At 37.6% G+C, this 56,923-nt stretch carries 60 protein-coding genes; 14 read left to right on the forward strand and 46 right to left on the reverse strand.

All coding sequences use genetic code 11. The features are described from left to right. Nucleotides 1-419: 419 nt before the first annotated feature. Complete coding sequence (locus QNJ52_RS10595; protein WP_086039104.1) at nt 420-824, forward strand: YgzB family protein; 405 nt, start codon at nt 420-422, stop codon at nt 822-824. Nucleotides 825-830: 6 nt separating this feature from the next. Here the strand turns inward: QNJ52_RS10595 and perR are convergent, their stop codons facing one another. The 3 genes from perR to QNJ52_RS10610 all read right to left on the reverse strand — a co-directional run bounded on the left by perR (nt 831) and on the right by QNJ52_RS10610 (nt 2,764). Next, entirely contained in the window at nt 831-1,280 is a 450-nt protein-coding gene (perR, locus tag QNJ52_RS10600; RefSeq protein ID WP_219492958.1) for a Fur family transcriptional regulator, read from the reverse strand. Nucleotides 1,281-1,351: 71 nt separating this feature from the next. Beyond that, nucleotides 1,352-2,299 (reverse strand): phosphoglycerate dehydrogenase, encoded by a 948-nt coding sequence (locus tag QNJ52_RS10605; RefSeq protein ID WP_283722572.1) that lies wholly within the window; start codon nt 2,297-2,299, stop codon nt 1,352-1,354. Then, complete coding sequence (locus QNJ52_RS10610; RefSeq protein ID WP_283722573.1) at nt 2,300-2,764, reverse strand: peroxiredoxin; 465 nt, start codon at nt 2,762-2,764, stop codon at nt 2,300-2,302. A gap of 81 nt (nt 2,765-2,845) precedes the next feature. On the opposite strand from QNJ52_RS10610, the gene QNJ52_RS10615 reads away from it, so the two are divergent. Further along, a complete protein-coding gene (locus QNJ52_RS10615) occupies nt 2,846-4,132 on the forward strand; it encodes a glutamate-1-semialdehyde 2,1-aminomutase (RefSeq protein ID WP_283722574.1) in 1,287 nt (428 codons plus the stop codon). A 62-nt stretch (nt 4,133-4,194) separates the two neighbouring features. Continuing rightward, nucleotides 4,195-5,277, forward strand: coding sequence for an FUSC family protein (locus QNJ52_RS10620; protein WP_219492965.1), 1,083 nt, complete (start codon nt 4,195-4,197; stop codon nt 5,275-5,277). Nucleotides 5,278-5,320: 43 nt separating this feature from the next. On the opposite strand, the gene QNJ52_RS10625 is transcribed toward QNJ52_RS10620, so the two are convergent. The 4 genes from QNJ52_RS10625 to mutY form a co-directional block, all read right to left on the reverse strand. Beyond that, nucleotides 5,321-5,923 (reverse strand): DNA-3-methyladenine glycosylase, encoded by a 603-nt coding sequence (locus tag QNJ52_RS10625; protein ID WP_283722575.1) that lies wholly within the window; start codon nt 5,921-5,923, stop codon nt 5,321-5,323. 141 nt (nt 5,924-6,064) lie between these two features. Continuing rightward, entirely contained in the window at nt 6,065-7,813 is a 1,749-nt protein-coding gene (locus QNJ52_RS10630) for an ABC transporter ATP-binding protein (protein ID WP_283722576.1), read from the reverse strand. A 122-nt stretch (nt 7,814-7,935) separates the two neighbouring features. Next, complete coding sequence (gene ntdP, locus QNJ52_RS10635) at nt 7,936-8,487, reverse strand: nucleoside tri-diphosphate phosphatase (RefSeq protein ID WP_041636159.1); 552 nt, start codon at nt 8,485-8,487, stop codon at nt 7,936-7,938. A gap of 65 nt (nt 8,488-8,552) precedes the next feature. Beyond that, complete coding sequence (gene mutY / locus QNJ52_RS10640) at nt 8,553-9,587, reverse strand: A/G-specific adenine glycosylase (RefSeq protein ID WP_219492971.1); 1,035 nt, start codon at nt 9,585-9,587, stop codon at nt 8,553-8,555. Nucleotides 9,588-9,683: 96 nt separating this feature from the next. Between mutY and QNJ52_RS10645 the strand changes: the two genes are divergently transcribed. Continuing rightward, nucleotides 9,684-10,664, forward strand: a complete 981-nt coding sequence (locus QNJ52_RS10645; RefSeq protein ID WP_283722577.1) for a metal-dependent hydrolase — start codon at nt 9,684-9,686, stop codon at nt 10,662-10,664. Nucleotides 10,665-10,711: 47 nt separating this feature from the next. On the opposite strand, the gene QNJ52_RS10650 is transcribed toward QNJ52_RS10645, so the two are convergent. From QNJ52_RS10650 to QNJ52_RS10685, 8 genes are all read right to left on the reverse strand, one after another. Further along, nucleotides 10,712-11,506: a hypothetical protein gene (locus QNJ52_RS10650; RefSeq protein ID WP_219492973.1), complete on the reverse strand. Its 795-nt coding sequence runs from the start codon at nt 11,504-11,506 to the stop codon at nt 10,712-10,714. Nucleotides 11,507-11,514: 8 nt separating this feature from the next. Continuing rightward, nucleotides 11,515-13,044, reverse strand: a complete 1,530-nt coding sequence (locus tag QNJ52_RS10655) for an ABC transporter ATP-binding protein (protein WP_219492974.1) — start codon at nt 13,042-13,044, stop codon at nt 11,515-11,517. A gap of 12 nt (nt 13,045-13,056) precedes the next feature. Continuing rightward, nucleotides 13,057-13,371, reverse strand: a complete 315-nt coding sequence (locus QNJ52_RS10660) for a YfhH family protein (RefSeq protein WP_283722579.1) — start codon at nt 13,369-13,371, stop codon at nt 13,057-13,059. Beyond that, nucleotides 13,349-14,161 carry a recombination regulator RecX gene (gene recX, locus QNJ52_RS10665; protein WP_219492976.1) on the reverse strand — a complete coding sequence of 271 codons (813 nt, stop codon included), beginning with the start codon at nt 14,159-14,161 and terminating at the stop codon, nt 13,349-13,351. The genes QNJ52_RS10660 and recX overlap by 23 nt, the downstream gene beginning before the upstream one ends. A 66-nt stretch (nt 14,162-14,227) precedes the next feature. Beyond that, nucleotides 14,228-14,935, reverse strand: coding sequence for a glycosyltransferase (locus QNJ52_RS10670; RefSeq protein ID WP_219492977.1), 708 nt, complete (start codon nt 14,933-14,935; stop codon nt 14,228-14,230). A gap of 196 nt (nt 14,936-15,131) precedes the next feature. Further along, nucleotides 15,132-15,647 carry a type 1 glutamine amidotransferase domain-containing protein gene (locus tag QNJ52_RS10675; RefSeq protein WP_283722580.1) on the reverse strand — a complete coding sequence of 172 codons (516 nt, stop codon included), beginning with the start codon at nt 15,645-15,647 and terminating at the stop codon, nt 15,132-15,134. Between the two features lie 90 nt (nt 15,648-15,737). Beyond that, nucleotides 15,738-17,117, reverse strand: coding sequence for a 23S rRNA (uracil(1939)-C(5))-methyltransferase RlmD (rlmD, locus tag QNJ52_RS10680; RefSeq protein WP_219492979.1), 1,380 nt, complete (start codon nt 17,115-17,117; stop codon nt 15,738-15,740). A gap of 11 nt (nt 17,118-17,128) precedes the next feature. Next, nucleotides 17,129-17,287 carry an SE1561 family protein gene (locus QNJ52_RS10685; RefSeq protein WP_157819712.1) on the reverse strand — a complete coding sequence of 53 codons (159 nt, stop codon included), beginning with the start codon at nt 17,285-17,287 and terminating at the stop codon, nt 17,129-17,131. Between the two features lie 131 nt (nt 17,288-17,418). Here QNJ52_RS10685 and yfkAB point away from each other — a divergent pair, with 131 nt between their 5' ends. Next, a complete protein-coding gene (gene yfkAB, locus QNJ52_RS10690) occupies nt 17,419-18,546 on the forward strand; it encodes a radical SAM/CxCxxxxC motif protein YfkAB (RefSeq protein ID WP_283722581.1) in 1,128 nt (375 codons plus the stop codon). Between the two features lie 256 nt (nt 18,547-18,802). On the opposite strand, the gene QNJ52_RS10695 is transcribed toward yfkAB, so the two are convergent. The 4 genes from QNJ52_RS10695 to QNJ52_RS10710 form a co-directional block, all read right to left on the reverse strand. Next, nucleotides 18,803-19,321, reverse strand: a complete 519-nt coding sequence (locus tag QNJ52_RS10695; protein WP_211321858.1) for an acyl-CoA thioesterase — start codon at nt 19,319-19,321, stop codon at nt 18,803-18,805. Nucleotides 19,322-19,411: 90 nt separating this feature from the next. Beyond that, entirely contained in the window at nt 19,412-19,585 is a 174-nt protein-coding gene (locus tag QNJ52_RS10700) for a hypothetical protein (RefSeq protein ID WP_170134823.1), read from the reverse strand. A 55-nt stretch (nt 19,586-19,640) separates the two neighbouring features. Next, complete coding sequence (locus QNJ52_RS10705; protein WP_283722586.1) at nt 19,641-20,870, reverse strand: aminopeptidase; 1,230 nt, start codon at nt 20,868-20,870, stop codon at nt 19,641-19,643. Nucleotides 20,871-20,881: 11 nt separating this feature from the next. After that, entirely contained in the window at nt 20,882-21,079 is a 198-nt protein-coding gene (locus QNJ52_RS10710; protein ID WP_283722587.1) for a DUF1128 family protein, read from the reverse strand. Nucleotides 21,080-21,253: 174 nt separating this feature from the next. Between QNJ52_RS10710 and QNJ52_RS10715 the strand changes: the two genes are divergently transcribed. Genes QNJ52_RS10715 through QNJ52_RS10725 form a run of 3 tightly spaced genes read left to right on the forward strand, consistent with a single transcriptional unit; the run spans nt 21,254 to nt 23,201 of the window. Further along, nucleotides 21,254-21,559, forward strand: coding sequence for a YtxH domain-containing protein (locus QNJ52_RS10715; RefSeq protein ID WP_219492982.1), 306 nt, complete (start codon nt 21,254-21,256; stop codon nt 21,557-21,559). Nucleotides 21,560-21,583: 24 nt separating this feature from the next. Next, nucleotides 21,584-22,612 (forward strand): YihY/virulence factor BrkB family protein, encoded by a 1,029-nt coding sequence (locus QNJ52_RS10720; protein ID WP_219492984.1) that lies wholly within the window; start codon nt 21,584-21,586, stop codon nt 22,610-22,612. Nucleotides 22,613-22,631: 19 nt separating this feature from the next. Then, nucleotides 22,632-23,201, forward strand: coding sequence for a beta-class carbonic anhydrase (locus QNJ52_RS10725; protein WP_219492985.1), 570 nt, complete (start codon nt 22,632-22,634; stop codon nt 23,199-23,201). Between the two features lie 37 nt (nt 23,202-23,238). Here QNJ52_RS10725 and QNJ52_RS10730 read toward each other — a convergent pair whose 3' ends face one another. From QNJ52_RS10730 to map, 5 genes are all read right to left on the reverse strand, one after another. Further along, the gene (locus QNJ52_RS10730; protein ID WP_283722588.1) at nt 23,239-23,862 is read right to left on the reverse strand and encodes a response regulator transcription factor; all 624 of its coding nucleotides are present in this window, start codon (nt 23,860-23,862) and stop codon (nt 23,239-23,241) included. Between the two features lies 1 nt (nt 23,863). Then, complete coding sequence (locus QNJ52_RS10735) at nt 23,864-24,883, reverse strand: sensor histidine kinase (protein ID WP_219492987.1); 1,020 nt, start codon at nt 24,881-24,883, stop codon at nt 23,864-23,866. Then, complete coding sequence (gene liaF, locus QNJ52_RS10740; protein ID WP_219492988.1) at nt 24,880-25,575, reverse strand: cell wall-active antibiotics response protein LiaF; 696 nt, start codon at nt 25,573-25,575, stop codon at nt 24,880-24,882. The genes QNJ52_RS10735 and liaF overlap by 4 nt, the downstream gene beginning before the upstream one ends. A gap of 12 nt (nt 25,576-25,587) precedes the next feature. After that, nucleotides 25,588-25,941, reverse strand: coding sequence for a hypothetical protein (locus tag QNJ52_RS10745; protein WP_219492989.1), 354 nt, complete (start codon nt 25,939-25,941; stop codon nt 25,588-25,590). A gap of 93 nt (nt 25,942-26,034) precedes the next feature. Next, on the reverse strand, nt 26,035-26,790 hold the full coding sequence (gene map, locus QNJ52_RS10750) for a type I methionyl aminopeptidase (protein ID WP_219492990.1): 756 nt from the start codon (nt 26,788-26,790) through the stop codon (nt 26,035-26,037). A 124-nt stretch (nt 26,791-26,914) separates the two neighbouring features. Here map and QNJ52_RS10755 point away from each other — a divergent pair, with 124 nt between their 5' ends. Next, nucleotides 26,915-27,904 carry an FUSC family protein gene (locus tag QNJ52_RS10755; RefSeq protein WP_283722592.1) on the forward strand — a complete coding sequence of 330 codons (990 nt, stop codon included), beginning with the start codon at nt 26,915-26,917 and terminating at the stop codon, nt 27,902-27,904. Nucleotides 27,905-28,254: 350 nt separating this feature from the next. Here QNJ52_RS10755 and scdA read toward each other — a convergent pair whose 3' ends face one another. The 3 genes from scdA to murT form a co-directional block, all read right to left on the reverse strand. After that, nucleotides 28,255-28,935: an iron-sulfur cluster repair di-iron protein ScdA gene (scdA, locus tag QNJ52_RS10760; RefSeq protein WP_219492992.1), complete on the reverse strand. Its 681-nt coding sequence runs from the start codon at nt 28,933-28,935 to the stop codon at nt 28,255-28,257. A 206-nt stretch (nt 28,936-29,141) separates the two neighbouring features. Then, complete coding sequence (gatD, locus tag QNJ52_RS10765) at nt 29,142-29,867, reverse strand: lipid II isoglutaminyl synthase subunit GatD (RefSeq protein ID WP_283722593.1); 726 nt, start codon at nt 29,865-29,867, stop codon at nt 29,142-29,144. Continuing rightward, a complete protein-coding gene (gene murT / locus QNJ52_RS10770) occupies nt 29,867-31,180 on the reverse strand; it encodes a lipid II isoglutaminyl synthase subunit MurT (RefSeq protein ID WP_283722594.1) in 1,314 nt (437 codons plus the stop codon). Before murT ends, gatD begins: the two co-directional genes overlap by 1 nt. Nucleotides 31,181-31,336: 156 nt before the next feature. Between murT and QNJ52_RS10775 the strand changes: the two genes are divergently transcribed. Beyond that, nucleotides 31,337-31,837, forward strand: a complete 501-nt coding sequence (locus QNJ52_RS10775) for a ferritin (protein ID WP_219492996.1) — start codon at nt 31,337-31,339, stop codon at nt 31,835-31,837. Between the two features lie 78 nt (nt 31,838-31,915). Here QNJ52_RS10775 and QNJ52_RS10780 read toward each other — a convergent pair whose 3' ends face one another. Further along, entirely contained in the window at nt 31,916-32,998 is a 1,083-nt protein-coding gene (locus tag QNJ52_RS10780; protein WP_283722595.1) for a YkvI family membrane protein, read from the reverse strand. A gap of 153 nt (nt 32,999-33,151) precedes the next feature. Here QNJ52_RS10780 and QNJ52_RS11535 point away from each other — a divergent pair, with 153 nt between their 5' ends. After that, nucleotides 33,152-34,045, forward strand: a complete 894-nt coding sequence (locus QNJ52_RS11535; protein WP_219492998.1) for an exonuclease domain-containing protein — start codon at nt 33,152-33,154, stop codon at nt 34,043-34,045. A gap of 23 nt (nt 34,046-34,068) precedes the next feature. Here QNJ52_RS11535 and QNJ52_RS10790 read toward each other — a convergent pair whose 3' ends face one another. The 4 genes from QNJ52_RS10790 to rlmD (QNJ52_RS10805) all read right to left on the reverse strand — a co-directional run bounded on the left by QNJ52_RS10790 (nt 34,069) and on the right by rlmD (QNJ52_RS10805) (nt 37,689). Then, complete coding sequence (locus QNJ52_RS10790; protein ID WP_283722596.1) at nt 34,069-34,275, reverse strand: hypothetical protein; 207 nt, start codon at nt 34,273-34,275, stop codon at nt 34,069-34,071. 15 nt (nt 34,276-34,290) lie between these two features. Then, nucleotides 34,291-35,355, reverse strand: a complete 1,065-nt coding sequence (dinB, locus tag QNJ52_RS10795) for a DNA polymerase IV (protein WP_219493000.1) — start codon at nt 35,353-35,355, stop codon at nt 34,291-34,293. A gap of 135 nt (nt 35,356-35,490) precedes the next feature. Beyond that, nucleotides 35,491-36,192, reverse strand: a complete 702-nt coding sequence (locus QNJ52_RS10800; protein WP_120786024.1) for a glucosamine-6-phosphate deaminase — start codon at nt 36,190-36,192, stop codon at nt 35,491-35,493. 132 nt (nt 36,193-36,324) lie between these two features. Then, on the reverse strand, nt 36,325-37,689 hold the full coding sequence (rlmD, locus tag QNJ52_RS10805; protein ID WP_283722597.1) for a 23S rRNA (uracil(1939)-C(5))-methyltransferase RlmD: 1,365 nt from the start codon (nt 37,687-37,689) through the stop codon (nt 36,325-36,327). Between the two features lie 330 nt (nt 37,690-38,019). Between rlmD (QNJ52_RS10805) and QNJ52_RS10810 the strand changes: the two genes are divergently transcribed. Further along, a complete protein-coding gene (locus QNJ52_RS10810; RefSeq protein ID WP_283722598.1) occupies nt 38,020-38,853 on the forward strand; it encodes a glucose 1-dehydrogenase in 834 nt (277 codons plus the stop codon). Between the two features lie 77 nt (nt 38,854-38,930). On the opposite strand, the gene QNJ52_RS10815 is transcribed toward QNJ52_RS10810, so the two are convergent. The 3 genes from QNJ52_RS10815 to QNJ52_RS10825 form a co-directional block, all read right to left on the reverse strand. Then, entirely contained in the window at nt 38,931-39,890 is a 960-nt protein-coding gene (locus QNJ52_RS10815) for a diacylglycerol kinase (RefSeq protein ID WP_283722599.1), read from the reverse strand. An 11-nt stretch (nt 39,891-39,901) separates the two neighbouring features. Then, entirely contained in the window at nt 39,902-41,344 is a 1,443-nt protein-coding gene (locus tag QNJ52_RS10820; RefSeq protein ID WP_283722600.1) for a helicase HerA-like domain-containing protein, read from the reverse strand. Between the two features lie 101 nt (nt 41,345-41,445). After that, entirely contained in the window at nt 41,446-41,967 is a 522-nt protein-coding gene (locus QNJ52_RS10825) for a GrpB family protein (RefSeq protein ID WP_219493018.1), read from the reverse strand. Nucleotides 41,968-42,191: 224 nt separating this feature from the next. Between QNJ52_RS10825 and QNJ52_RS10830 the strand changes: the two genes are divergently transcribed. Next, the gene (locus QNJ52_RS10830) at nt 42,192-42,914 is read left to right on the forward strand and encodes an SGNH/GDSL hydrolase family protein (protein ID WP_283722602.1); all 723 of its coding nucleotides are present in this window, start codon (nt 42,192-42,194) and stop codon (nt 42,912-42,914) included. A gap of 63 nt (nt 42,915-42,977) precedes the next feature. On the opposite strand, the gene QNJ52_RS10835 is transcribed toward QNJ52_RS10830, so the two are convergent. Genes QNJ52_RS10835 through gatC form a run of 4 tightly spaced genes read right to left on the reverse strand, consistent with a single transcriptional unit; the run spans nt 42,978 to nt 47,032 of the window. Continuing rightward, nucleotides 42,978-43,787, reverse strand: a complete 810-nt coding sequence (locus QNJ52_RS10835) for a tyrosine-protein phosphatase (protein ID WP_219493023.1) — start codon at nt 43,785-43,787, stop codon at nt 42,978-42,980. A gap of 57 nt (nt 43,788-43,844) precedes the next feature. Beyond that, nucleotides 43,845-45,272 (reverse strand): Asp-tRNA(Asn)/Glu-tRNA(Gln) amidotransferase subunit GatB, encoded by a 1,428-nt coding sequence (gene gatB, locus QNJ52_RS10840; protein WP_012657537.1) that lies wholly within the window; start codon nt 45,270-45,272, stop codon nt 43,845-43,847. 13 nt (nt 45,273-45,285) lie between these two features. Continuing rightward, nucleotides 45,286-46,731 (reverse strand): Asp-tRNA(Asn)/Glu-tRNA(Gln) amidotransferase subunit GatA, encoded by a 1,446-nt coding sequence (gatA, locus tag QNJ52_RS10845; protein ID WP_219493025.1) that lies wholly within the window; start codon nt 46,729-46,731, stop codon nt 45,286-45,288. A 1-nt stretch (nt 46,732) separates the two neighbouring features. Beyond that, on the reverse strand, nt 46,733-47,032 hold the full coding sequence (gatC, locus tag QNJ52_RS10850; RefSeq protein ID WP_012657539.1) for an Asp-tRNA(Asn)/Glu-tRNA(Gln) amidotransferase subunit GatC: 300 nt from the start codon (nt 47,030-47,032) through the stop codon (nt 46,733-46,735). A gap of 177 nt (nt 47,033-47,209) precedes the next feature. Between gatC and putP the strand changes: the two genes are divergently transcribed. Beyond that, nucleotides 47,210-48,742, forward strand: coding sequence for a sodium/proline symporter PutP (putP, locus tag QNJ52_RS10855; RefSeq protein ID WP_283722603.1), 1,533 nt, complete (start codon nt 47,210-47,212; stop codon nt 48,740-48,742). Nucleotides 48,743-48,827: 85 nt separating this feature from the next. Here the strand turns inward: putP and QNJ52_RS10860 are convergent, their stop codons facing one another. The 7 genes from QNJ52_RS10860 to QNJ52_RS10890 form a co-directional block, all read right to left on the reverse strand. After that, complete coding sequence (locus QNJ52_RS10860) at nt 48,828-49,994, reverse strand: CamS family sex pheromone protein (protein WP_283722605.1); 1,167 nt, start codon at nt 49,992-49,994, stop codon at nt 48,828-48,830. Nucleotides 49,995-50,006: 12 nt separating this feature from the next. Further along, nucleotides 50,007-51,998, reverse strand: coding sequence for an NAD-dependent DNA ligase LigA (gene ligA / locus QNJ52_RS10865; protein ID WP_283722606.1), 1,992 nt, complete (start codon nt 51,996-51,998; stop codon nt 50,007-50,009). Nucleotides 51,999-52,001: 3 nt separating this feature from the next. After that, a complete protein-coding gene (gene pcrA, locus QNJ52_RS10870) occupies nt 52,002-54,167 on the reverse strand; it encodes a DNA helicase PcrA (RefSeq protein ID WP_283722607.1) in 2,166 nt (721 codons plus the stop codon). Further along, complete coding sequence (gene pcrB, locus QNJ52_RS10875; protein ID WP_219493029.1) at nt 54,167-54,850, reverse strand: heptaprenylglyceryl phosphate synthase; 684 nt, start codon at nt 54,848-54,850, stop codon at nt 54,167-54,169. Before pcrB ends, pcrA begins: the two co-directional genes overlap by 1 nt. Nucleotides 54,851-54,954: 104 nt before the next feature. Then, on the reverse strand, nt 54,955-55,605 hold the full coding sequence (locus tag QNJ52_RS10880; RefSeq protein WP_219493030.1) for a M15 family metallopeptidase: 651 nt from the start codon (nt 55,603-55,605) through the stop codon (nt 54,955-54,957). Nucleotides 55,606-55,618: 13 nt separating this feature from the next. Then, entirely contained in the window at nt 55,619-56,302 is a 684-nt protein-coding gene (locus QNJ52_RS10885; protein ID WP_283722608.1) for a M15 family metallopeptidase, read from the reverse strand. Nucleotides 56,303-56,391: 89 nt separating this feature from the next. Further along, the gene (locus QNJ52_RS10890) at nt 56,392-56,688 is read right to left on the reverse strand and encodes a YerC/YecD family TrpR-related protein (RefSeq protein ID WP_219493034.1); all 297 of its coding nucleotides are present in this window, start codon (nt 56,686-56,688) and stop codon (nt 56,392-56,394) included. Between the last annotated feature and the right edge of the window lie 235 nt (nt 56,689-56,923).

The following is a 56,923-nucleotide window of genomic DNA, read 5'->3' on the forward strand; positions in this document are numbered from 1 at the left end:
TTGTTGCTACAAGATAAAAGTTTAACACGTTTCTTTCTTGTTTGCAAGCTTTATTTTGAAGAAGTTTTACACTCACGATTTCTTATTTGAAATGTTTTGTGCGCCGTTCTTACTCAATTAATATTAAATGTTTGAGAACAAAGTTTCAATAGTCTTTTTTACACTTTTTCAATTTGTTTTTCAAACGCTTAATCGTTGGCGTCGCTTGTTTTTGCGACTTTTATATCTTAACAAGTGAACCCATATTCGTCAAGCCTTTTTATAATTATTTTTTATTTATTATTCTTTCTTCTATATATTATAGTTCTATTGATAATTATCCTTTATGTTATAACACTCATTTTAATTATAGCGCGTTATTATAACAGTATATAAAGAATATGTTATAATTCTTGTCAGTATATATAGGAGATGATGATTTGAAGTTATTCAATAGAAAACCTACGAGTAAGATCAACAGAATGCGCACTTGGGCACTTTCTATTATATTTATTGCAATGATTGTAATGTATATAGGTGCGGCAATATTCTATTTCTCTCATAGTAAACTGCTGTTTTCATTGTTTTTATTGATTGGTACATTATTATTCTTATTTAGTTTCGTAATGTATTTCTGGATTGGTATGCTATCGACAAGAACTGTACAGGTACGCTGTCCAAACTGTGAGCATTATACAAAGATGCTTGGCAGAGCGGATATATGTGCTAACTGCAACCAGCCATTGACACTTGACCCTTCATTAGAAGGTAAAGCGTTCAATCAAGATTACAATAATAAGAGAAAGAGCAAGGCACTTGAAGAACAAAATAAAAACGGAAACTAATTTTAATTAGTTTCCGTTTTTATTTTGACATTCTGGACATACACCATAAATCTCCATACGATGATGGGTAACAGCATAACCTGTAATATGTTCTGCAATATTCTCTACTTCATCTAATCTCGGGTAGTGAAAATCTTTAATCTTACCACAAGCTGTACAGATAATGTGGTAATGATTCTGCGTATCAAAATCAAATCTGCTCGCTGCATCACCATATGTGAGTTCCTTTACAAGACCGCTCTCTTTGAAGACCTTTAAGTTATTATAGACAGTAGCCACACTCATATTAGGGAAATTCGGGGATAGCGCTTTATAAATTTCATCAGCTGACGGGTGACTATCTGTTGCAATAAGGTACTGTAAAATAGCTTGTCGTTGAGGTGTAATCCTTACGCCAGTCTTTCTTAACGTGCTAATTGCTTCTTGCAGAAAGTCTTTCTGCGTATGAACTGACATTTGATCACCTCTTTTTACTTTATAGTAATTCTATTTTACATCTTAATTTTCCTTATTGTCAAATACCTAGTTTAGTACCCTTTGTCTAAGTCTACCAGATTCTTGAAGTTATGTTTATTATCAATTCCCATATTCATATTATCAACAAAAATATTTGTAGCACGTTGATTGTAATGGGTACTCAGTCCAGTTATATGTGGTGTCATAATTACGTTGTCTAATTTATATAGTGGATGCTCCGCTTCAAGGGGTTCGTTATAAAAGACATCTAGGCATGCAAATCTAATGACTTTATCTGTCAATGCCTGAATCAGTATATCTTCTTTAACTACTGTACCTCTACCTACATTAATAAACAGTGCGTCACTCCCCATCGCCTGGAAATCTTCTTGTTTAAGTAGATTTATCGTACTTTCTGTTTCCGGTAATACATTGACAATTATATCTGATTGTTCAAATGCGTGTAGGCGTTCATCAATCGCATATACTTCATCAAAATACGCTATATCTTGCCCTGTTGTATTGATACCAATTACTTTCATATTGAATGCTTGTGCAATACGTGCAGCATACGACGGGATTTCTCCTGTACCGATAAAGCAGATGGTCTGCTCGAACAGTTCTTTGTGTCTAATGTCTGTTTTAAAGCCTTTATCCTGTTGTAATTTGTAATATTCTAATACATTTTTGTAGTCCGTCATAATATAGCTGAATATATACTCCGAGATTTGTACTTTATGAACGCCACGTGCGTTCGTTAATATCATATTTCTCTCTTTAATTGTTTTAAGTGGCAGCTTGTTAACTCCAGCTGCATACCATGCTATCCATTTTAAATTCGGGCATTGTGAGAGAAATGCTTCATCCACTCGTCCGTCATGTGAGATTAATATATCCATACTTTTCTTATCTTCATCAGTCATATCTTTTAGCGCTATTGATTTAAATGAATGCTCAGGGTACTGTGCTATAAGATTATTCAATAATTCTCCAAGTTTTACATTCGAAATAATGTTCATCTATTTTTCTCCTTGCAATACTTTTTTGATATCTTCCATCTGAGTCTTCACTTTAACACCGTCAAAGACTTCAATGATTCGTGTATCGTCATCAAGAATAATCGTTGTTCTGACAATGCCCATTGATTCCTTACCGAACGACTTCTTGAGCCTATATATACTTAGCTGCTTTGAAAAACCATAGTCTTCATCTACTAGCAAATCGAATTTCAGATTATGCTTATTAATAAAATTCGTATGCTTTACTTTACTATCTCCACTTATACCATATACTTGTGCATCCAGTGCATTAAGTACATCTAGATTATCATTGAAATCACACGCTTGAGTTGTACATGTTGGTGTATTATCTCTCGGATAGAAGTATAAAACTGTCTTTTTACCGAACAGATCTTGATTTGTAATGATTTCCCCATCTTGATTCTCCATCTTAAAATTAGGTAATAACATTCCCTTTTCTAACATAAATAACACTCCATCCTCAAATATTGTATAAGTATATGATAGTATAGTAGACGAAAATACAAAACAAAAGAGGTCGATAAAATGAACTTTAGTAATTCAGAAGCAATACAAAATCGTGCGAATGCGGCAATCCTTGGAGGTGTTAACTCACCTTCTCGTTCTTATAAAGCAGTTGGTGGCGGTGCGCCTGTAGTGATGGCGCGTGGTGAAGGTGCTTACTTCTATGATGTGGACGGTAATAAATATATTGATTATCTTGCAGCTTATGGCCCAATTATTACAGGTCATGCGCATCCTCACATTACTGAAGCCATTAAGCGTGCAGCTGAAAGTGGTGTATTATATGGCACTCCAACAGAACACGAAGTTGTGTTTGCTGAAATGCTGCAAGAAGCAATCCCATCATTAGAAAAAGTACGCTTCGTTAACTCAGGTACGGAAGCTGTGATGACAACGATTCGTGTTGCGCGTGCATATACTGGCAGAGATAAGATTATTAAATTTGCAGGATGCTATCATGGCCATTCAGACTTAGTACTTGTGGCAGCAGGCAGTGGCCCTTCACAACTTGGTACTCCGGACTCGGCAGGCGTACCAAAGAGTGTGGCACAAGAAGTAATTACGGTTCCATTTAATGATATAGAACAATTCAAAGAAGCATTCCATCACTTCGGCGATCAGATTGCAGGTGTATTAGTTGAGCCAATCGTCGGTAATTTCGGTATTGTAGAACCATACGCTGGATTTCTTGAAGCAGTGAATGAAGTGGCACATAGTCACGGGGCGCTTGTTATCTATGATGAAGTTATCACTGCATTCCGTTTCTGCTACGGTGGTGCACAAGACATGCTTGGTGTAAAACCTGACTTGACAGCTTTCGGTAAAGTTATTGGTGGCGGCTTACCGATTGGGGCATACGGTGGACGTCAGGATATCATGGAACATGTTGCGCCTCTTGGTCCAACTTATCAGGCAGGTACGATGGCAGGCAATCCATTAAGTATGCAGGCAGGTATCGCTCTACTTGAAGTGATCAAGGCTGAAGGTACTTATGATTATCTGGATAAGCTTGGTGAGATGCTCGAGACAGGCATGAATGAACTGATTGAAAAATATAGTATCAAAGCCAATATTAATCGTCTTAAAGGTGCGATGACAATTTATTTTACAGATGAAAAAGTAGAGAATTATGAACAAGCTGAAGCTACCGATGGAGAAGCTTTCGCCAAATTCTTCAAACTGATGCTGCATCAAGGAATCAACCTTGCACCTTCTAAATACGAGGCATGGTTCATTACTATCGCGCATACCGAGCAAGATATTCAAGATACACTAATCGCAGTTGAAAACAGTTTCAAACAAATGTAGCTTGAAAAAATATGCAATGTCATGTATAAGTGTACTAACGAATAAATAAATGAGGTCAAAATATGAAATTAGGTGCACGTATATTCAAAACTGGAATTGCTATTATCGTTGCCTTGTTAATCGCACATCAAATCAATGGGCAAGGCGCTATCGTTGCTGGCATCTCAGCATTATTTGCAATGCAACCCAATGTGTACAGATCATTTAAAACGATTATTGAACAATTTCAAGGAAACTTAATAGGTGCTGTACTTGCAATAATCATGGCTTCTTTATTTGGTTTTCATATCGTCATTATCGGCATTACTTCTATCATGCTGATTTCAATATTACAGAAAGTCAACCTTTCACATGTTACAGGTCTTGCTGTAGTCACTCAGCTCATTATTATGGACCATCAGGACGGTGCGTTCCTGGAATCTGCTGTTTTAAGATTTACGTTCGTTATGATTGGAGTAATCAGTGCGTTTGTCGTGAACACATTATTTTTACCGCCTAAATTCGAAAGTAAGATTTATTATCAATGTTTAAGTATCTCGAGTGATATTTTCAAGTGGATTCGTCTAGAAATTAATGGCTCAACAGAATTCCATGCAGTAAAAAGAGATATAGATAACATCCGCAGTCGTATCGAGAAACTTGAAGAACAGTATAACTTGTACAAAGAAGAACGTGCATACACGAAAAAAGGCAGTATTCGGAATCTACGCAAAAAGATCATCTTTAAAGAGACTGTACTGGCAACGCGTCGCGCCTATGATGTACTGCGCAAAATGCATAGATACGAAAATGATGTCATTAATTTGCCGGAAGAACTAAAAGTTCAGATTAAATTTGAACTCGATGAATTAATGACACTACATGAAGAGCTACTTATGCGGATATCAAAGAAAGTGCCCGCTACAAAACATGACTGTCAAACCGGGATAACCGAACCTTATAAGCTCAATATCATGGATGCCTTTCTTGAAGAGATCAACACGACACCAAGTGATGCATATAGTAAGGAACATATATTTGTAATTATCGGGACACTATTTGATTATCGTGATAAACTCGAACACCTTGATCGTATTACACATAGTTTCTATAAGTTTCATAAAGAGGATAAGAAATTCAGAATAGAACATAGTGAAGAGTTATAATTTGTTCAACATAAAAGGGAGTGCGAAATCGCACTCCCTTTTATCATTGCCAACCATTATTCTCTTCTACCACGACTTTATCTTTTGATACGTGTGGATTTCCTTTTACAGTAAATCGATAGAGATAATCCACCGCTTCTTCTTTATTATCGATTCCGATACGCTTTGATGCTGTAATTACTCTCGGTGTTCTGCCTTCTCTTATACATACGCCGTCGTCATTTAGACGCGTTCCGTTGTAATGTTCTCGTTTAATTCCTAAACTTTGTGTCAGTTTTCCTGGTCCGTCCGTCAGATGATTTTCACGACCTCGCCTCTCTATCATCGTATCTATTCCTGTTACTGGTTCGATTCCACGGATAAGCACCCCTTCAGGATGCGCTGTATCTTTCGTTATAAAGTTCATACAATGATGTCCATGCATCGTATATACATAAATCGTACCAAAGTCGCGATACATCATTTCGTTCTTCTTAGTCCGACGCAGCTGATATGCATGTGCTGCTTTATCATGTTCCCCAAGATATGCTTCTACTTCAGTAATATATCCACCGGTAACAGCACCATCCTGCTCAGTGTAGATATACTTTCCGAGCAAGGCTTGTGCTGCTGTTAATGTATCATGTGCTAAAAATGTTAAATCCATTTAAATCACCTCTTCCAGACCTCTATATAACTTTGAGATAAACATAGATTGATCAATTTCCAGTTCACTTACTTCTTTTGGAAACAATGAATTTTGCAGATAGACCTTGTTGAAATCACTATAGATTTAAATAAATAATTCTTAATCAATACTTTCTAAGTTTTGAATAGAATAGAGATTATAATAATGTTCGTGCTTTTGCATCAATTCGTGGTGTGTACCCATTTCAACAATTTCACCATCTTGAACCACTACAATCTTATCTGCATGTGTAATTGTCGACAATCTATGTGCGACGATTACTGTTGTTCTATCTTGAGATAGAGACTCTAGTGCTTCCTGTATCACCGCTTCACTTTCAAGGTCCAGTGCACTTGTCGCTTCATCCAGTATAAGAATCGGTGGATTCTTCAGGAATACACGAGAAATTGCAACACGCTGCTTCTGACCACCTGATAACTTAACGCCACGTTCGCCTACTTCTGTATCGTAGCCGTCAGGTAAACTCATAATAAAGTCGTGGGCATTCGCGAGTTTCGCAGCCTGAATCATCTCTTCTTCTGTGGCACCAGGTTTTCCTAACAAGATATTATTACGAATCGATTCAGAGAAGAGAATATTATCCTGCATGACCATGCCTATCTGTGTACGTAAGCTTTCCAGTGTATAATCTTTAATCGGATGATGATCTACGATGATTTCACCTTGCGTAACATCGTAGAATCTCGGTATCAGACTGATCATCGTCGATTTACCCCCACCGCTCATTCCAACAAACGCTATAGTTTCACCACTTTTAATATCCAGATTAATATTGTGCAATACTTCTGTATCATCTTCGTTATACTTAAATCCAACATTGTTAAATGAAATATCTCCTCGGTGGATCTGAATATCACGTGCGTTCTTCGTATCTTTAATATCATAAGGTTCATCAAAGAGCTGGAACATTCGGTCCATCGACGCCATGCTTTGTGTTAATGTCGTTGATGAGCTGACCAGTCTTCTTAAAGGGCCATACAATCTGTCAAGATACGCGATAAATGCTGCTAATGCACCGACTGAAAGGTGGCCACCAATGACCTGCCATGCACCAAAGCCTACTACAAGCAATGGCCCGACATCTGTAATCGTATTGATTACAGCAAAACTTTTGGCATTCCATCTCGTATGATTCATCGCCTTATTCAAAAAGTTCTTGTTGCGTCTATCGAACCGCTTATTTTCCTCTTCTTCTATAGCAAATGTCTTGATCAATGTCATACCTTGAACACGTTCATGCAGGAATCCTTGCACTTCTGCCAGCGACTGACTGCGTTCACGCGTAAGTTTACGCAGGTTGCCGAAGAAATAATAGACGCTGAACATATAAAACGGAAAGACAATCAATGACACAAGCGTCAGCTTGACATCCATCGTAAACATAATAGCAAGTGCAATAATAATCGTAACTAAGTCCAGCCATACATTCATCAGACCTGTGATGATGAAATCTTTCGTCGATTCAACATCATTGATAACACGTGAGATGACTTCTCCAACTTTATTGTTAGCATAAAACCTCACGCTCAGTGCCTGAAGATGCTTATAGAGCTTCTTTCTAATATCGTATAGTATTTTGTTGCTTGTCCATTGAGCAAGATACTGTCTGAAATACTCAACTGGCGGACGGATAACCGTGAAGATAAATCCGAATAAGAGTAAGGCTTGTAGTAATGCTTCTTTTTTCTCTGCGACTGACATCGATGTATTATTGATGACATCATCGATAACATATTTAATCAATAATGGAATTAATAACGGAATTCCAAACTTTAATATCCCTATAATAATCGTCAAGATAATCAGCATCGTATAGGGTTTTACAAATTGCATATAGCGCTTTAACATATTATTCTCCTTCAATATTATTCTTGTTTGTTAATGAATCAAAAAACCGAACAATGCAGAAAACGACATACATTTTCTTCACACTGTCCGGATTTAACAAAGAGGATTACTGCCCCGTATCCTTAATCTTCCTTGATTCTCTTTTGAAAATGAAATCTTTCCTGCCAGACTTTGATAAAGTCCGGAGCAAATGGTCCTTTCTTTCTTTCAATCCATTGTTGCAAAATGTCAACGTTTCGCCTTAGGATCAAATCGATCTCTTCGGGATAGTTCATCTGTTTCATGTGCTGCTGATATTCATCTTCATCAAGCAGATGATACTTACCATTTGGATATACTTTAATATCCAGGTCGTAATCAATGTACTTAATAGCCTCACTATCACATACGAACGGTGAGGATAAGTTACAGTAATAATAAACGCCATCTTCACGGAACATACAGATGACATTGAACCAGTATTCTGCATGAAAATAGACGATTGCAGGTTCACGTGTAACCCAAGTTCGACCATCACTCTCAGTTACAAGAGTACGATTATTCCCTCCGATAATGACATGATTTGTTCCTTTTAAAATCGTTGTTTCGGACCAGATTCTGTGAATTTTCCCATTATGTTTATAGCTTTGAATCTGCACATTCTGGCCTTCTTTTGGTATGGATTCTTTGACCATGTTCCACACCACCTATATTTAGTATTTGCATTTTAAATTATAACATAACTTTTTTCACATTTAACCTATTTCAACTCATCAATATATTTTTTGAATATTTTTGTCATCGATACAGGGAAATTGAAACGTTCCTTCTCCTCTATATCTATAAATTTTGCGTCATCTACACGACCTAATGCCACGGCACGATAAACTTCCATATCCCATGTCACATGCGTAAACTGATGCTTAAGTGACATAAAAGGATCATCTTCAACATATAACGACATATTCAGCTGTTCTTCAATCGTGTCTTGATGCGTGTCGATATTAAACATCGGAAACTGCCACATCGACTGCAGTAATCCAGTCGATGGTCGCTGCTCAATATATATCTTATCGTCATGCATAATCACAAGCACTTTCCAATGTTCTATCTTCTTTTTAATCTTCTTTAGTTTGACAGGTCTTAACTGTACAGTACCTGCATTATAACTTTCACAATGTTGTTGAACTGGACAGAACATACATAATGGTGCCTTAGGTGTACATACAGTCGCGCCAAGTTCCATCAAAGCTTCGTTAAAGTCACCTGCTGCTTTTGGCATGACATCCATCACCTTGTCTTCAAAATGACGTCGTGCTGATGAGCTCGATATATCAAAATCATCATTATCCAATCTAGAGAACACACGATAGACATTGCCATCAACTGCTGGTATTTGATGATTAAATGCAATGCTCATTACCGCACCTTGCGTATAAGGGCCAACCCCTTTCAACTTTAAGAAGTCTTCAGGATTATTCGGTACCACGCCATCATAGCTTTCCTGTACTTCTTTTACTGCACTATGGAAATTGCGTACACGAGAATAATACCCAAGCCCTTCCCAATATTTCGATACTTCATCAATCTCTGCAGATGCCAGCGTCCGTATATCAGGAAATCGTTCTGTAAACTTCAAATAATAAGGTTTAACCGTATTGACCTGTGTCTGCTGCAGCATCACTTCTGATAACCAGATTTTATATGGATCTTTCGTTTCTCTCCAAGGCATCTCTCGTTTATTTTTATAAAACCAATCCAGGAGATGCTGCGAAAATTGCTGTTTGTTTAACATTGCTTTCCTCTTTCTAAAAAAATTTAAATTCTAAGCATGAATAATTTATCATTATATTCTATTTGTTCTATAATAAAACTTGAAAGGAATGATACTATGGATACTGCCACTCATGTCGTTATGGGCGTTGCACTTGCTGGCCTTGCAACAATCGATCCTGCAGTAACTTCTATGTATCCTGCGGTTGTGACCACTGTTATGGTCGGTTCACAAATACCTGATATCGATACCGTACTGAAGTTACGTAATAATGCAGTATATATCACTCATCACCGCGGGATAACACACTCAATACCATTTACATTATTCTGGCCAATTGTGCTTACTGTTATGGCGATGCTCGTTTTTAAAGTGGATGCCCCGTTCCATCTATGGATGTGGGCACAAATTGCTGTATTGCTGCATGTCTTTGTAGATATCTTTAATTCATATGGGACTCAGGCGTTACGACCACTTACTAAGAAATGGATACAAATCGGTATTATCAATACATTTGATCCGATTATATTTATGTCACATATCATTGCAATATTGTTATGGTATATCGGCTTTAATCCCATCTCTACGTTTGGTAGTCTCTACTTACTCCTTATCGTCTACTATATCATTCGACGTATGCTGCAACAAATGATTAAGAAGAACGTCCTGTTACGTATTCCTAAAGATGAGACAGTCATTAAATCATTTGTTGCTCCAACAATAAGATTCTTTGAATGGCGTATTGCTGTCCAGACTGATAAGTATGACTATATCGGTAGAAGCTATAAGGGAAGTGTTCACTTCAGTGATAAGTTCGTACGTAAGAAACTACCAGATAAAGTAGTGATGCAGCACGCAAAGCATGACAGAAACTTACGTGCATTCTTAAGCTTTAGTTCTATATATCGCTATACAATCACAGAGACGGGTACAGGATATGAACTTCGCTTTATCGATTTACGTTACTTAAAGAACGGACATTATTCATTCGTTGCAATTCTCAGCCTGGATAGCGCATACCGCGTCACACATAGCTACACGGGATGGGTATTCTCAGAAGAAAAATTACAGCGTAAGCTCGTTAAGAGCAAAATTTAACCCGAATATCGACGTGTTATTAATAACACGTCGATATTCGGGTTTTTCTATGATTCAATTTTTTTACTGACTTTTTTATTAATATTAATTTCATCCTTCAAGATCGTAAATAAATAATCAAACCACGTATAGAGCATAACAAGTTCAAAAATAAAAATAACTTGTGAAGGCAGATTAAAAAATGCATTTGTGCCAAACACCGTAGATTCCTGTACCCCATTGATCACAAAGTTGAATGGGTTGAGTTTCAGTATATTCATCAGTAAGTCTGGCAAGTTTCCTGGAACCCAGAGAATCGGCGACGTGATAAGAATAATAAGCAGGAGCAATACAATCATCGATTTTATATTACGGGTTAAATGACCTCCTAGTGCGACTATAGTACAGATAGGCATCAGTAAAATAATGGTCATCAGTACAAAGTAAAGAATACAAAATATATTTGTCGTTAATTCAATTTTATTTCCTAATGCAACAAGCTGCAGTACGATATAAGAAATTATGAATATAAAAATAAAATTCATGATTTGTACTGTAATAAGCACATAACTCGGTAGATTCGTTATATTAAGTACATAGCCTCTCGTATGTAGAATCTTCATCGCATAATAAATCGAGCAACCGATACACATAAACATTAAATAACCACTGACCTGCCATATTTTTGTGATACGTTCTAACGGAAGACTCTCCGTAACATTCATATAGAAGAAAGTTGCAGCTATTACAAAAATATTTAAGGCAAGCCAGGATAAATAGAGCTTCTGGTTATAATAAAATTCAAGCAACGCATTTTTTAATGTGTGCGGAATATATTTTATTGAAAGATAAATTTCATTCATGTAAACACCTACATCTGTATAATCAGCCATTCGCCTTTGCTGAAGTCAGCAATAGCGTAGCCATCATCTAATTTAATAATCCATTGTTCTGTACTAATATTGAATTTCTGTCTCAGCTTTTCTTCATTGACTATCGGAAAACTAATGCCATTCATAATATCGTAGTCATTAAAGTGAAGATAGATTTCATTTTTAGTGAGTTTAATTTTAAATCGATCGTTGGTTTCAGGGTACAGTTCTTTATTGATAACACTATGATGCTTCCCGAGGTAGCCATTGAAGAATTCCCTGAAGTTCGAATAGTTGTCATACATATAATCTTCAAGCTCACTTATTGTATACTCATCATACAGTGCTGCCGGATTAATATATATAATGTCCTGTTGCTTAACTTCCATAGTCCTCTTCTGATAATCCACTTTATATGTTTCATCACCAATACTAGAAATCGTCATAGTATTACCAGCTGGTAATTTCACCTTTTGTCCGCCTTGAAGTTCGGTCGGTTTATTCGTAACACCAATTGCATACTTTTCACGAAATTCATCCACAGTTTTCTCTACAATCCCTTTTTCATCAGCTGCAACTTCTGTTTTCTTCATACCGATGTCATTGATCATCAATAGGAACATCATTGCAATACCTGCGATTAACATCAATGTCGATATTAATGTACGCTGTAGTTTTTCATCAAAGATTGCGCCGCCATACTTTTTTATACGACTTAACCGTTCATCTTTGTCGTGATTAAGGCTACGTGACATACGCATCTGAAGATCAAACAATTCACGCTCTTCATCTGTACGGCAACTATAATAATCACTTACATAAGATTGATATAAGGGCAGCACTTCATCAGGAGCCCCCGATTGCTTTACTTGCCCATGACTCATCCATGTAATGTAGTTTGCACGTGTTCGAATCAATTCCATATTTGAATCAATCAGCACGATAGCACGTCTTTCTTTCTTAAACATATCGATGACCATATGAAACTTCTTCTTAAAGTCCCTATCCATATACTGATAAAGTTCATCAAAGATAATCACATCGGGCTTTATAAAATATGCAAGGCTTACGAGCAGCTTCGTACGTTCTTCTATCGTTAATTGCTGGATCGAACACTTCTCCTTGCCACCAAGCTCAGCAAAGTCGAGCACATGTTTACGCTTTTCATTGTATGATTGAAGCGGCATATTGTACGTAAGGAAAACGGACTCGATCAGTTGTCTGACTGAAGTACTGCCTTCAAATATATGATTATGACTTGCAAGAAATGTTAAATATTCATTCTTAACACGACCACTGTTAGGTTCAACAACTTTAGCCATAAGTTTTCCGATAATGGATTTACCAGAATTCGGTAAGCCGACTAAAGCAAGTATTTCCCCGCGATAGAGATGAATTGTTACATCCTTAACTTCAACAACATGGTTCTTTGATTCAGGCAGCATCAAATCTCTGAACTTCTGAAAACCACTGACTTGTCTGAAATACTTTGTAACATTAAGCAACCTCACCAAAATTTCACTCGTCATCTTTCAATCTCCTTATAATTGTAGCAATGCAAGCGGGATACCTTCTTCATCAAGTGTTCCACCCAGTCTGAACCCCCAGGCAAACACACCTTTAACGCGGTCTACCTTAAAGTATTCCGGCTCGTTTCCTACGAGCGCATATACCTTGCCAGGCTGTACTTTCTGTGCATCGACTAAATAGCTTTCTGCAATAAGTGCTTTACGCATCCATACTTCGTATTCATTCAAAATACCCATCATTTCAGCTTTACGTGCTTGCTCTCTGTAATCTGCTGTAATCTGTTGTAACTCATGCGGCGTCATTTCAATCAATTTCTTCTCTTCCACTTAATCCACTATCCTTTATCTTTGTCATAATATCATCATACTGAAATCCTTTTTGCATTAAACTTTGAATAATTTTCTGATTAAGCATGAAACCTTCATGTTTTCTTGCGAGTCTGGTCACCGTTTTTTCGAATGCTTTATCTAATGCCAGGTCACTTGTCTCAAGTTTAACATTTTTCATCACATCATTTGCAATATCCAAATTATACCCTTTTTGAATAAGAGTTTGAATAATTTTCTGTTCAATCATTTTAGCGGATTGTTTCTTTTCATATTTTCTCATAACTTTCTGTGCAATCTTATCGATACGCTCTGAAGTAATCAGACCTTCAAACTGTACATTATATTTATCTATAATCGCTTGTTCAACGCCGAGCTGCTTTAAGTTTTGCACGAATATTGCAGGACCTTTATCTGTTGTGTTCAGCAATGTATTCATATAACTCTTCGCATAATCATCATGGTCGATATACTTATTTTCTTTACAATACTGAATGACCCGCTCGATTACTTCACTACGCACTTCATCGCCTGCGAGATAATTTCTCACTTCTGATTCTGTGCGTTTCTTATATGATAAATAGTTTAAAGCATTATTAATCGCAACTCGGTAACCATCATATTCACCGATATTACGTAGATCTTCATCTGATAATATGAGATCTTTCCTCAAATTAAAATAGACATACGTCGCTGCATCAATACCGGCAAAGAAATTGCCGTTTATGTATAGGTTAAATCTATCCTTGTTATGTTTTTGAACTTCAATCTTCGTAATCTTATGTTCCATCATAACCCTCCATCATACCGCCCTCAAAAATAAAAAATACGAGACAGTATCTCGTATTTCATTATATTATAAACCCGTTAATGCTTCATTATATTGCATTTCAGTTATTACATTCTGCTCTAACATTTTATTTAACGTGAACTCTGTTCTGGATTTGAGCGCTGCATCATTGTGGTAATCATCGATCTGATAAATAGACGGTGCATTAATTGCACTTGCAAGCAGCGCACTTTGCAGAACGGTTACTGGTGGATAGTACGCATTACTCACATGTGTACTCCTATTAAAATAATAATTTGCAGCATCTTCAGCTGAGTACAGATTATCACCAAAGTAAATCGTATTTAAATAATAACTTAATATCTGATCCTTTGAATAATTGTTCTCAATGCGTTTAGCTACTACCACTTCTTTAATCTTTCTGGAAATCGATTTCTCATTGTTAAAGAAATAGGTCTTCGCCAACTGCTGTGTAATCGTACTGCCACCTTGAGATGCTTCACCATTTTTCAATGAGACAACTATTGCACGCGTCGTACCTAACCAGTCTACGCCAGTATGTTTGTAAAATCTTTTGTCTTCTAATGCGACAAATGCACCCGTTAAATGTTTTGGCATATTATTTGCCGCAACGAACGTCTGTTTTTGTTCAATTGATTGCAGATCATCAATATTAACACGATAGCCCTGAAATATATTAAAGCCAATATAAAATGTTAATAATAAAAACGGAATAAATAAAATGGATAAACATCCACAACCTTTTCTTTTCATGCAGTCACCTCTTAGTCAATATCATATCATCACGCATATTGAATAGGAATTATTATTGATAAATAGAGGTTAAAATCAATCTTAAGACCGAGAAAGGACATCTCCTGAGTGTGAATCTTCGATTAAAAACTGTAAAATAGGTCTGATAATCGTAACAAAAAAGGCATCTCTAACGAGATACCTTTTAATAATGTCATTATTTTAGTAAATTTAATGATTCTCTATTGAAGTCTTCTAAATCATCAGGTGTACGAGATGTTACGATATTAGAATCCACAACTACTGATTCATCTACAACTGTAGCCCCTGCATTTTCGAGGTCTTTACGCACTGATAAGAAACTTGTTAATTTCTTACCTTTTAATAAATCTGTATCGATTAATAATTGCGGTCCATGACAGATAGCAAATACAGGTTTTTCAGCTTGAACGAAATGTTTCGTAAATTCACCGAAACGACCTTGCTCATCTCCACGTAACATATCAGGTGAGAAGCCACCAGGGATAAGTAACGCATCGAAGTCTTCAGGTTTCACATCGCTGATTGCTTTGTCGACTTGAACTTCTGTATCTTCAGATTTACCTTTTACAGTACCTGTTTCCTTACCGATTACAGTAATTTCATGTCCTTCGTTCTTAAGGGCCTCAACCGGGCTCGTATATTCTACGTCTTCAAATAAATTATCTAGTACTACTGCGATTTTCTTACTCATAAGATAAACTCCTCCTAAAATCGTTATAGTATTGTTTACCCCACTTTGAAATGATAAAACATCCACATTGAATTATTACGAATATATTTATTATTTCCCTAGTTTTCTTTTACGTGTAAGCTTCACTACCGCTTCCACTTGCGCTGTTTGGGGGAACATATCTACTGGCTGAATATACTCCACCTGAAATGCTTTCGTTAAATGTGCTAAGTCTTTCGCCAATGTCGAAGGATTACAGCTCGTATAGACGAATGTCTTCGGTTTGATTTCATTGATTAATTTAATCGTTTCTTCAGATAATCCTGTTCTTGGCGGATCCACTGTTATTACATCTGGATAGAAACCTTCTTCAATCCATTCATTTAATTTCTCTGATGCATCGCCAACTTCAAACTTACAGTTATCTGCACCATTTAATGTAGCATTATATATGGCATTCACGATACCATCTTCATTCGTATCCATGCCGCGTACTTCACCTGCATTATCCGCTAGCCATATACCAATCGTCCCTGTTCCACAGAATGCGTCTACTACATGCTCCTTACCTGTAAGTGCTGCTGCATCGCGTACTTCATTATAAAGTACAACAGTCTGTCTCGGATTAAGCTGGAAGAAGCTTTCCGCTGATAAGTCATAAATATGATCTTGTAGTTGTTCACGAATTGTTTCCTCACCCGCGATAACGATTGTTTCATCACCCATAACAATAGATGTTTTCTCCGTGTTAATGTTTAATGCAACACTTTTCACGCCAGCTAGACGCATCACACGTTCTGCTAATAGATCTTGTTTTTTTAGGTGTCTTGTATTTGTGACGAACACAACTTGAATTTCACCTGTTGCAAGTGCCACACGGGTAACGATATGGCGCACACCTTTTTCGCGCATCGGATTCTTACAAGCATCGATATTAAGCTCGCTCATAATCTTCTTCACTTCATTCGTCGTATGCATTGTACGGTTATCCTGCACGATACATTCATGCAGATCAATTAACGTATTAGAATGCTCTTTATATAACCCCGCACGCACTTTACGTCCGGTCTTTTCTACAGGGAATTGATTTTTGTTTCTATACGTATAAGGATTATGCATACCTTTAACATCTTTAATTTTGTCGAGCTTCACGTGCGGTGCATATTTTGTCAGCGCATCTTCAACAATTTGTTTCTTATACTTTAACTGTCCACGATAAGAAAGATGCTGTAGTTGACACCCTCCACATAAATCGAATACATTACATTTCGGTTTTACACGTTCATTTGATTTTTCACGAATCTTAACCATCTTTGCCTGCAAGTATTTCGGGTTAATATCTGTTACTTGTGCGACGATGACTTCTCCAGGCAATGCCCCTTTTACAAAAGTAATCTTGCGTTTAAAATAACCAATACCTTCTCCGTTGATACCGAGTCTCTTAATTGTTAAAGGAAACTGCTGACCGACTTTTACTTGTATATCTGTCATATATAATCTCCTTAATGTTTAATTGATTTTACTTTCTGTTCTAACTGATCAAGCAACGCTAACCATTCATCAATATCATGGATGTCTGTTGTTTCAGGATTTACCGAATCAATCGTCTCCATAAAATCATTTAATTTTACTTTAATTTCTTCTAAAGAATCTTTAGTCATAATGTGCTCCTTTTTATTCTATGAATGTATTCATTATGTAACAGATTTCTTAAACTTTCAATGTATTTATTGACAACACTCCTTACATGTTCATAATAGTAAACGGACAATAAATGGAAAGAAGGCAAATTATGATCGCTTTAAAAGATAAAATTTCAATTCACAATGATCCATGGGAAGCATACAAGGAAGTGGAGAAATTTGGTGAGACGAAGTTATCTAATATAGAATTTACGACGACAACACTATGTAATATGCGTTGTGCACATTGTGCTGTCGGTTATACATTGCAACTCAAGGATCCAGATACAATTGATATGACGACGATACTTAAACGTTTAGATGAAGTAGAACACTTATCAACATTAAGCATCACAGGCGGAGAACCGATGTTCTCTAAAAAATCGATTAAAGAAACGGTAACGCCTATACTTGAATATGCTAAGTCACGTGGTATCTATACACAGATGAACTCAAACTTAACGATAAACTACGATCGTTATGAACCACTAATAGATTTAATAGATGTGATGCATATTTCTCATAACTGGGGAACGATCGATGAATTTGCGGAAGTCGGTTTTCACGTGATGGATAAGAAACCACCACTTAAAGCACGCTATAAATTATATGAACAAATTGTAGAGAACGCAAGACGCTTATCTGAGGCAGGAATGTTTGTCTCAGCAGAAACAATGCTCAATAAAAGCACGTTACCTCACCTAGAGAAGATTCATAAGGAAATCGTCAACGATATGAAATGTGCGCGTCACGAAGTACATCCGATGTATCCATCAGACTTTGCAAGTGATTTGAATGTGCTAACAATAGAAGAAACGAAAACTGCAATCAGACAATTACTATCATTCAGAGATGAGGATACATGGATGTTATTTGGTACGTTACCGATATTACCATGTTCTATGAATGCAGATGACTTATCATTTTTAGATGAGGTCCATAGTGCAAAGAACGTTACAGTTCGTAATGATCCAGATGGACGTTCACGACTGAATGTCAATGTATTTACTGGAGATGTGATCGTTACAGACTTTGGAGATGAAACAGGCACAATCGAGAATATTATTGATACACCACTCCAGGATGTATACGATAAGTGGAAACAGAGTGCTCTCAATCAGACGATTAACTGTCACTGCCCGAAAGTGAAATGTCTCGGTCCGAATCTACTCGTGAAGAACATGTATTATCCAGATGTCGACTTTAAAGTAAACGAAAAACGCATGCACGAACAATAGAAATTAAAAAATCACGTGAAGCAGTATGCTTTACGTGATTTTTTGTTGAGCTTGTTTTGATGAGTGTCCATTTGGCGGACACTCGTGATGTTATTTCTGCGCGAGTGTCACTTTTTTGGACACCCAGCCTTATTTTTATGCGCGAGTGTCACTTTTTTGGACACTCAGCCTTATTTTTATACGCGAGTGTCACTTTTTTGGACACTCAGCCTTATTTTTATACGCGAGTGTCACTTTTTTAGACACTCACTCCATACTATATCGTCAAATTATTCGAGAAAAACTGATGCAGATCCTTACTCTTACTTCGACGTTCTTTACGTACTTTTGCACGTTCTTTCCCGGTTTCATTCAGCCATACCTGGTCTTCAGTCTCAGCTATAACTTCTGGCACCATAACCGGCTGATTATGCTCATCCAATGCAACAAACGTTAAGAAACTGATCGCCGCCAGATGCTTTCTTTGTTCCAATATATTTTCAGCAACTATTTTCACACAAACTTCTAATGAAGATGTCCCGGTATAGGTCACAAGTGCAACCATTGACACAATTTCTCCAGGTCTTATCGGCTGCAGAAAATCTACAGAATCTGTACTTGCAGTGACGACGGATCTTCCACAATGTCTCGTTGCTGCAATGCTCGCCACGTCATCAATCATCGCCATCAGCTTTCCACCAAACAATGTATTATGATGATTCGTATCCGATGGGAAGATCTGCTGTGTTTTCACAGTTCTTGATGCACTCATTGATTTTTTTGATCGTTCGCTCATATTTATTCCCCAATCATATATAGTTGACAATATTATATCAAAAAAAAGAAAGAGGATGCGGATTCTTAATCCGTATCCTCTCAATTATTATTAGTGAACGTTATCAGCAAAGACTTTCTTTTCTAACGCTTCTTCTGGTGTGTCGATGATATCTGCTTCTTTAGAATCAAAAGCTTTAATTAAAAACATCATTAGTACGCCACCAAATACAAAGATTGCGAAGATAAACGCAATAAGTACAAACCACATCATAGCTACTGACATGTCCATCCTCCTCTTAACCCATTAGTAATCCTATTCTATCATTTAATTCTCTAAATTAAAATGCCCAATTTCCATTTAAGAAAATCTCTTCTTCGTTTCCTTCAGATGTTACACCATAAATGTTCATTTGCGCTGAGCCAATCATAAAGTCTTCGTGTGTAATCGAGTTGTTCAGTCCTGCAGCTTCAAGTCCTGCATCATCCAGCTCCTTACCACCTTCAAGACAGAATGGGTATGCTGAACCTAATGCTAAATGACATGATGCGTTCTCATCAAACAATGTGTTATAGTATAAGATCTTAGAATTAGAGATTGGTGAATCATGTGGTACCAGCGCGACTTCTCCTAAATACTTCGCGGCGTCATCTGTATTTAGCAGTCCCTCTAATATATCTTGACCTGTTTGCGCTTCAAAGTCGACTACTTGCCCATCCTTAAACGTTAATTTAAAGTTATCGATAATATTTCCGCCGTAACTCAGTGGCAAAGTGCTAGAAACATAGCCATTTACTCTATCTTTATGCGGTACAGTAAATACTTCTTCTGTTGGCATATTCGCCATGAACTCTATACCGTCTTTATTAATACTTGATGCACCACACCAAATATGACCTTCTGGCAATCCAATTTCAAGGTCTGTCCCTGGTGCTTTATAGCGCAGTGCTACATACTTCTTATTGTTTAAATAATCAGCTTTGCTATGAAGATTATGATTATGCGTAGCCCATGCAGCTTCTGGATCCTCGCTATTCATACGTACGCTATCTAAAATTGCATCTAATAACTTCTCAAATGCTGCTGTTTCATCAAGTTCTGGGAATACAAGCTTCGCCCATGCAATTGATGGATAGGCCGCAACAGTCCAGCTGAACTGGTCTGATTGCATCATCTTCATATAATCTTTAAAAGCAGTACCGTATGCTTTCATATTCGCTGAGACTTTCTTAGGATCGGCATCCTTTAAGTTTTCTGGACTTGATGAAATAAGTGCAAGCTGAGCTGCATAGTCATTCGCATAATCCATACGCTCATCCACTAAATATTGTGGTACGCTTTCGAAACTTTCCTGTTTACGATACTTGAAGTTTAACTGCGCCAGCTTATCGTCACTATAATTCACTTTAACATCGCTGGCACCCGCTTCATAAGCCGCTTCAACAACAAGATGAACGAAATCTTGCGCGTCCACCGTCGCGCGAATATAAACGCGTTGCTCAGGTTGAACGTTCATACCTACCTTGACGAGTAATGCTGCATACTGCTTTAATTGTTCTTCTTTATACATTGTAATCCCCCTTATTTACGTAAACTTCCTAGTGCATCTGTGAGCGCAGACATTTCGCTCGGTGAAAATGTATCACGTTTCTTTACCATCTCATAAATCTCTGTTAGCTCATCCACCTTGTTATCATCTATAGTTTCTGGCTTGATCACTCCGATATTTACGAGCTTTAATTTCTTAACAATTTCATCGATCATTTCTGCTTTATTCATAGGACACCTCTTCAATTTTTTTATTCTCTAAACATTTTATCAAACTATTCTTAACTTTAAAATTAATTATTTTCAAAAACTTACTCTTAATTGTTTATTCTATCTACATTTTGGCTATATAATAATTAATAAGTGCAGATAGCACATTTCTTATATTTGAGAGGAGATTATATTATGAACAACAAATTAGTCCCAGCAGTCATCGCCGGTGCAGTCATCGGTGCTGCAGTATCAATGGCTGATAGAAAGACACGTAACTCTGTTAAAACCTCAGTTTCAAAATCGAAACAAAACGGTATCACTTCACAAGGTTCTACAAAAAACAAAGTATCAAATTTAAAAGATGAATTATTATACTGGAAAGAAACAATCGATGAAATCCGTCGTAACAATCCAGAACTAGAACGCGCAATATTAGATGCTAAAGATACTTTCATCGAAAAGAAAAATCAAAAGAAAATCTCAGGACCAAACGGTTAACTTAATATACTTAGAGGTGAAATTATGTCAAAGGACAATAAGAGTACCTCTAAATTTCTGACTCAGGCTGCAAAAGGTCCTGAGTCTCATAATTTAGAGGTAGAAAACAAAGATAAACTATCTAATAAAAATGAGCAGTATGTAAGCAATCAAAGGTTTAAATCAAAGCAAGCTAAAAAAGATGACGAAACATTATACGTTTCTAAGATTAACAAACCGGCAAAGTATAAACATAACGGTAATTTTTTTAACAAGTTACTATTTAGAATCGGTAAAGACGATGCTGCAGGATTATCTGCGCAGCTCGCATATTACTTCTTACTGTCTTTATTCCCAATGCTGATTTTCCTATTGACATTAGTCCCATTGTTTAAAGTGTCCCCTGAAACAATCACGAATATGATTGCAAAGAATGCCCCTGGAGATGCAGCGAATATGATTACCGATGTAATCTCTGATGTGATGAACAACGCGAACGGTGGATTACTATCATTCGGTTTAATCGCAGCACTTTGGTCAGCATCTAACGGCATGACAGCACTAATGAATGCATTTAATGTATCTTATGAAGTTGAAGATGCCCGTAATCCTATCGTATCAAAGTTACTTAGTGTGTTATTTACAGTGGTGATGGTGCTTGTATTTGGTGTTGCATTAGCATTACCTGTATTCGGTGAACAAATTGGCAATTATTTATTTGGTCAGTTCGGGCTAGAATCACAATTTAAATGGATCTTCTCGCTTGTTAAAGTCGCACTTCCACTGATTATTACGTTTATAGTATTTACGACATTATATGCGATTGCTCCGAATATTAAACTTCAATTTAAATCTGTTATACCAGGTGCTTTGTTTGCAACGATTGTCTGGATTGGTGCAAGCTTCCTATTTGGATACTATGTAAGTAACTTTGGTAACTACTCTAAGACTTACGGTAGTATCGGAGGAATCATCGTCTTAATGTTATGGTTATATTTAACAGGTTTTATCATTATTATTGGTTCACAGATTAATGCTATAATTCATGAAAAGAAACTAAGTTCTAATCAATAATAGTGAAAGAGGGATAACGTTGACTTTATTATCAAACATGCTTGAATTTAATAAAAAGTTTGTAGAAAACAAAGACTACACACAATATGAAACGTCTAAAGTGCCAGACATGAAGGCTGTACTATTAACATGTATGGATACAAGGTTACAAGAATTATCAACGAAAGCACTTGGGCTTAAAAACGGCGATGTAAAAACCGTTAAGAATGCTGGAGCTACAATTACACACCCTTATGGTTCTACGATGCGTAGCTTACTTGTTGGTATTTATGCATTAGGTGCTGAAGAAATTATTATTATGGGCCATAAAGATTGTGGGATGGGTGGTCTTGATGTTGATAAAGTTAAATCAACCATGATTAATCGCGGTATCAAACAAGAAGTGATGGATACGATTATTCACTCTGGTATCGACGTAGACCATTTCTTAAGCGGCTTTAACGATGTGAACGAGAACGTACGTGAAAACGTTAAAATGGTTTATAATCATCCATTATTCGATCGTTCAGTACCGGTACACGGGCTCGTCATCGAACCGCTTACAGGTGAAGTAGAGTTACTGATTAATGGTTATGATAATGTACAATGAAAAGAGTGAAATGTGGGCATCCGCATTTCACTCTTTTTCATTCTATTAAATCATGTTGAAATGCATAGATTACTGCTTGTGTTCTATCCTGTACTTCAAGTTTACTCAGTATATTGCTCACATGTGTCTTCACCGTTTTAATCGTAATATGGCTTGCATCTGCAATTTCCTGGTTAGAATATCCTTTTGCAATCAGTAATAATATCTCTTTCTCGCGTTCTGTCAACATATCATGTAGTTCTGCCTTCTGGTTCATACGCGCGCGCATTTTCATCATTACTTCTTTTTCAAATACAGACTCACCTTGATATGTTTTAATAATCGCATCTCTTATTTCTTCAGCGCTGCTCGTCTTTAATATGTAACTGTCCACACCCGCATCTAGCGCTCGATACACTTCTTTATCTTCTATAAAGCTCGTAAGCATTACAACCTTCACCTTTGGCATTTGACATTTAATTTTTGCTGTCGCCTCAATCCCGTCCATCTCATTCATTACCATATCCATAAGTACAACGTCCGGTTCAAGATTTAACGTCTTCTCTATCCCTTCTTTACCGTTTGATGCTTCTCCAACAATTTCAATGCCTTCTTGCATCGATAAATAACTTGATATTCCGATTCTGACCATCTCATGATCATCTACAAATATTACGCGCATGTTATGCCTCCTCTAATGGCACTTTCACTTCAATACGAGTGCCTGACTGTGGTGCAGATATAATTTGAAATGTCCCGCCAATTTCGAGTGCTCGTTCTTTCATCGTATTAAGTCCGTATCTTGAATCGTCAACACGCTCAATATCGAACCCTTTGCCATCGTCGCTTAACCTGAGTATTACTTTATTCCCCGTTTTGAATAGTTCGATAACAATCTGTGTCGCCTCAGCGTGCCTTAATGTATTAGAAATGGATTCCTGAGCAATTCTAAACAGGTGATCTTCCACACCTTTTTCGAGCTGTATGTCTTCGATATCTGATGTGATATGTAGTGGTATCTTCTGTTTTAATTCTTTTAGTAGTTGCTGAATGCCTTCTTCGAGCGTTCTGTTCCTCAGTCCGATTGGTCGTAAGTGTAGCAACAACGCACGCATTTCAAGCTGTGTTTCTCGTAACATTTTATCTAGTAATTCGAGCTGCGATTTCACTTTCTCTTCATGCGTGCCTGCTTTTAGGGCAGATAACATCATAGATGCGGCGAACAGTTGCTGACTCACAGAATCGTGTAACTCTCGTGCGAGCCTCTGCCGTTCTTCTTCAACGATTTGTTTCACTGTCTCTTCGTTTATCTTATGTACATCGTTAGTAACAAGCTGATTCTGTCGTTTAATATTAGCCATCGATAGGCTTACTTCATTAATTGCATGCAGTACGTCAATGACTTCCACATTCTGATTAATTGCGGTATTAATTTGAATCCCGTCTTCAATTTGTTCAATTTCATTTTTAATACGCATAAGTTGTTCGTTCTGGCGATATGCAACGATGGAGCCCATAATAATACATGCAAGTATAACCGTTACATTTAAAAATAAAAAGGCGGGTACACCGACAATTTGTGTATATAGCATTCCTTGAAAGTATATGATGTTGACGAATATTCGGTCTAGAATAAAGAACACAACCGCTAAACTATAGACAAGTATGAGCATCGTTCCGATCATCTTCGTATAATTATTCATCGGTACTGCACCTCGAGATCTCCTACAATTGACGATACGAATAGTTTAATTTCAATGCCATTTGGGTACTTCTCAGTTTCGTATACTACACGTTCGTTACGCGCTTTTTTCACATAATGCTCTTTAAAGTTGAGCTGTCCGTATAGCGTTGTGTAATCCACCTTCACTTGATAACGATGTGGTACTGTAATCGTCGTCTTTCCGATTGCGTTGCGAATCACAATGATATTCGACTGTTTTAAGTTAGCAGCTTGTGTAAGATCGATGTCCATATCTCCGACAAAATGCTGTAAGTTCATATCTTCAAACTTGTATACTTTATCAGGTGTCGATTGAAAGCTTAGTAGTGACTGCTTATGAATCGACATACTGTCATCCTTCGTCTGGATAACTTCCATCGGTTGTTTCTTATAGATGATATAACGGATTGCTACAATAACGATAAACAGAAAGATTACAATTAAAGTATATGGATTGGATAACATGCCGAATAACAGCATAATAACGCCAATCCAAAGTATGATGAGCCCCCTTAGATTCTCTTTCATCATCGTGCTAAAGTATATCATGAGCAAACCTGCTACGATAACAAGCAGCATCCCGATTTTTACGAAGAAGATATAATAAATATTTGAAAGCAGTATTAATGTGAAGAATGCGATTAACATTTCAGAATTTACAATTTGCTTCAAAGCGTCACATCCTTATGGTTTTACGTTCGATAACAATAATATTTCATACTGTATATTTTGCTTTTCAATCTCTAAATTTGCAAGCAATTGTTCAATTTCATCAATATCATGATCAAGGTCGTTAATTCTCTGAACTAGTGGCGTGCGATTGTGTAATAGCTTATTAGAAACAGCGGACTCAAGCGCGTCAAGTTCCTCTTGTACATGTATTTTCTCACACGATAACTTAACAACTTCACTCAGCTTCATACTTTTAAGTAAGTTAATATCTGAAATCTTCTTATAGCTCGCGGCAATTTGTATGTAAAAGGTATTTTCTATACATCGTTTGACAGTTCTATTGAGATGCATTTTAATCTTTCGCATAGTACTTCCTCCTACGGTTAGTACTCTAATTATAAAAAAGTTCCAAAGCCATAAAAAGCGGCTCTGGAACGATTCTTTTCTCAGACTTTAGGACTAGTCTTCTAATTTAGTTAAAAACAATGGGCCTTCAGCTGTAACGACAATTGTATGTTCGATTTGTGCGACAAAACTTTTATCTTTCGTCTCAAACGCCCATTCATCCTTACCGTCTGTCACGATTGTCGCTTTAGAAGAAATGAACGGCTCAACCGCTAGTACCATTCCTTCTTTAAGTAGTACTTTATCCATTGGATCATAGTAATTCATAATGTGCTGTGGTTCTTCGTGCAAGCTCTTACCAATGCCATGACCTGTTAAGTTTTTAATCACTGTTACACCATTCTTACGTGCAGTGGCATTCACCGCACGACCTATATTACTTAACTTCGCTCCTGGTTTAATCTTCTTCATCGCCTCATTAAATGCCATCTCTGCAACATCAATCACCTTTTGTTTCATTGGCTCTGAAGATTCACCAACTACGAATGAAATACCTGTGTCCGCATAATAACCATCTTTACATCCTGAAACATCGACGTTCACAAGATCTCCTTCGTTAATAATACGTGTCCCTGGTATGCCGTGTGCTACTTCTTCATTCACACTGATACAAGTATATCCCGGGAAGTCATATTCAGTAATCGGAGCACTCTTCGCATCATGCTTTTCAAATAATTCCTTTGCGATATTATCAAGTTCTTTCGTTGTCATACCAGGCTTTGCGGCCGCTTTCAATGTTTCACGGATTTCCGCACAGATCTTACCTATTGCTTGTAAGCCTTCTAAGTCTTGCTTTGATTTTACGATCATAATAATCTCTTCTTTCAGTTTAATTTAAGGATATGTATTGATTATAATGTATAAATTCAATATCATATATTCATCACTGTTTATTATAACAGACTCAAACTATTACACAATTGGAATGATTACAATGAAAATTAACTGGTTCAAGAAATTAATCGGCGCAAGAACAATCAAGACAGGACTTGCGACATTTTTGACTGCATTAATATGTCAATTATTAAATTTACCTGCGATCTTTGCAGTTATTACATCTATCGTTTCCATTGAACCGACTGCCCGCGCTTCATTGAAAAAGGCATTCGTCAGATTTCCTGCATCAATACTCGGAGCATTCATCGCAGTTACAAGTACATATTTCTTAGGCGATTCACCTTTAAGCTATAGTATCGCTGCAACCGCAACCATATTCGTATGCTATAAACTGAAACTCTATGACGGTCTCCTTGTAGCAAGTCTTACGGCTGTAGCGATGGTACCAAACATTCATCAGGACTTTGCGTTTAATTTCTTCTCCAGGCTTGCTACAACGACAATCGGTCTAACGACAGCGGGTATCGTTAACTTCTTTGTGATGCCACCGAAATATCATATACAAATCGCTCAACTCCTCGATGCATTGGAGTCCAAGCTAATGAAGATGCTATCTTTACGTGCAACTGAAATTAATTCTGGATTGTCTGATCTAAGTAGTGCTACCCCACTTGTAGAAGAATCAAATAAACTGATTAATAAAATCGATACGTTGCTGCAATATCAAAAAGAAGAACTTCAATTTCATGAAGATAAAGCGATTAAATATGAAATTACACAGTTGAAACATCGTCTTGATGTTAATAGACTCATTCAGCTTCATGTGAATCAAATGATTTTATTACCGGATGGGACATATTTTACGTTAACTGTTCAGGAAAAAGAAGCGCTGAATCATTTAGTTAATGCGTTCAAACAGTTTGGAGAGAATCGTACGTACACACCAGACAGAAAAGCACTCAGTCTGCTTAAGATGAGCGTGAAGCATTTGACAGAGTTTGATGATAATCAAATGCGCAGCCATTACATCTATGAAATATTGATGATTAACAGATTACTGATGGATCACCCAAATAGAGTGAAATAAAAACACGGAACGTCTCGTTGTAGACGTTCCGTATTTTTATTGGGAGAATATTATATGAATGGCCGAGGATTGGCCACTCACGGATACTTTTATATGTGGGTGTCACTCTTTGGGACACTCGGCATTATTTTTATGTGCGGGTGTCACTCTTTGGGACACTCGGCATTATTTTCATGTGCGGGTGTCACTCTTTGGGACACTCGACTATATTTTTATGTGCGGGTGTCACTTTTTCGGACACTCGGCATTATCTTCATGTGCGGGTGTCACTTTTTCGGACACTCGGCATTATCTTCATGTGCGGGTGTCACTTTTTCGGACACTCACGCATACTCGCACACGCACCAAATCTAAAGTCTTTCAAATAATACATTATTCTCAAGGTGTACATGCTGGAATGTCTCTCGTTCAAGCATGGCTAATCGTTGATAAACAACTCTGTACGTACCACATGCATCCAATGGCGGTGTAAAGTCATTCGTAATTTCACGTAGTCGTTTAAGCATACCCCCTGCACCGTCATGTTCACTTTCAAGCTCATCAATATGTGGTTTTAGCTGAGCGCGCAACTCTTCTGTGGGATTGTCACTGTATTCGATAATTAATGGGAATACAGTATCATCTTCGTCTTTCGTATGTTCAATGAGTTCATCTCTTAACTTCATCACTAAAGTCTTCATTTCAATTAAATGTGGATGACGCTCCCCATGTACTTTCGCCACTTTCGTAATGTACGGCATTAAGTTTCTGAACTCTTCTTCGAGCGGTTTATGATATTTATTCTGGATATAGTTAATCAAACTTCTGTTATCTAAATATTGTACATCTAATCCTAATCCGTCACTTGATTCGTTGTCTAATTGGTTAATTTCTTCAAGTAATGTTTCAATCGGCGCGCTCTTTTCATGTATTGCTTCACTCAGCGAAATATCACCTCCGCAACAAAAGTCAATTCGATTTTTTCTGAATATGTCCGCAGCTTTAGGTAATTGTTTAACGATATCTGATACTTTCATATTTGCTGTAATCATAATCATCACTCCGGTTTATTATTTAATACACCTTTATTATACACCCTTAAGATATATTTAAAATACATCTTTAAGATTCTTCTTTAATTTGTCACAAAAATCACTTCGTTAGTGATATTTCAATTTAAATAAATAACACGATGCAGAAAATAATAATTTCCACATCGTGCGTGTATTAGTAGCATCTCACTACTACTTAATCTCAGTTATTTTTCTTCGAGTAACCTTCTTACAATGACTTGCTTCGCTGCTTCTTCACGTGTATTATCCAGCTTGATTTCAAGGAACTGCATATTTTTACGTTCACATGCTGTGCGCAATAAATAATCAGTAATTTCGTGGTTCTTCGGTAATATTGGTCCGTGCAGATACGTCCCTAATAGATTCTTATAATGGAGACCCTCTTCTTTATCTTCATCGTTGTTTCCAAATCCACTGACGACATGTCCTAGTGTTCCATAATTATGATATGTTCTGCCGCCATGATTCTCAAATCCTACAATCTGTCCGAATGTTTCAGACTCAATAACAATATCGCCTACTAAACGTTCTGGTTTAGATTCTGTATAGAAATCTAATATATTCAGTCCACGTAATTCCTGGCCGTCTGGTGTGATATACTTCTCACCAAGGAACTGATATCCCCCACATATCGTAAGTGCGGGCATACCATCTTCTATCGCTGCTTTAAAGTCATCTTTCACACGGAATAGATCATCCGTTGCAATTTTCTGTTCGCGGTCACTTCCGCCACCAATAAATAGTAGATCTGCATCGCTGATCTTAATTCCTGCTGTCGTATTAATATCCGTGACATTTACATCAATGCCATGCCACGCTGCACGTTTTTTAAGTGCAATAATATTTCCGATATCGCCATATAAATTGAGTTTATCCGGCATAAAATGAAATATTTCTATCGCTTTACTCATTATTTATGCCCTCCTTCAAAGTATGCTGTAAGTGTCTGATGCATCGGTTCTAAAGAGGTATAGTTCGGAATACATACTGTATACTCCGGTCGTTCAAGTATTGTCTTTGTTGCGCGTCTAATATCTTGATCGACTTCAATCTGTGCATCCACTTCTGCATATTTCAGTCTTAATGCAATTTCTTCAGCACGGTTTCCTGTACACATAATATAAGGAATGTCCTGACGCGCAAGCTTCTCGAAATCCGCATCCCAGATCCATGATATATCTCTGCCATCTGCACCATTGTCATTTAAGCTGATAATGTAACTTTTAGCGCCTTCTATCTTCTCACCTACAGAAAGGCTGGCATTAAGTCCTGCCGGATTCTTCGCTAGATTGATAATTGCAGATTTACTCCCTGTATTAAAGCGCTGCATACGACCATTGTCAGATTGATATGTGCTAAATCCTTTATCAATCGACTCATCATTTAATCCTAGTTCACGCAGCACACTGTATGCTGCAATAATATTGAATACATTAAAGTCTCCGGCAATCTGCATATTAAATGTATAGCCGTTAATGACAGGATTTAAAAATGGATTCTCATTCAATGATTCTACTTCATATTTCGGTTGTTCACGTTTAAAACCACATGAACAATGATAGTGTCCGATCTGGTTGTAATGAATCCAGTCGTATATCAGCATCTTTCCACAGTTCGGGCAGTACTTACTTTCGATCATAGAACTTTCTTCAAATGTATGGGCATGACTCTTCATGCCATAATATACAACGTCGTCACTTGCAATCTTTAACCGTGATACAAATGGATCATCTGCATTGAGTATCAGTTCAATGCCTTTACCTTTAATATTGTCAGCAATACGATCTACTAATATATCAATCTCACCGAAACGATCCATCTGATCGCGGAAGAAGTTTGTGAACACCATCTTCGTCGGCGTCATTTCATTTAAGACGCGTGGAATAGAACCTTCATCAATTTCTATTATTGCTAACTTCGTATCTTTAGAAGACTGTACGATAAAGCTCGACGTGATACCTGCTGCCATATTGGCACCTTCTGTATTATGTATAATGCGTATACCATTCGTCTTTAGCGTATGCCCAATCAGATTACTCGTCGTCGTCTTACCATTCGTACCTGAAATGAACACAACTTCATCAACTTGTGCACTTAATTTTCTTAATATATCTGAGTCAATTTTACGTGCGACTTGACCAGGTAAATCCGTACCACGCTTCCCCGCCATGATACTTAATTTCCTTGCGACTTTCGCAACATTTATAGCAGCAAATTTTTTCATACGTACCTCCTTATTCAACACTTTATTATATCATCATACAAATTATTCGCATATCAATTTACATTTGTATTTATAATTATTAATGTTATACCATATTATTATATTTACCATTTAAACTATATTATAATAACTGTAACAACTAAAGGAGGTCATACTATGTTATCTCAAACATTAACAGATGCTTTAAACAAACAGATGAACGAAGAATTCCAGGCTGCACATGCTTATATGGCAATGGCTGCATACTGTGCTAAAGAAAGTTATGATGGATTTGCCAACTTCTATGAACAACAAGCTGAAGAAGAGCGTTTCCATGGAACTAAGATTTATAACTATTTAAATGACCGTGATCAGCATGCCATCTTCTCAGAAATCAAAGCACCAAAGAATGACTTTGCTACAATTCTTGATACCTTTGAGGCAGGGCTTGTACAAGAGCAGCAAGTGACAAAGAATTTCTATAACCTAGCTGAGCTCGCAAAAAATGATAATGAGTATGCAACAATTTCATTCTTAAACTGGTTCTTAGATGAGCAAGTTGAAGAAGAAGCGATGTTCAAGAAGCATATTGACTATATTCGTCGTATTAAAGATGATGCAAATGCACTTTATCTATATGAGAAGGAACTTGGTAAACGAGAATTTCAGGCTGAATAATATAGCGACCAGTAAACAACGAAATGCACCCCAAACGTTAGATTTTAGATCTGACTTTTGGGGTGCATTTCAAGCTTATTAAGCCTGCTTCTTATTCTTGTTATTCATCCTTAATTTCAGCGGAGCGAGCATTATGATGATAATCAATAAATAGTTCATGTTGCCGAGTATCGGATATACTTTGTTCACAAGTTTCGTAAATCCTACGAAACTTAATCCGAAACCTGTAAGTGTTGCTAATATATAGAACACTCTAAACTTCACTGTACCTACTGTCGTAAAACGTGCTGAGAAAGCATAGAACATACTAAGAGCCGTGTTAAAGATCATCGTAAACACGATAACCGACATTGCAATACCAAGTATTGGTGAGATTTCATTTACAATACCGAGCATCGGTAACGGTAAGTCTTTAACAGTTTCGATTTTAGAGAATATTGCAAGATGACTAAGTATAATCAGTAAACCTAATACAAGTCCTCCGACTAACCCTCCAAGTGCAGCGGCACGTTTATTGCCTTCAGAACCCCCGATAACAATTGCCATTGCAGCACCCAGTCCTATGTTCATCGATACGTAGTTCACACCTGCAATAATCCAATGTGGGAATGGTGAAGTTACCGTATTTGAAATATAATCTAGTTCTGCATAGGGTGTGTCTAATGTCACGATACAATAAATCGAAATAATAACAATCATAATAACTAGAAATGGTGTAATGTTACCGATAACCTTTACGATATGGTCAATTTTAAGCATTCCAGCGATAATTACGACTAATGCCATTAATGCTGTTCCATAAGCTGTCGGTATGCCAAATTGCTGTTCTAAGTTAGAACCAGCACCGGCAAGCATCACAACACCGAAACTAAATAACGTAACAATCAGTACAACATCTATTATCCAAGCTAACACTTTTCCGATTCCAGGATAATCTGTCAATCTTTGAATCACAATTTGATGGTCATCTGCTTCTGTCTTGCTACCTGCCCAGACGAGAATCATCCCGATGTACGCGAATAATATGGTTGATACAATCGCACCGAATATCCCCATTGCTCCAAAGCTTGTAAAGTACTGCAGTATCTCTTGCCCTGATGCAAATCCAGCGCCTACAATAACACCAACAAAGGCACTACTGATTAAAAAAATCTTCTTCATAATATCCTCCCAGTTTATTCACAAGTCAAATGATTACAGATTCCAGCAGAAATCATGTAATATTACTTTCATATCCATTAATCTATTCCCTTTTTTTATAAAGATAACTCTTTATTCTCTGAATAAATAAAATATAAGTTCAAAGGAGTATACATGAATTCTTTTATTGCATTAGATTTCGAGACTGCAAACCATAATGCTGCATCAATTTGTAGTGTTGGTATGGTAAAAGTTATAGATAATATGATGACAGAAACTTTCTATACGCTCGTAAATCCCGAAACAAACTTTAATACTTCAAATATAAACGTCCATAATATAAAACCTGAAGATGTTGCTACATCACCTACATTTGAAACCGTCTATCCTCACATGCTGTCATTCATCGGAGACTTACCAGTCGTGTGTCACTTTGCACAGTTTGATATGAAAGTCCTCCATGCATCGATCAAACGTTATCACTTTGAAATGCCGACGCTACCCTACTTCTGTTCTTGCATTATGGCGAGAGATACGATTACAAACCACAGCTACAGCTTAAAAAATATGATGGCCTATTATAACCTGAATTTCCACGGTCATCATCACGCATTAAACGATGCAAAAGCATGTGCCATGATTACAGTGCGATTGTTGAAGAATTATGAGTCACTCAATCAATATTTAACTTATAAGCGACGCAAGAAATACATTAGCAACGTGTCGCTTACGTCAAAGCGTGCACAAATGTCACGTTATCAGACAGATTTAAATCATATCACGCCTGATACATCTAAAGTAAATAAAGATCATCTCTTCTATAGCAAGCGCATCGCAATAACAGGTACACTGCACAAGAAACGTAAAGACATCGTACAGTATATCGTGAATAACGGCGGTATATATACAGAAGAAATAGATACAATAGATATCTTTATTATGGGTAAATCTAAGCAAGGGGTTTCAAAAAAAGAGGGCATCGTACGTAATAAAATTGCGCTCGGTAAAGAAATTATGCTCATCGATGATGATAAACTGAAAAGCTTAATTGCCTTTTATGACATATAAAAAGTAGCATTCATGTTCGAATGCTACTTTTTCGTTGTTTCTTTAATTGATTTCTTAATACTCTGCTTCGTTACAGGACGCTCTAATTTGTGGTCGACCCAGAATAAAAATACCGCTACAGCAATAATGCCGAGTAACGGTAATATATCAAAACCACTTTCAATGACATGCATCACATACATCACGATAAGCAGTGCGGTTATTCCAACAATCGCAAATTTGAATTTCATAATTGTTCCTCATTTCTAGAGAAAATCATATATCGTTAGATTTTCGTACACTTTATTTTTTATATTCCCTACCTGAACCCCGACTAAACGGATTTCTTCATTTTCTAGCTTTAAATCTGTATAGAGCAAAACAGCTGTTGCATATATCTTATCTGCCTGATCAGTAAAATCGAGCAGCTTCGTCTGCTTCGTATGGCTTTCAAAGTCGCTTGTCTTAATCTTTACCGTTATCGTATCAGTCACTTTATTCATGCTTTGAAGCTTCGCTGCGACTTTCTCCGTCTGCTCATTCATTACGCGTAAAATATAGGATTCATCATTCTTATCATGCGCAAATGTTGTCTCCTTACCGATTGACTTGCGTTCACGTTCGACCTCGATAATGTCAGTGCCAATACCACGTGCTTTGTTATACAAGCTTGACCCTTTCTTGCCGAACTGTTCAATAAGTTCAATCTCGGATAACTGACGTAAGTCTTTGCCAGTTGCTATCTTTAACTTATGCATCTTCTGTTCAGTCACTTTACCGACACCCGGAAACTCACCAATCGGCAACGCATCTAATATTTGCTGCACATTATTATAATGGATGACGGTTAATCCGTTCGGCTTATTCATACCGGAAGCGATTTTAGCCAGAAACTTATTATAAGAAACACCCGCACTGCACGTCAAATGTGTTGCCTCATATACATCACGTTTAATAGACGCGGCAATTTGGCTGGCACCAAGATCCGGACGTACGAGATGCGTGATATCGAGGTATGCCTCATCTAACGATAACGGCTGCACAATATCCGTGTAACTCTTGAAGACATTCATAATTTGCTGTGACACAGACTTGTACACATCAAACCGAGGACTCACATAATAACCATCTGGGCATAACTGATATGCGCGAGACGTCGGCATCGCGCTATGCACACCAAACTTCCTCGCCTCATAACTCGCTGTCGCCACAACGCCACGATTACGACTCTTACCACCAACGATAACAGGCTTACCTTTAAGTTCAGGATTATCCCGCTGTTCCACCTGCGCATAGAACGCATCCATATCGATGTGAATGATTCTTTTCATAATATCACTTCTTTTATTCAATAAATTCGGTACATCATGTTTCTTGATTTTGCAAGCAGATTTATATAGGGAATGTTAAAACCCTTTATATTTGCTCTACTGCATTGTTTATCAGTAATAACTCTACTCTTTTCGTTATATAAGCTTACCTGCTGACTCGTCCACAATTATTGTAACATTCGGATGTCGTTGTAATATAGATGCAGGCACCTGTTCTGTCACACTGCCATGTACCGTATTATAAATTGCCTCTGCTTTACTTTCACCATATGCAAGTAAAACGATACGCTTTGCAGCCATAATATTAGCAATCCCCATAGAAATTGCTTCTGTCGGCACTTCATCTATCGTGTCGAAGAAGCGCGCATTCGCCTCAATCGTAGAAGGTGCAAGCTTTACGAGTTGTGTCGTAGATTCAAAACTAGTACCAGGTTCATTGAAACCGATATGGCCATTAGATCCGATACCAAGTATTTGAAAGTCAATCGGATGACACGTAAGAATATCATTATAACGGCTTATCTCTTCATCAATATTACTTGCTAATCCGTTCGGTAGAAATGATGCTTTAAGCTTTTTATATTTAAACAGTTGTTCATTCATAAAATAAGCATAAGACTGTTTATTCTCACGACTTAATCCTACATACTCATCCAGGTTTACAGAAGTAACATCCGTCAAATGAATATCGCTATGAATCACTTCTTCATAAAACGAAATCGGTGTCGAACCTGTTGCGAGACCTATCGTTTTCGCACCACTTTCTATAGATGCTTTAAATAATTCGAACGCTTTTTTTCCACCCATTTGTGGATTAACAACTTTTATAATCTCCATTTGTATACCTCTTCCAATATCATAATAAAGTTAGAAAATATTTACATACGCTACTAGTGTATACAATTTTCAATATAATAGCTATGTTATTCAATATAAAAACGTATAGCCTGGATGACTATACGTTTCAATTTATTTCGTTAATTTCACAACACATTCAACATGCGGTGTCTGCGGGAATAAGTCCACTGGTTTTACGTATTCTAATTTATAACCTGCATCTGCAAACTTACGGCAATCACGTGCACATGTTCCTGGATTGCAGCTGACATAGACGATTGTTTTAGGGCTTTGTGTAATTAATGTCTGAATGAAGTCGTCATCTAACCCTTTACGTGGTGGATCGACAACTGCGACATCAAACTTCACGCCTTGTTCGCTCCACTTCGGTAAGATTTCGTCTGCTGAACCTGTTTCAAAGTGAACATTATCAATACCATTCATCTTCGCGTTCTGCTTCGCCATCTTAATCGATTCATGCACAATTTCCATCGCATAGACTTGTTCTGCATGCTGTGCGAGTGCGAGCGAGATTGTTCCGATACCACAATATGCATCGAGTACCGTTTCATGTCCTTTTAAGTTTGCCGCTTCAAGGGCAAGGTTATATAATGCTTCTGCTTGTGGTGTATTCACCTGGAAGAATGAGTTCGGTGATACTCTGAATTCTAGTCCTAACATCTTATCTGTATAATACGGCGTTCCGTGTAATACTGTATTGTTACGTCCAAGAATTACGTTACCTTCTTGATTGTTGAAGTTTAATACAACGCTTTCAACGTTATCGATTGTGTTCACGATATCATGTGTAATCGATTCAATGTTTTGCAGACGCTTTTTATTCGTTACTAATATGATCATTAATTGACCTGTATAATGACCTCGTTTCACGACGATATGGCGGATTTCTCCGTTATGGTTGCGCTCGTTATAAGGTACGATATCGTATTTGCGCAGAATATCTCTTACTTTCACAATCGCTTCATCGATTGCCTTATGCTGAATATAGAAATTCTCTACAGGGACGAGCTGATGACTGTTCTTTCTGAAGAATCCAGTTTCAACATTGCCGTTTACTGAACGTACTGGAATTTGCGCTTTATTACGGTATTCGTATGGGTAATCCATTCCGACTGTTTCCCATACTTTTACTTTTTTAAATTTCCCTAATCGTATAAATGCACTTTCAACGAGATGCTGCTTAAACTTAAGCTGTGCATCATATGACATGTGCTGCAGCGTCATCGTACCTACTTGTCTACCGATAATATCTTTCTCTTCAACACGGTCAGTGCTTTTTGTTAATACATTCTCAAGTCTTGCAAATCCAAATGTTTTACCGACTTTCATGACTTTGATTGAAACTTCTTCGCCAGGTAATGCCCCTTCAACGAAGAACGGATAATCGTCAATCTTTACAACGCCCGCACCTTCATGTGTTAAATCTACGACTGTTCCAGTAAGTACTTCATTCTTGTTAAATTTAATTTGTTTCATAATTGCTCCTATAGTTTATTTGTACAAAGTGACTGTTATTGATTGCTTCCCTGGTAGTTCCATATCTCGCTTCTTGTATAAGATCGATGCTATACGTCAGTTCATAGAATAAATCCATATTATAGCTCGGGAATCCAGAGGCAGTAGCCTTATTATCCTTCAATATGAACGGTTTGTCTATCTTATTAAAATAAGAGACACTCCATTCGCCCCATTTCTTGAGTACTTTTCTACTCCACTGTTATCTTATAGGAAAATTTGATGTGCGTAAAAGGTTATATATAACATAATGAGGGTAATATAAACCATCATATTTGAAGGAGTTTTGCTATGTATCTTGATCTAAAAGGTAAGGTCGCAATAATCACTGGTGGAGCATCAGGTATAGGACGCGCTACAGCTTTACGTTATGCACAAGAAGGCATCAATGTTGTTATCAATTATCATTCTAGAGAAGGTGAAGCACAAGCATTAATCGAAGCACTTCAGTCATATGGTGTTGAGGCACTGATGATTCAAGGAGACACAACCAGTAAGAATGATATGGAACATCTCGTAAAGGAGACAATCAAACACTTCGGTGAATTCCATATCTTTGTTAATAATGCAGGCATCCAGTCCGACGTTCCAAGTCATACGATGTCGATAGAAACATTCGATAAAGTAATCGATGTGAATTTACGCGGAACCTTCATTGGGTGTCAATTAGCCTTACGTCACTTTATGGAAAATAAATATAAAGGTACGATCATCAATATATCAAGCGTCCATGAAATTATACCATGGCCACATTATGCGCATTACTGTGCAAGTAAAGGCGGTGTAAAACTACTTACACAAAGTCTCGCTCTCGAATATGCACGTGTACAGATCCGCGTTAATAACATTGCACCTGGCAGTATCAATACACCAATTAATGCAGAGAATTTCAAGACGGAACAAGATAAGAAAGATGCAGATTTATTTGTGCCGATGGGGTATGTTGCAGAACCTGAAGAAATCGCAAGTGTCGCTGCATTTCTAGCAAGTAAGGAAAGCAAATATATTACCGGCCAGACGATTGTAGCAGATGGTGGTCTGAGTCTATATCCATCTCATCGAAACTTTGAACATGATGCACTGCTCGATGAATTTACTGATGAGATTAATGTGAAGACAAAATAAAATGATTACAAGATAATATTTAATCCTATATCGATAACTATCTAAACGGCGGAACAAAAGTGTTCTGCCTCTCCATTTTAATCACGTACTACTTTCGTCATTTCACGATATTCTTCTTCTATCTCAATCTTCTTCTCTGTATTCAGCTGTTCTAATAAACTAAAGACATTAATATGACGTTCAAGATTAATAAAGTGAGCTGGTAATATACCTCCAAATTCGCCATCGACATTTAACTGCACCTTATCAAATGACGATACTTTTATGTCTTTAGCTTTAACATAACGTACTTTAGGATGCTTAATATGTTCCCCTCTTGAAGCAAGCGTAAATATATGTCCGAACTCCGCAAAGTTCACTTTTTCTAATATTAATAACGTAAAGTAGCCATCATTAATCGATGCATCCGGCACGAGCTTCTCAAAGCCACCTACCGAATTTGTAAGGCCTATCAGAAACATCATCGCTTCTCCGCTGTATACTTCACCATCATATTCGATACGTACATCACTCGCTTTAATTTCTGGGAGCATCTCTAATCCTTTAACATAATAAGCAAGCGGTCCCAGCACTGTCTTCAGTCGGCTCGGCGCCTCATAGCTCACTTCCGTAATCTTTCCGCCTCCAGCGATATTAATAAAATAGCGATTATTCATTTTACCGACATCTACTGAAACTGTCTGCCCACTGACAATCACATCAACCGCTTCATCAATATCTTTTGGGATGAGTAACGCACGACCAAAGTCATTCACGGTTCCCATCGGTATAATACCGATGTCTGGTCGATAGTCTTTTTCTGCGATACCGTTAATCACCTCATTAATCGTACCGTCTCCACCTGCTGCAATTACCAAGTCAAACTTATCTTCCACTGCACGTTCTGCAGCACCTGTTGCATCACCTGCACTCTTTGTTGCATAAGCGCTTGTTTCATATCCTGCATCTTCTAACTTAATTAATACATCGGGTAATGCTTTTTTGAATAGCTCTCTACCGGATGTTGGATTATAGATAATTCTGGCACGTTTTCTCACGTACACTCCTCCTAACGTCTTCTCGTTCCAAATATATTCCTTACAATTTCACGCCCAATTTGTCTTCCCACACTTGTAAGTACGCTTGAAGCAATCTTTTCGAAATCAGATTTTTGCTTTCTTTTAGGCGCTGCTTTTTCAGCTTTCGCTTCTTTAGTTTGTGCTTTTGTTTTCGATGTTTCTACTTTCTTCTGCAGTATTTCATACGCACTCTCACGATCAACCGTTTCATTATACTGTGCATGATATGGGTTGCCTTCTATAACCTTAACTTTCACTTGTTCATCAATCACGCCAATCTTACTTTCCGGCGGACGGATAAATGCACGTTCTACAATACTCGGCTGTCCGTCTTCATTCAAACAGGAAATGAGTGCTTCTCCTGTCTTCAATTCTCCAATAACGGACGCAACATCAATTTCAGGGTTTTGTCGGAACGTTTCAGCTGCACTGGCAACAGCTTTTTGATCACGTGGTGTAAATGAGCGTAAAGCATGTTGAACACGGTTTCCAAGCTGACCTAATACTTCATCAGGTAAGTCGATTGGATTTTGAGTAATAAAATATACCCCGACACCTTTAGAACGCACGAGACGTACTACTTGCTCCACTTGTGTCACAAATGACTTCGGTGCACCTTTAAACAGTAAATGTGCTTCATCGAAAAAGAATACAAGCTTCGGCTGTTCTATATCTCCGACTTCCGGTAATGTTTCAAAGAGTTCTGTTAATAACCAAAGTAGAAATGTAGAGTACAATACTGGTTTTGTATATAAATTGTTGGCCATCAGGATGTTGATGACACCCTTATCTTCCGTTGTTTCCATAAAGTCCGATAACTTTAATGCCGGCTCCCCGAAAAACTGATCAGCACCTTGTGTTTCTAATGATAATAACTTACGTTGAATTGCACCTATCGATTGCTTCGTGATATTACCATAAACACCACTATATTCGGTCGTATTTTCATACATTTCCTTTAATAATGCCTGTAAATCTTTCAGGTCCAGTAGAAGCAGACCTTGCTCATCACTGATTTTAAACGCAATATCTAATATGCCAGACTGTGTATCATTCAATTCTAGCAGACGACCTAAAAGCATAGGCCCCATATCTGTAATTGTCGCTCTGACAGGTGTGCCTTGTTCTCCAAATATATCCCATAACCTTACAGGAAAGGTTTGAGGTGTATAATCATCAATCTGTAGGTTGTTTAATCGTTCTTGAATCTTATCATTAATCGTCATCGCTTCTGCAATGCTCGCCAGATCCCCCTTAACATCAGCCAGGAATACAGGCACCCCGGCTTTAGAAAACTGTTCAGCCATAACTTTTAGTGTGATAGTCTTACCCGTACCTGTTGCACCTGCTATCAAACCATGACGGTTTGCCATAGGAAGATCTAAATATATGTTATGATCAGCTGCTTTAGCTATCTTTATATTATTCATCATTTGTTACCCCTCATTTTGTATTATCGAATACTTTTATTTTACATGAACAGCACGAATATGCAATTTTGACACAAAAAAAGAGAGGGTGGAGACCACTCCTCTTAATTATTTAATCGGTACCAGTATATCGCTTTTGCTTCAATCTCTTTTAAATATTCATCTTCTGCACGTTGCAATTCTTGAGATGCTTTTGTTAAGCGATTTAACTCCTGCTTAAACAGCCTGTATGCGATACGCTCTTTATGATGTGTCCTTAAATAATCTCTAACTGCTAGTTTTCTCTCAAGACTATTACAGTCTGTACGTTCAATAATAAGTACACATATCTCTATATCGTTCTTATGTGCAGTAAACAGTAGATACTTGTTATTTCTATCTAGTGACGTTTGAGTTAATGAATAACCAATTCGTTCCATCTGAGCGACATAACCATCAAGCTTGTTTAAGTCCTTGACTACCGGTAATATTTCTACTGACGGTATGACACTTACACCTTCAATGGAGGTACTACCAATGTGATGTAATTCAACAATTTCATTCCGAAAGACTTCTATTAGTTCCTTAGAAGCGTTGATATATATTTGATGATAGTCAAGATCACTATATAATTTATAATCTAACATAGAATTCCCCCATCCCTCGCAAGTTACTTCGTATTTCGTGCTAATTTAAAGTAGTTTATCATATTAAATGTAATATATCTATGAATATTAATAATATTTAGAATAATAAAATATTTATTCATATACTTTACCCATTCTTCACAAAAATAGTTTTCATCATCATATATTATTTATATCTGTTATTTGATAAAATAATAATATCTATGAAACTGGAGGTTAAATTAATGAAAAATATATTATTCTGGATATATATATTAGCAGCGATTCTACTGATTGGTGCCGGCTATAAATACTGGCAAGGTAAAGTAACTGAAGGCGGAGAAACAAAGGAAGCACAATTAAAAAGCGCTACTCATCAATCAGAAGAGCAAGAATCAGAAAAAATATCTCTACCACACGTCTTCAAAGAACCTGCAATCCAAAAGATTTATGAAGAACAAAAGAAAGATAATAAAAGGATGCAGCTGACGTTTGTAAGCACACCGTATCAAACATCAAATAAAGATACGAATGTCGCAAATACATTTATTTCAAATTTACAAGAAGATGTAAATTATAATATTGTTGATGTTGATGCAAGTTCTAACACATTAAACAGTGATGATATTAATAAAAAAAATCCAGATGTCGTTATTTTAGATGCGTTTACACTTAATGACTATATCGAAGGCGTAACTATCGAAGACCATTTGAATAATCTTGAAGCAATCCTTAATAACATTAAAAATGAACACCGAAAAATTTACGTTACTGGTACACGTAGGATAAATGATGATGAATTTAATACTTACCAGCAAAAAGAAGCAAACTTCCTGCAAAACCAGGACGTATATTTCATCCCAGTAAGTGAAGCTGTCAAAGATAAATATGACAATGATACAGAGCTCCTTACGAAAGATGGCGTGACGAAATGGAGTAAAGCCATTACAGACGAAATATTAAAATAAGACTATCGGGACTTTGTCTCGATAGTCTTTTTTATGAACGTATCACTTTGCACTTATGTCAATTTAGAATAAGCCTAGAAATTTCTTTTTCTTTTCTTTCTTCTTCTTTGCGTGTCTCTCTGATGAACTCTCAGTCTTAATGATTTCTTTCGGGCTTAAATATGGTATCTGTTCACTAAGCAGCACTTTCTTCGCATTATCTTTGAAACGATCAGCAACTTCACTGCCAAACTTATGTTCAATCGTTTCGTATGCTGCTTTCATATGGAAATTACGGTTATTTACATTGTGGGCATCACTTGCGACGAAATGAATCAATTGATGTTCAATCATAAGGTCTGCAATAGATTGTGCATGATGACCTAAATTGCCAACAACTACCCCAGCTGTAACTTGTGCGAGTGCACCGAGTTCAATCAGTTCAGCGAGTTTCTTAGGGTTCTTCTGAAGCTCAGTATTACGTTCTGGATGAGCGATGATTGGAACATACCCTTCCATTGCAAGTTGTGTAAATAACTGCTCCGTATAAATCGGCACTTCATTAGATGGAAATTCTATTAATACGTAAGGCCCTGCAAGCGGTAATGCTTTACCACTGTTCAAATCTGTGATGACATCACCGTAGATCCTAATTTCCTGACTGGCATGCACATTAAGTGGAATGTTATTCTCTTTAATAAGCTGATTTACCTTGTCTGTTAGTTCTTTAATCTTCGGACCGAAATTGTCATATAACTGAATTTTATGATGCGGTGTTGCAATAATATCTGTAATCCCTTCTGCAACGGCTTGTCGTGCCATATCAAGAGTTTCTGTTTCTGTCTGAGCACCATCATCGACACCGTACAATATATGGTTATGAATATCTATCATACTTTCACCTCTGTATAGGACAAAGAGCCTGAATACTCATCCAGGCTCCTGTTTTATTTATCTTTTTTCTAATTCTTCACGCAAAATTTTATTAACAAGCTGTGGATTTGCCTGTCCTTTAGAAATCTTCATAATCTGACCTACTAAGAAGCCTGTAGCTTTACCTTTACCGTTCTTGAAGTCTTCAATAGATTGAGGATTATTATCTAACGCTTCAGTTACGAACGCTTTCAGTTGTTCAGGATCAGAAATTTGAACAAGACCTTGTTCTTCCATAATCACTTTCGGTGCTTTACCTGTTTCTACTGTATCAGCAAACACTTTTTTCGCAATTTTAGAAGAGATTGTACCATCTGCAAGCAACTTAACCATTTCACTTAAGTTCTCAGGCGTTAATGCAGTTTCATGTAACTCCTTCTGGTTCTTGTTTAAGTATTCGTTTACGCCACCCATCAACCAGTTTGATGAAAGTTTTGCATCTGCGTCAAGTGCGATCATCGCTTCGAAGAAATCAGACATTTCTTTCGTTAATGTTAATACGTGCGCATCGTATTCAGGTAATCCATACTCTGATACATACTTCGCTTTACGTACATCCGGAAGTTCAGGAATTGATGCACGCACACGTTCTTTCCATGCTTCGTCAATATATAAAGGTACTAAGTCTGGTTCTGGGAAGTATCTGTAGTCGTCAGACCCTTCTTTAACACGCATAAGGATCGTCTTACCTGTCGACTCGTCAAAGCGACGTGTCTCCTGTAAGATTTCTCCACCATTTAATAGTACTTCTTCCTGACGTTTTACTTCGTGCTCTAAACCTTTCTTAACGAATGAGAAAGAGTTTAAGTTTTTAAGTTCTGCTTTCGTACCAAACTTCTCTTGACCTACAGGACGTAATGAGATGTTCGCATCACAACGCAGTGATCCTTCCTCCATACGGACGTCAGATACGCCTGTGTACTGAATGATTGCTTTTAACTTCTCTAAATACGCATACGCTTCTTCAGGTGTACGAATATCTGGTTCAGATACAATCTCAACTAATGGCGTACCTTGACGGTTTAAGTCTACTAATGAATAGCCATCTTTATGCGTTAATTTCCCTGCATCTTCTTCCATATGAAGACGCGTAATACCGATACGTTTCGTTTCGCCATTCACTTCAATATCGATATAACCATTCTCACCAATCGGCTCATCAAACTGTGAAATTTGGTAAGCTTTCGGGTTATCCGGATAGAAATAGTTTTTACGGTCAAACTTCGTTTCAGTTCGAATATCCATATTTAGTGCCATCGCTGCACGCATTGCCCAGTCAACGGCAGTCTTGTTTACGACCGGTAATACACCAGGGTATCCAAGATCTACAACGTTAACATTCGTATTTGGCTCTGCGCCAAAATGTGCAGGAGAAGCTGAGAACATTTTCGATTCTGTCTTTAATTCTACGTGGACTTCTAGTCCGATTACTGTTTCAAAATGCATAGTTTAAGTCTCCTTATAATGATTGATAACGTTCGTGCATGTTAAAGCTTTGTTCATAGTTATATGCAACGTTGTATAAAGTTTTCTCGTCGAATGGTTTACCGATTAACTGTAAACCGATTGGACGGCCGTTTGACTCTCCGCATGGAATAGACATCGATGGTAACCCTGCTAGGTTGATTGGAATTGTTAAGATGTCATTCGCATACATTGTTAATGGATCATTAATTTGAGCACCGATGTCAAATGCTGTAGTTGGTGCAGTCGGTCCAACAATAATGTCATAGTTTTCAAATACACGTTCAAAATCTTGTTTAATTAATGTACGTACTTTTTGTGCTTTTTTGTAATATGCATCGTAATAACCAGAGCTCAGCGCATAAGTTCCTAACATAATACGACGTTTCACTTCGTCACCGAAACCTTCCTGGCGTGTCTTCTTATAAAGTTCTTCTAAGTTTTGTGCCCCTTCTGCCTGATATCCGTAACGAATACCGTCAAAACGTGCTAAGTTCGCACTTGCTTCACTTGAAGAAAGAATGTAATACGTTGCAACACCGTATTTAGAATTAGGGAGTGATACTTCATCAACTGTTGCACCCATCTTCTCTAATGCTTTAATCGCTGCCTGTACACTTGCCTTAACTTCTTCAGATACACCTTCACCTAAATATTCTTTCGGTACTGCTACGCGAAGACCTTTAATATCCTTGTCAATTTGTGAAGTGAAGTCTACATTATCGACTGGTGCACTTGTTGAGTCATGTGGATCAAGTCCTGAAATCACTTCTAATACAGTTGCGTTATCTTTAACGTTACGCGTAATTGGTCCAATTTGGTCAAGTGACGATGCAAATGCAACTAAACCGAAACGTGATACACGACCGTAAGTTGGCTTCATTCCTACTACACCACAGTATGATGCTGGTTGACGAATAGAACCACCCGTGTCACTACCGAGTGAGAAAGGTACTAAGCTTGCAGCAACTGCAGCTGCAGAACCACCAGATGATCCACCAGGTACTGCAGTGTGATCAAATGGATTAACTGTTTTCTTGTAGAATGAATTTTCAGTTGAACCACCCATCGCAAACTCATCCATGTTCAGTTTACCGACAAGAATACCATTTTCTGCATTTAATTTATTCATTACAGTAGCGTCATATACAGAATTAAAGCCGCCTAAAATTTTAGACGCACAAGTTGTTTCAACATCTTTCGTTACGATGTTATCTTTAATCCCCATCGGAATTCCAAATAATTTACCTGATGGTGTTTCGTTATCCATAGTCTTTGCTTTCTCTAACGCAGCTTCTTTATCTAAAGCTAAAAATGAATTGATGACTGTATCATCTTTTTCGATGTTCACAAAAGTATCTTCAACTAACTCAGAAGGTTTAATCGTTTTGTTCTGAATCATTTGAGATAAGCTTTCGATTGATTCGTATCTTAATGACATATTATTCTCCTCCGCCTAAAATAGATGGCACTTTAAATTGTCCATCTTCTGTATGTGCAGCATTCTTTAAGATTTCTTCCTGTGTTAAGCTCGTCTCTGCCACATCTTCACGCAATACATTCTGCAAATCTAATACGTGGAATGTCGGTTCTACACCTTCAGTATCCACTTCTTCTAATTGATCCGCAAAGTTAAGAATTGCTTCAAGTTGTGCACTGAATTTTGTTGCTTCTTCTTCAGTAATTTCTAATCGTGCTAAATGTGCAACGTGTTTAACTTGCTCATTTGTAATCTTTGACATGTGAGTCCTCCTTATGTACATATAACATCTTTAAATTTTATCAAATTTTAACGAAAAAATCTAAGCATACTAAAAATAATTCTATGAAAACGCTTAAATCCCTATTATAATAGATATATTGTCACTCTAGTACAATAAAATTCAGCGTTAATTGTAAAAATAAAGGAGGATAAACAAATGGGCTTGATATTAGGTCATACGTTTCAAAACGTAAAAATTGAAGCAACATGGATGACGTATGTCATGATTGCTGTATATTTCTTAATCCTGTTAGGGATCGGTTATTATGCATATAAACAATCAACAAGTACATTAGATGAATATATGCTTGGCGGTCGTAACCTTGGACCATTAGTAACAGCACTTTCTGCTGGAGCAGCGGATATGAGTGGCTGGATGCTGATGGGATTACCAGGTTCAGTGTACGCTACAGGACTCTCTGCCACTTGGATTGCAGTCGGATTAACGATAGGAGCTTGGTTAAACTATATCTTAGTTGCACCAAGATTACGTGTTTATACGGAGCTTGCAGATAACGCCATTACAATCCCTGACTTCTTCGAGAAACGTGTTAGTGATCATACACGTATACTGAAGATTATCTCTGGTCTTGTTATCGTCGTGTTCTTCACATTATATACGCATGCCGGAATGGTTTCTGGTGGCGTATTATTCGAAAGTTCCTTTGGATTAAATTATCACTACGGGCTTATACTTACTGCAAGTATCGTAATTATCTACACGTTATTTGGTGGATATCTCGCCGTATCGCTTACGGACTTCTTCCAAGGGGTAATCATGTTAATCGCATTAGTGTTAGTACCAATCGTAGCATTGATGAAATTAAATGGTATGGAAGCTTTCGATACTGTCGTTGAACTTAAACCGACGAACTTAGACTTCTTCAAAGGTACGACTACAGTTGGTATTATCTCTTTACTAGCATGGGGCTTAGGTTACTTTGGACAACCACATATTATCGTGCGCTTTATGTCTATTAAGTCACACAAACAGTTACCTGCAGCAAGACGCATCGGCATCTCATGGATGACAATCTCATTAATCGGTGCCTGTGTTACAGGACTTGTTGGTATTGCATTTGTAAATAAATCAGATGCTAAGTTAGACAATCCTGAAACAATCTTCGTAATGATGAGTCAAGTGTTATTCCATCCACTAATTGCAGGATTCTTCCTAGCAGCAATCTTAGCAGCTATTATGAGTACGATTTCTTCACAGTTACTTGTTACAAGCAGTGCTTTAACGCAAGACTTCTACATGTTATTACGTAAAACGAACATTCAGGACACAAGTCGTGAGAAAGAGTTCGTTATGATTGGACGTCTATCAGTATTACTCGTTGCAATTGTTTCAATGGCAATTGCATGGAGCCCAAACGATACAATCTTAAACTTAGTTGGTAACGCATGGGCAGGATTCGGTGCGGCATTCGGACCGCTCGTATTGTTATCGCTTTATTGGAAAGGTTTAACGAAGCATGGTGCGATTACAGGTATGGTACTTGGATCAATTACAGTAATCTTCTGGATTGTGATGAAATCACACGGTGGTATCTTTGAGTTATATGAAATTGTTCCAGGGTTCTTTATCAGTTTTGTGTCAACTGTACTTGTAAGTATGGTTACACCGAAACCTGAACAACGTATTATTGACGAGTTCGATGAAATGAAACAAATTGTGAATTCATAATAAAAAGGTCGAGACAACTTGTCTCGACCTTTTACTCTTTCTCCACGGTTGCATGTTCTTGCGTGCAGATTAATATCTAAGTTCGCTATTCATATACATGAATGTACGGTGCTTTATCACCTTTTTCTTTCACTATTAATGCGCGAGGTCTAGTGTTGTCTACGATGGAGATTTCAAAGCGATCGACATGCGCAAAGCTTTTCATTGATAAGTCTGCGATATATTGGGTTACACCGATAACTTCTGCTTTTCCATAGTAATCTAATGGCACATTAATTTTCAGTGACTGTATCTTATCATCAACGAAATAACCTGTTCCAATTGCCTGTGTAAAGTTCGGGAAGTAGTTCTGTAGCTGATCGTTGAACTGCTTAAATCCATTATTCAGTTTTTCATCCAGTTCTCCCACTTCGTCCGATGGCACTAAGATGTAATCTTCATTTATTTTCTTCCAATCATCAATCTTACTGCTTCCAGCTTTACTCGTACCATATGAAGTAAACGATCCAGGTGTGATGCTTTCAGCCGATGACTGTACAAACACAGCAAACGTGATCGGAATATTTTTCAGTTCCTGCTTTACACGTAATCTAGAAAGTATTTCATCAGACATCTGCTTAGCTTGCTTCTCGATTTCTTTTTTATCGAGTTTCACATTATAAGTAGTTCCAAACGCTTCTTTTTGATAATAGTATACACTATTCATTGCAAGACCGATTGTCATACCTGAAAGTTTCTGTTTTTTTGCATCTTCTTCAGTATAGAAATCCTGTTCTAATAGATGCGACAAATACGCTGGAGATTGTCGGGCAATTTTTTCCCCATCTGTTTCTCCTTTATGTGATGGATTGAGACCGAAATTGGCATAAGCGTTTTTTTCGATTCGCTCGTCTTTATCCATATTATCGATTTCCTGCTTTGTATATTCCGGTTCAAGATAGCTCTCAACAGCACTCTTCGATAATAATTGCCCATCACGGTATAAATATTTATCTGGTGTGTACACTTTCTTGCTGATATTTAATAAACCGTCCTCAAATGCTTCGCCATTGTAGCTGCTTACCATATTCGAACTTGTAAGTCCACGTGCCTGGCTCTCTTTGAATGGTAACAATGTTCTATAATAATCATTTGATATCTGTACGTCTGTTGAAATTTGTTTATCCTTCTCTTTGTTGTTACTTTCTGGTGTACCATTTGAACAGCTTGCCAGAATAATTGTAGACAACATTAATATCCCTATTCGCTTCATAGATTTCCCCTCTTAATTTCGTAATGCATCCACCATCATTTGCTCCGTCCATACAGGAATTCCGAGTGACTCTGCTTTTTCTCTCTTGCTACCGGCATCACTACCTGCAATAACAATATCTGTCTTCTTCGTTACAGAACTTGTCACCTTTGCACCAAGGTTCGTTAATGCTTTCGTTGCTTCGCTACGAGACATGATAGTAAGTTTACCTGTTAAAACAATCGTCTTCTCGCCGAATACCGGATGAATTTCGATATCATCTTTCGTAACCCCAGTATAGCGCATATTTACACCATATTGTTCTAGTTTTTCAAGCAGATGAATGATGTCTTCATTTTGCAAGTAAGTGACTAAAGACTGTGCCATCTTCTCACCAATATCATCAATTTGTGTCAATGTTTCAACTGTGGCATTCTTTAAATTATCCATCGTTCCAAATTCCTGTGCAAGCACCATACTCGCCTTTGCACCTAGATGTCTGATACCTAATCCAAAGAGCAGACGTTCCAGTGAATTGGCCTTAGAAGCTTCTATCGCTGCCAGTAATTTATCGACTTTCTTCTCTCCCATACGTTCTAAAGTTAAGAGTCGTTCACGTTGTAACGTATATAGATCTGCAACGTCATTTATAATATCTTCATTGTATAAGACTTCGACGATACGTTCCCCTAAACCATCAATGTTCATCGCCGTTCTGGAAACGAAATGGATCACACCTTCTACAAGTTTCGCATCACATTTCGGATTGATGCAGCGCAAAGCCACTTCCCCTTCAATGCGTACCAGTTCATGACCACACGACGGGCAAATTTCAGGCATATGGTACGGCTCAGTATCGTCAGGTCTTCTGTCCAATACGACGCGCACTACTTCAGGTATAATCTCTCCTGCTTTTCTTATAACGACCGAATCACCGATGCGTATATCTTTCTCGTGAATTAAATCCTCATTATGCAGCGACGCACGTCCTACAGTAGTACCCGCTACTTTCACCGGCTCTAAAATTGCAGTCGGTGTTACAACACCAGTACGCCCAATAGACAGCTCGATATCCTTTAATGTCGTTATGACTTCTTCAGCAGGAAATTTATAAGCAATCGCCCACTTCGGACTTTTCGCCGTAAAACCGAGCTCATCCTGCTTACTTAAATCGTTTACCTTAATGACGATACCGTCAATATCATAGGCTAGATCATTGCGCGCTTCTGTCCAGTATTTAATATACTCGAACACTTCTTTCATATTACGACAAAGCTTTCGTTCATGATTCGTTTTAAAGCCGATTTCGTCTAACTTGTCTAAAGCTTCACTTTGACTTTGTGCATCAAGCTCTCTTAAATCGTTCACACTGTATAGGAAGATATCTAACTTACGTTTCGCAGTAAGCTTAGAGTCCAGCTGTCTTAATGAACCTGCTGCAGCATTTCGTGGATTTGCAGCTAGCTGTTCTCCAACCTTTTCCCGATATGCATTAAGCGCAAGGAATGACTTTCTAGGCATATAGGCTTCACCACGCACTTCAAAAGTGAGCGGTACAGATAACGTCAATGGTATCGCATGAATGGTCTTTAAATTCTGCGTGATGTTCTCACCCGTTGTACCATCACCACGCGTTAAACCTTGAACGAATACACCATCGACATACTTCAGTGATACTGCAAGACCATCAATTTTCAGTTCAACCATATATTCCACTTCGCCGACTTCATCTTTAACACGCTTATCAAATGCCAGCAAATCTTCTTCGCTGAAGGCGTTGCCAAGACTTAACATCGGTGTATCATGATCAACTTTCTCAAATGCAGAGACCGGTGTCCCACCTACACGCACAGTCGGAGAATCATCCGTCTTCAGTTCTGGATGCTCACGTTCAATATCAATCAGTTCGTACAGTAACTTATCATATTCACTATCAGGTACAGAAGGATTATCCTGTACATGGTATTCATAGTTATACTGGTGTAGCAACTGATGCAGTTCTGTTACTCTCTGTTCAATATTCATACATTACTCCTTCTTTTCAATTGGGGCAAACTGGCTTAACAGTCGCTTCATCCCTACAGATTTGAAGATGATATCCAGTTCTGTTGAACCACCTTTATCCGTCACATTGCTGATTAATCCTTCTCCCCATGATTTATGCATTACTTTGTCACCAACTTTATAGGTAGCTTGAGCTTGAGCAGCAGAAGCCGCTTGCGTCATTCTACGTGCTGGTCCGCGTTTAACACCTGCTGGAAACTTTCTCGCTACTGGTATATCCAGAATATCCTCTGGAATTTCAGAGATAAATCTCGACTTCTTATTCGCTTGTGTTCGGCCGAATAAGTTACGCATCTCAGCATGAGATAAATAAAGATGTTCTTCTGCCCTTGTAATTGCAACGTACATTAAACGACGTTCCTCTTCCATCTCGCTATCACTATTCAAGCTACGGCTATGCGGGAATATCGACTCTTCAAGACCTGCAACAAAGACGACTTTAAACTCTAAGCCCTTTGCTGAGTGCATCGTCATCAGCGTAACTCCCGCTTCTAAATCTGCATTGTCAACATCTGCAACGAGTTGTAAATCTGTCAGGAAATTAATTAAGGACTGTTCTTCAACTGGCGTGTCCTTTTCATAATCTTTCGGCACATTCATAAACTCCTGAATGTTCTCAATACGTGACTGTGATTCTAAAGTATTCTCTGCTTCAAGCATCTTCATATAACCCGATTTATCGAGCAGTGTCTGGGTTAATTCCGTAATAGATAAGAATTCCTGCTGCTTCATTAAGTTGTCCATCATTGTATAGAATTCAACGAGTTTCTCTGTCGTCTTCTTCGGCAGTCCGATAAAATCTACTTCAGCTAGTGCATCAAAGTAACTCAGACCATTATGCTCTGCATAAGCGATAATCTTATCTAGTGCACCAGGCCCTATACCGCGTTTTGGTGTATTGATAATTCGCGTAAAACTGATATCTTCGTTGCTATTAGCAACAAGGCGAAGATAACTAAGCAGGTCTTTAATTTCTTTTCTGTCATAGAACTTTGTGCCTCCGACCATCGTATAGCTGATGTTTGATTTCATCAGCGTTTCCTCGATAACACGAGACTGTGCATTCGTTCGATACAGTATTGCCATATCACTAAGCGCATAGTTTTCACGCTTTTTCTTCAATATCTCTGAAACGATATATTCCGCTTCTGCACGTTCTGACATCGCTTTATAGTAGTTGATCTTAGAGCCATGGTCGTTGTCTGTCCAAAGTGCTTTCGGTTTGCGTTCTGTATTATTTTTGATCACTTCATTTGCAGCAAACAGAATATTTTTCGTCGAGCGATAATTACGTTCTAAAAAGATCGTCTTAGCATCTTTATAATCATCTTCAAAGCTTAAGATGTTATAAATATCTGCCCCACGCCAGCCGTATATCGACTGATCCGAGTCACCGACGACACAAATATTCTTAAATTTATCGGCAAGCATCTTCACGAGCAGATACTGCGCTCTATTTGTATCCTGATACTCGTCGACATGGATATACTGAAACTTCGACTGGTAATAATCCAGAACTTCAGGGACACGTTCAAACAGTTGAATCGTCGTCATAATGAGGTCGTCAAAGTCCAGTGCATGATTCTTAAGCAGCACGCGCTGGTACTCTGTATAAACTTTGCTGATCATCATACTCATAAAGTCACTCGCTGCCTCAATCGCATCATCAGGTGATTTCATTTCATTCTTTAAGTTCGAAATTTCTGCAACGAACATACGTGGATCATACTTCTTCGGATCGATATTCTCACGCTTTAATATATCCTTAACGACAGAACGCTGATCTGTTGGGTCTAATATCGTAAAGTTACGCTCAATACCGATACGGTCAATATCACGTCTTAATATACGGACACACATCGAGTGGAATGTTGATATCCAGATAACATCACTCTCGTCACCGATAATCTTCTTGACACGTTCTTTCATTTCTTTCGCCGCTTTATTCGTAAATGTGATTGCTAGAATCTTATAAGGTGAAACATCTTTCTCGTCAATTAAATAAGCGATGCGATGTGTCAGCACGCGTGTCTTACCAGAACCTGCTCCTGCCATTATAAGAAGTGGGCCTTCTGTCGTCATCACTGCCTGACGCTGCTCTTCATTCATATGTTTTAATAAATCATTCATTATAATCCTACCTTTACTGTTTGTAATGCTGCCTTAATATCTGTATAGATGACGTTCCCAACGACAATTGTATCTGCGACTTCAAGCATCTCTTGTGCGCGTGCGCGTGAATCAATACCTCCACCATATATCAGACGCGTAGATTTCAGTTTTCGTTTTGCAGCCTTAACCATTTCCACATCACCATAGGTTCCGCTATATTCTATATACATTGTCTTCAGCTTATATACTTCCTCAATCATCTCAGCATAGGCTTCAATATCCTCTGTCGATAATACTGTATTCGCCTTCGTTAGCTGCGCCACTTTACTCTCTTTGTTAAGTACAATATAGCCCTCTAATGTAAACAGGTCATAATCAATCATATGACCGAACTGTTTAATTGCTTCGTGCAGTATTCCATTGTGAAACGCTACATCCGAACTATTAAGTACAGAAGGAATCATATAATGATCAAATCCTGGTATCGCACTTTCCAAAGTCGATAATTCTAGTACGCAAGGGACTGTATATCTCCTTACACGGCTCATTAAATCGAGTACATTATCTACCGTTACATTATCAGATCCACCGATAAAGATGGCATCTGTTCCTGACTCGCAAATAAGCTCCAGGTGTGCATCGCTAATTTCTTTCGCTGGATCTAACTTAAATACATGTTGCCAATCTTTCACTTCGTACATAATGTCTCTCCTTTAAATATTATTATTGTATATTATATCATTTATCATTCATAACATTAAAAAAAGAGAGGATGAGATTTTACAATTTCTTCTCATGCTCTCTATTATTGTACTGTCTGATCTTTCGGGTATAATCCAAGATATTCTTCAAGTGTTATGTTCTTAGTAAATATATCTTTTGCAATCTTTGTGCCAACATATCGCACATGCCATGACTCATACTGATACCCTGTAATATTTGACTTACCTTCAGGATACCTGATGATAAATCCATATTTATGTGCATTTTGTGCCAGCCATTCTCCTTCAGTCGTATCACCAAATGAAATCGTTAAATCTTTCGCAGAGTCAACAGAGCCAATATCAAAGGAAAGTCCTGTCTGATGTTCAGAGTAACCAGGGCGTGCACTATAAGTGTCTGCATTCGCATCTCGTGCTTTAAACTCTTTATATAGTTTTTCCTGCATCTGATAAGAACGATAGCCACTTCTTACAACGAGATATTCTTTATCTTTCTTGGCATCTTTAATCATCTGATCTAATTTCATACGCGCGTATCGATTCTCTCCAGGATTGAAATCAGCAGGCAATCTAATTTTCTTATTAACGATGAGTATATCATTAATATATGTAACGCCATTACGCGTTATGCGTTCATATTTCGGTGATGCTACATATGTGTCTTTCTGTGTGACAACTTGTTCATTTGAACAGGCAGCTAAACACACAATAATGATGATGAGTAATTTCTTCATGCTGTTTAACCCCTTATTTTAGACCGAGATATTCTTCTAATGTGAGGCCACTTTCATATACCTTCTCCGCTGTAGGTTGCCCTAGATATCTTAAATGCCACGGTTCATACTGGTACCCCGTAATATCAGTTTTTCCTTTCGGATATCGTATGATGAACCCATATTCATGGACATGACTTATCAGCCACTTACCTTCTTTTGTATCCTCAAAAGATTCCATAAAATCGTCTGTGCCTTCAATATTACCTAAATCAAATGCAAGTCCCGTCTGATGTTCAGAATGACCAGGGCGTGCACTATAGGTGTCTGCCTTCTTCTGTCCATCTCTTGTAACATACTGGTTATATAGTGATGCTTGCGTCTCATAACTTCTAAAGGCACTACGGAGTACGAAGTTTAATCCGTCTTCGTTCCCTGCAGCGATCAACTCATTTAAATGCTGATTTGCCACCTGACTCACATCTGGATGATACGTTTTTGGAAGTGCTATATCTTTATTTACGATGAGAATTCCATCGATATAGGTGATTCCGTCTTTTATTTCTTTGTGATGTGTCGTTGCTCCTTGCTTTTCTTTAACTTGTACCGTTTCTTTTTTATTGTTTTGAGTCTTGTCTTTAGTTTCAACAGGTGCTTTACCCTCTTGGCAAGCAGTAAGCAGCATTGCCGACAACAGTATTACAAATAATTTTCTCACAGATTCTCCTCTTTTCATTTTTCTATTATATGATGAAAAAAGTACCGAATCAATAAAGACCCAGTACCTGTAAATATTAATTGTCTACGTTATTCTTCTTCATCCAATCGATTTAAGACGAGCGTATATGCATCGTTCCCCCATTGAAGTGAACGTTTCACGCGTGAAATAGTAGCGGTAGATGCACCTGATTCCTTTTCAATAGAAGCATACGTATGTCCTTGCTTAATCATTTTCGCAACAAGCAGACGTTGGGATAACGACTGTAATTCATTCACTGTACATAAATCATCAAAGAACAAATAACATTCTTCGCGTGTCTTAAGTGTCAGTATAGCATCAAATAAGTCATCCAGTTGCTTCCCTCTAAGTTTGTCAATTTGCAAAATACTCAGCTCCCTTCAAACTCTTTCATAGTATAATTTTATATCAGCAATATATAGAAGTACAGATAAAACATTTAGCTTTCCGAAACTGATCATTGATTTTGATTCCTTTTATACGATTATCCAATCTTTAATATAATCAAGTTCCTTATACATTGCCGTACATCCTATTGTATTTCAATATACCTTTATTAAACCACGAAACTTTAATTCTTTAAAGTAAAAAACCGCCTAC

Source organism: Macrococcus sp. S115, assembly GCF_030067655.1.
In the GTDB taxonomy this organism is placed as follows: domain Bacteria; phylum Bacillota; class Bacilli; order Staphylococcales; family Staphylococcaceae; genus Macrococcoides; species Macrococcoides psychrotolerans.

What these genes read in the sequence shown, in the direction of transcription:
- perR (WP_219492958.1), bottom strand. Translation starts at nt 1,280, where the DNA reads ATGTCAGTTCATACGCAGAAAGACTTTCTGCAAGAAGCAATTAGCACG.
- QNJ52_RS10605 (WP_283722572.1), bottom strand. Translation starts at nt 2,299, where the DNA reads ATGAACATTATTTCGAATGTAAAACTTGGAGAATTATTGAATAATCTT.
- QNJ52_RS10610 (WP_283722573.1), bottom strand. Translation starts at nt 2,764, where the DNA reads ATGTTAGAAAAGGGAATGTTATTACCTAATTTTAAGATGGAGAATCAA.
- QNJ52_RS10615 (WP_283722574.1), top strand. Translation starts at nt 2,846, where the DNA reads ATGAACTTTAGTAATTCAGAAGCAATACAAAATCGTGCGAATGCGGCA.
- QNJ52_RS10620 (WP_219492965.1), top strand. Translation starts at nt 4,195, where the DNA reads ATGAAATTAGGTGCACGTATATTCAAAACTGGAATTGCTATTATCGTT.
- QNJ52_RS10625 (WP_283722575.1), bottom strand. Translation starts at nt 5,923, where the DNA reads ATGGATTTAACATTTTTAGCACATGATACATTAACAGCAGCACAAGCC.
- QNJ52_RS10630 (WP_283722576.1), bottom strand. Translation starts at nt 7,813, where the DNA reads ATGTTAAAGCGCTATATGCAATTTGTAAAACCCTATACGATGCTGATT.
- ntdP (WP_041636159.1), bottom strand. Translation starts at nt 8,487, where the DNA reads ATGGTCAAAGAATCCATACCAAAAGAAGGCCAGAATGTGCAGATTCAA.
- mutY (WP_219492971.1), bottom strand. Translation starts at nt 9,587, where the DNA reads ATGTTAAACAAACAGCAATTTTCGCAGCATCTCCTGGATTGGTTTTAT.
- QNJ52_RS10645 (WP_283722577.1), top strand. Translation starts at nt 9,684, where the DNA reads ATGGATACTGCCACTCATGTCGTTATGGGCGTTGCACTTGCTGGCCTT.
- QNJ52_RS10650 (WP_219492973.1), bottom strand. Translation starts at nt 11,506, where the DNA reads ATGAATGAAATTTATCTTTCAATAAAATATATTCCGCACACATTAAAA.
- QNJ52_RS10655 (WP_219492974.1), bottom strand. Translation starts at nt 13,044, where the DNA reads ATGACGAGTGAAATTTTGGTGAGGTTGCTTAATGTTACAAAGTATTTC.
- recX (WP_219492976.1), bottom strand. Translation starts at nt 14,161, where the DNA reads ATGGAACATAAGATTACGAAGATTGAAGTTCAAAAACATAACAAGGAT.
- QNJ52_RS10670 (WP_219492977.1), bottom strand. Translation starts at nt 14,935, where the DNA reads ATGAAAAGAAAAGGTTGTGGATGTTTATCCATTTTATTTATTCCGTTT.
- QNJ52_RS10675 (WP_283722580.1), bottom strand. Translation starts at nt 15,647, where the DNA reads ATGAGTAAGAAAATCGCAGTAGTACTAGATAATTTATTTGAAGACGTA.
- rlmD (WP_219492979.1), bottom strand. Translation starts at nt 17,117, where the DNA reads ATGACAGATATACAAGTAAAAGTCGGTCAGCAGTTTCCTTTAACAATT.
- QNJ52_RS10685 (WP_157819712.1), bottom strand. Translation starts at nt 17,287, where the DNA reads ATGACTAAAGATTCTTTAGAAGAAATTAAAGTAAAATTAAATGATTTT.
- yfkAB (WP_283722581.1), top strand. Translation starts at nt 17,419, where the DNA reads ATGATCGCTTTAAAAGATAAAATTTCAATTCACAATGATCCATGGGAA.
- QNJ52_RS10695 (WP_211321858.1), bottom strand. Translation starts at nt 19,321, where the DNA reads ATGAGCGAACGATCAAAAAAATCAATGAGTGCATCAAGAACTGTGAAA.
- QNJ52_RS10700 (WP_170134823.1), bottom strand. Translation starts at nt 19,585, where the DNA reads ATGTCAGTAGCTATGATGTGGTTTGTACTTATTGCGTTTATCTTCGCA.
- QNJ52_RS10705 (WP_283722586.1), bottom strand. Translation starts at nt 20,870, where the DNA reads ATGTATAAAGAAGAACAATTAAAGCAGTATGCAGCATTACTCGTCAAG.
- QNJ52_RS10710 (WP_283722587.1), bottom strand. Translation starts at nt 21,079, where the DNA reads ATGAATAAAGCAGAAATGATCGATGAAATTGTTAAGAAATTAAAGCTC.
- QNJ52_RS10715 (WP_219492982.1), top strand. Translation starts at nt 21,254, where the DNA reads ATGAACAACAAATTAGTCCCAGCAGTCATCGCCGGTGCAGTCATCGGT.
- QNJ52_RS10720 (WP_219492984.1), top strand. Translation starts at nt 21,584, where the DNA reads ATGTCAAAGGACAATAAGAGTACCTCTAAATTTCTGACTCAGGCTGCA.
- QNJ52_RS10730 (WP_283722588.1), bottom strand. Translation starts at nt 23,862, where the DNA reads ATGCGCGTAATATTTGTAGATGATCATGAGATGGTCAGAATCGGAATA.
- QNJ52_RS10735 (WP_219492987.1), bottom strand. Translation starts at nt 24,883, where the DNA reads ATGAATAATTATACGAAGATGATCGGAACGATGCTCATACTTGTCTAT.
- QNJ52_RS10745 (WP_219492989.1), bottom strand. Translation starts at nt 25,941, where the DNA reads ATGCGAAAGATTAAAATGCATCTCAATAGAACTGTCAAACGATGTATA.
- map (WP_219492990.1), bottom strand. Translation starts at nt 26,790, where the DNA reads ATGATCGTAAAATCAAAGCAAGACTTAGAAGGCTTACAAGCAATAGGT.
- QNJ52_RS10755 (WP_283722592.1), top strand. Translation starts at nt 26,915, where the DNA reads ATGAAAATTAACTGGTTCAAGAAATTAATCGGCGCAAGAACAATCAAG.
- scdA (WP_219492992.1), bottom strand. Translation starts at nt 28,935, where the DNA reads ATGATTACAGCAAATATGAAAGTATCAGATATCGTTAAACAATTACCT.
- gatD (WP_283722593.1), bottom strand. Translation starts at nt 29,867, where the DNA reads ATGAGTAAAGCGATAGAAATATTTCATTTTATGCCGGATAAACTCAAT.
- murT (WP_283722594.1), bottom strand. Translation starts at nt 31,180, where the DNA reads ATGAAAAAATTTGCTGCTATAAATGTTGCGAAAGTCGCAAGGAAATTA.
- QNJ52_RS10775 (WP_219492996.1), top strand. Translation starts at nt 31,337, where the DNA reads ATGTTATCTCAAACATTAACAGATGCTTTAAACAAACAGATGAACGAA.
- QNJ52_RS10780 (WP_283722595.1), bottom strand. Translation starts at nt 32,998, where the DNA reads ATGAAGAAGATTTTTTTAATCAGTAGTGCCTTTGTTGGTGTTATTGTA.
- QNJ52_RS11535 (WP_219492998.1), top strand. Translation starts at nt 33,152, where the DNA reads ATGAATTCTTTTATTGCATTAGATTTCGAGACTGCAAACCATAATGCT.
- QNJ52_RS10790 (WP_283722596.1), bottom strand. Translation starts at nt 34,275, where the DNA reads ATGAAATTCAAATTTGCGATTGTTGGAATAACCGCACTGCTTATCGTG.
- dinB (WP_219493000.1), bottom strand. Translation starts at nt 35,355, where the DNA reads ATGAAAAGAATCATTCACATCGATATGGATGCGTTCTATGCGCAGGTG.
- QNJ52_RS10800 (WP_120786024.1), bottom strand. Translation starts at nt 36,192, where the DNA reads ATGGAGATTATAAAAGTTGTTAATCCACAAATGGGTGGAAAAAAAGCG.
- rlmD (WP_283722597.1), bottom strand. Translation starts at nt 37,689, where the DNA reads ATGAAACAAATTAAATTTAACAAGAATGAAGTACTTACTGGAACAGTC.
- QNJ52_RS10810 (WP_283722598.1), top strand. Translation starts at nt 38,020, where the DNA reads ATGTATCTTGATCTAAAAGGTAAGGTCGCAATAATCACTGGTGGAGCA.
- QNJ52_RS10820 (WP_283722600.1), bottom strand. Translation starts at nt 41,344, where the DNA reads ATGATGAATAATATAAAGATAGCTAAAGCAGCTGATCATAACATATAT.
- QNJ52_RS10825 (WP_219493018.1), bottom strand. Translation starts at nt 41,967, where the DNA reads ATGTTAGATTATAAATTATATAGTGATCTTGACTATCATCAAATATAT.
- QNJ52_RS10830 (WP_283722602.1), top strand. Translation starts at nt 42,192, where the DNA reads ATGAAAAATATATTATTCTGGATATATATATTAGCAGCGATTCTACTG.
- QNJ52_RS10835 (WP_219493023.1), bottom strand. Translation starts at nt 43,787, where the DNA reads ATGATAGATATTCATAACCATATATTGTACGGTGTCGATGATGGTGCT.
- gatB (WP_012657537.1), bottom strand. Translation starts at nt 45,272, where the DNA reads ATGCATTTTGAAACAGTAATCGGACTAGAAGTCCACGTAGAATTAAAG.
- gatA (WP_219493025.1), bottom strand. Translation starts at nt 46,731, where the DNA reads ATGTCATTAAGATACGAATCAATCGAAAGCTTATCTCAAATGATTCAG.
- gatC (WP_012657539.1), bottom strand. Translation starts at nt 47,032, where the DNA reads ATGTCAAAGATTACAAATGAGCAAGTTAAACACGTTGCACATTTAGCA.
- putP (WP_283722603.1), top strand. Translation starts at nt 47,210, where the DNA reads ATGGGCTTGATATTAGGTCATACGTTTCAAAACGTAAAAATTGAAGCA.
- QNJ52_RS10860 (WP_283722605.1), bottom strand. Translation starts at nt 49,994, where the DNA reads ATGAAGCGAATAGGGATATTAATGTTGTCTACAATTATTCTGGCAAGC.
- ligA (WP_283722606.1), bottom strand. Translation starts at nt 51,998, where the DNA reads ATGAATATTGAACAGAGAGTAACAGAACTGCATCAGTTGCTACACCAG.
- pcrA (WP_283722607.1), bottom strand. Translation starts at nt 54,167, where the DNA reads ATGAATGATTTATTAAAACATATGAATGAAGAGCAGCGTCAGGCAGTG.
- pcrB (WP_219493029.1), bottom strand. Translation starts at nt 54,850, where the DNA reads ATGTACGAAGTGAAAGATTGGCAACATGTATTTAAGTTAGATCCAGCG.
- QNJ52_RS10880 (WP_219493030.1), bottom strand. Translation starts at nt 55,605, where the DNA reads ATGAAGAAATTACTCATCATCATTATTGTGTGTTTAGCTGCCTGTTCA.